Annotated in this window: 44 protein-coding genes and 1 other annotated feature (1 of these 45 only partly in view); of the genes, 36 read left to right on the plus strand and 8 right to left on the minus strand. The window is 26.9% G+C overall.

Annotated features, from left to right (window positions below):
• The 11 genes from hcp to QK892_RS06800 all read left to right on the plus strand — a co-directional run.
• A protein-coding gene (hcp, locus tag QK892_RS06750) for a hydroxylamine reductase (protein WP_317272773.1) crosses the window boundary here: on the plus strand, positions 1–1,398 show its 3' portion. 255 nt of this gene lie to the left of the window's left edge; the window shows 1,398 of its 1,653 coding nt (coding positions 256–1,653); its start codon lies off the left edge, out of view; the stop codon is at positions 1,396–1,398.
• 164 nt (positions 1,399–1,562) lie between these two features.
• A complete protein-coding gene (gene ric, locus QK892_RS06755; protein WP_317272774.1) occupies positions 1,563–2,264 on the plus strand; it encodes an iron-sulfur cluster repair di-iron protein in 702 nt (233 codons plus the stop codon).
• Between the two features lie 31 nt (positions 2,265–2,295).
• Positions 2,296–3,102, plus strand: a complete 807-nt coding sequence (locus tag QK892_RS06760) for a DUF438 domain-containing protein (protein ID WP_317272775.1) — start codon at positions 2,296–2,298, stop codon at positions 3,100–3,102.
• 110 nt (positions 3,103–3,212) lie between these two features.
• Positions 3,213–3,926, plus strand: a complete 714-nt coding sequence (locus tag QK892_RS06765; protein ID WP_317272776.1) for a Crp/Fnr family transcriptional regulator — start codon at positions 3,213–3,215, stop codon at positions 3,924–3,926.
• A 138-nt stretch (positions 3,927–4,064) separates the two neighbouring features.
• Positions 4,065–4,871 carry a nitroreductase family protein gene (locus tag QK892_RS06770; protein ID WP_317272777.1) on the plus strand — a complete coding sequence of 269 codons (807 nt, stop codon included), beginning with the start codon at positions 4,065–4,067 and terminating at the stop codon, positions 4,869–4,871.
• A gap of 237 nt (positions 4,872–5,108) precedes the next feature.
• Complete coding sequence (locus QK892_RS06775) at positions 5,109–7,370, plus strand: glycogen/starch/alpha-glucan phosphorylase (protein ID WP_317272778.1); 2,262 nt, start codon at positions 5,109–5,111, stop codon at positions 7,368–7,370.
• A gap of 410 nt (positions 7,371–7,780) precedes the next feature.
• Positions 7,781–8,059: a CD3324 family protein gene (locus QK892_RS06780; protein ID WP_317272779.1), complete on the plus strand. Its 279-nt coding sequence runs from the start codon at positions 7,781–7,783 to the stop codon at positions 8,057–8,059.
• 129 nt (positions 8,060–8,188) lie between these two features.
• Positions 8,189–8,908, plus strand: a complete 720-nt coding sequence (locus tag QK892_RS06785; RefSeq protein WP_317272780.1) for an MBL fold metallo-hydrolase — start codon at positions 8,189–8,191, stop codon at positions 8,906–8,908.
• 119 nt (positions 8,909–9,027) lie between these two features.
• Positions 9,028–9,924, plus strand: a complete 897-nt coding sequence (locus QK892_RS06790) for a GNAT family N-acetyltransferase (protein ID WP_317272781.1) — start codon at positions 9,028–9,030, stop codon at positions 9,922–9,924.
• 74 nt (positions 9,925–9,998) lie between these two features.
• On the plus strand, positions 9,999–10,307 hold the full coding sequence (locus QK892_RS06795; RefSeq protein WP_317272782.1) for an MGMT family protein: 309 nt from the start codon (positions 9,999–10,001) through the stop codon (positions 10,305–10,307).
• Positions 10,308–10,414: 107 nt separating this feature from the next.
• Positions 10,415–11,086 carry a methyltransferase family protein gene (locus QK892_RS06800; protein WP_317272783.1) on the plus strand — a complete coding sequence of 224 codons (672 nt, stop codon included), beginning with the start codon at positions 10,415–10,417 and terminating at the stop codon, positions 11,084–11,086.
• 192 nt (positions 11,087–11,278) lie between these two features.
• Here QK892_RS06800 and QK892_RS06805 read toward each other — a convergent pair whose 3' ends face one another.
• Positions 11,279–12,391, minus strand: coding sequence for a DEAD/DEAH box helicase (locus QK892_RS06805; protein WP_317272784.1), 1,113 nt, complete (start codon positions 12,389–12,391; stop codon positions 11,279–11,281).
• Positions 12,392–12,906: 515 nt separating this feature from the next.
• Between QK892_RS06805 and QK892_RS06810 the strand changes: the two genes are divergently transcribed.
• The 8 genes from QK892_RS06810 (at position 12,907) to trpS (ending at position 21,700) form a co-directional block, all read left to right on the plus strand.
• A complete protein-coding gene (locus QK892_RS06810) occupies positions 12,907–13,611 on the plus strand; it encodes a TVP38/TMEM64 family protein (RefSeq protein ID WP_317272785.1) in 705 nt (234 codons plus the stop codon).
• A gap of 283 nt (positions 13,612–13,894) precedes the next feature.
• Complete coding sequence (locus QK892_RS06815) at positions 13,895–14,578, plus strand: TVP38/TMEM64 family protein (RefSeq protein WP_317272786.1); 684 nt, start codon at positions 13,895–13,897, stop codon at positions 14,576–14,578.
• A gap of 327 nt (positions 14,579–14,905) precedes the next feature.
• The gene (locus QK892_RS06820; RefSeq protein ID WP_317272787.1) at positions 14,906–15,421 is read left to right on the plus strand and encodes a DedA family protein; all 516 of its coding nucleotides are present in this window, start codon (positions 14,906–14,908) and stop codon (positions 15,419–15,421) included.
• Between the two features lie 11 nt (positions 15,422–15,432).
• Complete coding sequence (locus QK892_RS06825; protein WP_317272788.1) at positions 15,433–16,683, plus strand: glycosyltransferase; 1,251 nt, start codon at positions 15,433–15,435, stop codon at positions 16,681–16,683.
• Positions 16,664–17,278 (plus strand): hypothetical protein, encoded by a 615-nt coding sequence (locus QK892_RS06830; protein WP_317272789.1) that lies wholly within the window; start codon positions 16,664–16,666, stop codon positions 17,276–17,278. The genes QK892_RS06825 and QK892_RS06830 overlap by 20 nt, the downstream gene beginning before the upstream one ends.
• A gap of 126 nt (positions 17,279–17,404) precedes the next feature.
• Positions 17,405–18,109 (plus strand): response regulator transcription factor, encoded by a 705-nt coding sequence (locus QK892_RS06835; protein ID WP_317272790.1) that lies wholly within the window; start codon positions 17,405–17,407, stop codon positions 18,107–18,109.
• Positions 18,096–20,252, plus strand: a complete 2,157-nt coding sequence (locus tag QK892_RS06840) for a sensor histidine kinase (protein ID WP_317272791.1) — start codon at positions 18,096–18,098, stop codon at positions 20,250–20,252. Before QK892_RS06835 ends, QK892_RS06840 begins: the two co-directional genes overlap by 14 nt.
• A gap of 120 nt (positions 20,253–20,372) precedes the next feature.
• Positions 20,373–20,621: a binding site (T-box leader), on the plus strand.
• Between the two features lie 59 nt (positions 20,622–20,680).
• Positions 20,681–21,700 carry a tryptophan--tRNA ligase gene (trpS, locus tag QK892_RS06845; RefSeq protein ID WP_317272792.1) on the plus strand — a complete coding sequence of 340 codons (1,020 nt, stop codon included), beginning with the start codon at positions 20,681–20,683 and terminating at the stop codon, positions 21,698–21,700.
• 72 nt (positions 21,701–21,772) lie between these two features.
• Here trpS and QK892_RS06850 read toward each other — a convergent pair whose 3' ends face one another.
• From QK892_RS06850 to QK892_RS06860, 3 genes are read right to left on the minus strand one after another with little or no spacing between them, the layout of a single operon-like run.
• Positions 21,773–24,076 (minus strand): CotH kinase family protein, encoded by a 2,304-nt coding sequence (locus QK892_RS06850; RefSeq protein ID WP_317272793.1) that lies wholly within the window; start codon positions 24,074–24,076, stop codon positions 21,773–21,775.
• A 21-nt stretch (positions 24,077–24,097) separates the two neighbouring features.
• Positions 24,098–24,772: a DUF4956 domain-containing protein gene (locus QK892_RS06855; RefSeq protein WP_317272794.1), complete on the minus strand. Its 675-nt coding sequence runs from the start codon at positions 24,770–24,772 to the stop codon at positions 24,098–24,100.
• A gap of 23 nt (positions 24,773–24,795) precedes the next feature.
• Positions 24,796–25,479: a polyphosphate polymerase domain-containing protein gene (locus QK892_RS06860; protein ID WP_317272795.1), complete on the minus strand. Its 684-nt coding sequence runs from the start codon at positions 25,477–25,479 to the stop codon at positions 24,796–24,798.
• Between the two features lie 168 nt (positions 25,480–25,647).
• Here QK892_RS06860 and QK892_RS06865 point away from each other — a divergent pair, with 168 nt between their 5' ends.
• Genes QK892_RS06865 through QK892_RS06875 form a run of 3 tightly spaced genes read left to right on the plus strand, consistent with a single transcriptional unit; the run spans position 25,648 to position 27,792 of the window.
• On the plus strand, positions 25,648–26,319 hold the full coding sequence (locus QK892_RS06865; protein ID WP_317272796.1) for a response regulator transcription factor: 672 nt from the start codon (positions 25,648–25,650) through the stop codon (positions 26,317–26,319).
• A 2-nt stretch (positions 26,320–26,321) separates the two neighbouring features.
• Positions 26,322–27,521 carry a sensor histidine kinase gene (locus tag QK892_RS06870; RefSeq protein WP_317272797.1) on the plus strand — a complete coding sequence of 400 codons (1,200 nt, stop codon included), beginning with the start codon at positions 26,322–26,324 and terminating at the stop codon, positions 27,519–27,521.
• Positions 27,522–27,567: 46 nt separating this feature from the next.
• A complete protein-coding gene (locus QK892_RS06875) occupies positions 27,568–27,792 on the plus strand; it encodes a hypothetical protein (RefSeq protein ID WP_317272798.1) in 225 nt (74 codons plus the stop codon).
• 118 nt (positions 27,793–27,910) lie between these two features.
• On the opposite strand, the gene QK892_RS06880 is transcribed toward QK892_RS06875, so the two are convergent.
• Complete coding sequence (locus tag QK892_RS06880; protein ID WP_317272819.1) at positions 27,911–28,324, minus strand: EamA family transporter; 414 nt, start codon at positions 28,322–28,324, stop codon at positions 27,911–27,913.
• A gap of 327 nt (positions 28,325–28,651) precedes the next feature.
• Between QK892_RS06880 and QK892_RS06885 the strand changes: the two genes are divergently transcribed.
• Positions 28,652–29,416 (plus strand): hypothetical protein, encoded by a 765-nt coding sequence (locus QK892_RS06885; protein ID WP_317272799.1) that lies wholly within the window; start codon positions 28,652–28,654, stop codon positions 29,414–29,416.
• Between the two features lie 74 nt (positions 29,417–29,490).
• Here the strand turns inward: QK892_RS06885 and QK892_RS06890 are convergent, their stop codons facing one another.
• Complete coding sequence (locus QK892_RS06890; protein WP_317272800.1) at positions 29,491–29,619, minus strand: hypothetical protein; 129 nt, start codon at positions 29,617–29,619, stop codon at positions 29,491–29,493.
• A 98-nt stretch (positions 29,620–29,717) separates the two neighbouring features.
• Between QK892_RS06890 and QK892_RS06895 the strand changes: the two genes are divergently transcribed.
• From QK892_RS06895 to QK892_RS06920, 6 genes are all read left to right on the plus strand, one after another.
• Positions 29,718–30,392 carry a response regulator transcription factor gene (locus QK892_RS06895; protein WP_317272801.1) on the plus strand — a complete coding sequence of 225 codons (675 nt, stop codon included), beginning with the start codon at positions 29,718–29,720 and terminating at the stop codon, positions 30,390–30,392.
• On the plus strand, positions 30,389–31,408 hold the full coding sequence (locus tag QK892_RS06900) for a sensor histidine kinase (RefSeq protein WP_317272802.1): 1,020 nt from the start codon (positions 30,389–30,391) through the stop codon (positions 31,406–31,408). Before QK892_RS06895 ends, QK892_RS06900 begins: the two co-directional genes overlap by 4 nt.
• Before the next feature lie 269 nt (positions 31,409–31,677).
• Positions 31,678–32,226, plus strand: a complete 549-nt coding sequence (locus tag QK892_RS06905) for a GNAT family N-acetyltransferase (protein WP_317272803.1) — start codon at positions 31,678–31,680, stop codon at positions 32,224–32,226.
• 82 nt (positions 32,227–32,308) lie between these two features.
• A complete protein-coding gene (locus QK892_RS06910; RefSeq protein ID WP_317272804.1) occupies positions 32,309–32,890 on the plus strand; it encodes a GNAT family N-acetyltransferase in 582 nt (193 codons plus the stop codon).
• 31 nt (positions 32,891–32,921) lie between these two features.
• Positions 32,922–33,434, plus strand: coding sequence for a P-loop NTPase family protein (locus QK892_RS06915; RefSeq protein WP_317272805.1), 513 nt, complete (start codon positions 32,922–32,924; stop codon positions 33,432–33,434).
• Positions 33,427–33,624 carry a hypothetical protein gene (locus tag QK892_RS06920; RefSeq protein WP_317272806.1) on the plus strand — a complete coding sequence of 66 codons (198 nt, stop codon included), beginning with the start codon at positions 33,427–33,429 and terminating at the stop codon, positions 33,622–33,624. The genes QK892_RS06915 and QK892_RS06920 overlap by 8 nt, the downstream gene beginning before the upstream one ends.
• A 55-nt stretch (positions 33,625–33,679) precedes the next feature.
• On the opposite strand, the gene QK892_RS06925 is transcribed toward QK892_RS06920, so the two are convergent.
• Complete coding sequence (locus QK892_RS06925) at positions 33,680–34,429, minus strand: metalloprotease family protein (RefSeq protein ID WP_317272807.1); 750 nt, start codon at positions 34,427–34,429, stop codon at positions 33,680–33,682.
• Positions 34,430–34,639: 210 nt separating this feature from the next.
• Here QK892_RS06925 and QK892_RS06930 point away from each other — a divergent pair, with 210 nt between their 5' ends.
• From QK892_RS06930 to surE, 6 genes are all read left to right on the plus strand, one after another.
• On the plus strand, positions 34,640–35,410 hold the full coding sequence (locus QK892_RS06930; protein ID WP_317272808.1) for an ABC transporter ATP-binding protein: 771 nt from the start codon (positions 34,640–34,642) through the stop codon (positions 35,408–35,410).
• The gene (locus tag QK892_RS06935; RefSeq protein ID WP_317272809.1) at positions 35,400–37,394 is read left to right on the plus strand and encodes an ABC transporter permease; all 1,995 of its coding nucleotides are present in this window, start codon (positions 35,400–35,402) and stop codon (positions 37,392–37,394) included. The genes QK892_RS06930 and QK892_RS06935 overlap by 11 nt, the downstream gene beginning before the upstream one ends.
• A gap of 185 nt (positions 37,395–37,579) precedes the next feature.
• Complete coding sequence (locus QK892_RS06940; protein WP_317272810.1) at positions 37,580–37,816, plus strand: hypothetical protein; 237 nt, start codon at positions 37,580–37,582, stop codon at positions 37,814–37,816.
• A 55-nt stretch (positions 37,817–37,871) separates the two neighbouring features.
• Positions 37,872–38,372, plus strand: a complete 501-nt coding sequence (locus QK892_RS06945; protein WP_317272811.1) for a hypothetical protein — start codon at positions 37,872–37,874, stop codon at positions 38,370–38,372.
• Positions 38,373–38,480: 108 nt separating this feature from the next.
• Positions 38,481–39,482: an LLM class flavin-dependent oxidoreductase gene (locus QK892_RS06950; RefSeq protein WP_317272812.1), complete on the plus strand. Its 1,002-nt coding sequence runs from the start codon at positions 38,481–38,483 to the stop codon at positions 39,480–39,482.
• 161 nt (positions 39,483–39,643) lie between these two features.
• A complete protein-coding gene (surE, locus tag QK892_RS06955) occupies positions 39,644–40,399 on the plus strand; it encodes a 5'/3'-nucleotidase SurE (protein ID WP_317272813.1) in 756 nt (251 codons plus the stop codon).
• A gap of 28 nt (positions 40,400–40,427) precedes the next feature.
• Here surE and QK892_RS06960 read toward each other — a convergent pair whose 3' ends face one another.
• Entirely contained in the window at positions 40,428–41,222 is a 795-nt protein-coding gene (locus tag QK892_RS06960) for an N-acetylmuramoyl-L-alanine amidase family protein (RefSeq protein WP_317272814.1), read from the minus strand.
• A gap of 149 nt (positions 41,223–41,371) precedes the next feature.
• Between QK892_RS06960 and QK892_RS06965 the strand changes: the two genes are divergently transcribed.
• The coding region (locus tag QK892_RS06965) for a TetR/AcrR family transcriptional regulator (protein ID WP_317272815.1) at positions 41,372–41,768 on the plus strand (397 nt) is incomplete at its 3' end.

Below are 41,768 nucleotides of genomic sequence, written 5' to 3' on the forward strand. Positions count from 1 at the left end.
ATAGAAATTCTTAAGGATTCTCAAAAAGTAAAAGAGTCATTACGAAGTAAAGCACCAAAAGGGGATTATCCAGACCATGCTACATATAATTTAAGTGCTACTAAGCAAGAAATGTTAAAGGATGCAGTTAAAGCTGGAATAATGTACGATCAGGAATTAGATGCAGACATAAGATCATTAAGATCAACAATTTTATATGGATTAAAAGGAGTCGCTGCTTATGGGCATCAAGCTAGATTTATTGATTTTTATAGCGATCAGGTTGATCAATTTTATTTTGAAGCATTAGAAATTATAACAAATGATAATGTTGAAGTAGAAGAATTAATACGCTGGGTAATGAGAACAGGAGAAATGGCTATAGAAGTAATGAAAATTTTAGATGATGCTAACACAAGTAGATTCAGTAATCCTACACCTCATAAAGTAAATGTCAATAGAAAAAAAGGACCATTTATAGTTGTTTCTGGACATGACTTAAGGGATTTAGAAATGTTATTAGAGCAAACTAAGGGAAAAGGAATAAATATATATACACATGGAGAAATGCTTCCATCTCATGGATATGATGGATTAAAAAAATACAAGCATTTAGTTGGGAATTTTGGCTCTGCATGGCAAAATCAGCAAAAGGAATTTGATAATTTGCCAGGCTGTATTCTTATGACAACTAATTGTTTAATGAAGCCAAGAGAAAGCTATAAAGATAGAATATATAGTACTAGTGTAGTTGGATGGGAGGGAATAGCACATATTGGAAGTGATAAAAATGGGAATAAGGATTTTTCAGAAATAATTAATAAAGCTCTTGAATTAGGTGGATTTGAAGAAGATGAGAAAGAACGACAAATACTAGTTGGCTTTGGTCATAAATCAACATTAAGTCATGCTGATAAGATAGTATCATCAGTTAAAGAAGGAAAGTTAAAACATTTCTTCGTCATTGGAGGATGTGATGGAGCAAGACCAGGACGAAATTATTATACAGAGTTTGCTGAGCAAGTTCCAAAGGATTGTATAATATTAACTCTTGCTTGTGGAAAATATAGATTTAATAAGTTAGAATTTGGTGATGTAAATGGATTACCTAGGCTTTTAGATGTAGGTCAATGTAATGATGTTTATTCTGCTGTAAAAATTGCAACATCATTAGCAGATGCTTTTGATACAGATGTAAATTCATTACCATTATCAATAATTTTATCATGGTATGAGCAAAAAGCAGTTGCAGACTTATTAGCGTTATTATCTCTAGGAATAAAAGGGATATTCCTAGGACCATCATTGCCTGCCTTTATATCTCCAAATGTTTTACAATATCTAATTGATACATTTGATCTTAGACCTATTAGTACAGCAGAAGATGATATGAAAACATGTCTTCAACAATTGGGATAATATTATTATTTAAGGAGATATAGTTATACTATGCCTCCTTACTCTCCATTTTAAAAATAAATATAGAATTAAAATTATAAAATTTGATTCAAATCACATTTTTATTTTTTTAATTTTTCTATAATTTACTCATAGATAAGAACAAGAATATTGGAGGAATTAAAATGAAAAATAATATAAATAAAAATTTAAGTTTAGGTGAATGCGTTATTATATATCCTGCAATTGTGGAAAAGTTTAACGACATGCAATTAGATTATTGTTGTGGTGGAAATAAAAAATTAGAAGTTGCATTAACAGAAAAAGGTATTGATGTAGATAAATTTATTGAAGATATAAATAAAGATCTTGAAGAATTTATATTTGATAATACATCATATATAAATTGGAATGAAAGAAATTCAGAAGAATTAATTAACCATATAGTGAATACTCATCATGCTAAAACTTTTGAATTATTAAAAGATATAGACCCGTTACTAGTTAAGGTTTTTAAAGTTCATTACAATCATTTACCAGAAGTTTTAACAAAAGTTCATAAACTTTTTGGACAATTAAAATCTGAATTAGAAGAACATTTGATAAAAGAAGAAAAGATACTATTTCCAAAAATTATAGAATTTGAAAATACTAATGATATAGAAAAGAAGGATAGGCTAAAAGTAGAGATTGAAAGCTTTATAGGAGAACATGAAGCAGCAGGAGATATACTTAAAGAATTAGAACAAATTACAAATGATTATAATGCTCCAGAATGGGCATGTACAAGCTTTAAATTAGTATATATGAAGATGCATGAGCTAGAAAAAGATTTATTTATTCATATTCATAAGGAAAATAATATTTTATTTAAGAGATATCAATAGAAGATTTATTAAAAATTTAGAGGTGATTAAGTTGGAAAAGAAAAGATTTATTTTAGATAATGGAGTAAATAGAGAAGTTAATGAAACAAAGATAAAGGAACTAACAGTACTTTTAAAGAATTTAAATGAAAAAGGATTAACAGATGACTTAAAGGAAAAAGGATTGAAGCTTGTTAAATCAATAAGTCCATTAGAACTTTCTATGGCAGAACAAAGCTTAGTAGAGGATGGAATGAATCCAAGTGAATTAAGACATTTATGTGAGATTCATATGATGATTTTAAAGGGTGAACTTGAAAAATTACAAAGTAATATATCTAAGGGACATGTTTTATATACATTAATAGAAGAACATGAATTGATTTTAAGTTTTTTAAGAGAATTAGAAGAAGTAACAAATGTAATACTAGAAATGGAAAGCTATGATGAGAATAGAAAGGAATTTACAAGAGTAACTGAATTAGTTACTAGCATCTTAGATGCTGAACCACACCATAAAAGAGAAGAAGATGTTTTATTCCCAGAACTTGAAATAAGGGGGATAACAGGACCAACTAGAATAATGAGACTTGAGCATGAAGATTTAAGAGAAAAGAAAAGAACACTAAAGGAATTAAGTGAGTCTGTTAAAGATTTAGATTTTAATGAATATAAAGTTGAGTTGAAAAGACTTTCAAATGCTATTTGCTTTGAATTAAAAGATCATATATTTAAGGAAAACTATATATTATATCCTACAGCCTTAGAAAGTATAGAAAGCGATACTAAGTGGAGTAATATGAAAAAAGAATGTGACAATATAGGTTATTGTACATTTACACCTTATGAATGTAAGTAAAAATATAATATACTAGAATAAGTTACCTCCTCCTAAATTATATAATTTAATTATAAATGTGAATTTTATAGTATAATTATTTATATGATTTATGTTAGGAGGTATTTATTTTGAATTGTGATTATTGCTGTGAGAAATGTGCAAGTAGGTTATATGCACGAGAAGTACCTATATTTGAATCTCTTTCAGAAGAAGAACTAGATAGAATAATATCTATAAGAAAGCATTTGCATTTAAAAAAAGGAGAAAGTTTATTTTTAGAAGGAGATAAAGTTTCTAAACTTTTTATAATAAGTGAAGGAATGATAAAAATAAGTAAGACTACTGCTACTGGAAAGGAGCAGATTATGAATATATTAACAGTTGGAGATTTTCTTGGAGAAAGTAATATATTAGGAGATACTATAGAAAGTAATGTATCTGCAACCGCTGTTAAAAATACTGAATTATGTACTATATCAAGAGATGATTTAAAAGAAATATTATATTCTTATCCTTCTATTTGTTTAAAACTTCTTTCAGAACTAAATAAAAGATTAATAGAGGTAGAAAATCTTTCAAAAAATCTATCTAATAATAATCCAGAAGCAAGAATTTGTTGTATGCTCTTAGAATTTTCAGAGAAATATGGAAAAGTTGTAAATGGACAGATTCAAATAGACCTACCTTTAAATAGAGAAGGAATGGCTAATTACTGTGGTATAGCAAGGGAAACATTAAGTAGAAAATTAACTTTGTTAGAAAATGAAAATATTATTAAAGCTATAGGTACAAAGAAATTAATCATTAATAATTTAAGTTTATTAGAAGAGTTAATATTTTAATATAATAAGAGAAGAGTTGACATTTACTATAAATAATTACGAGAAATTTCGGAATATTTACAATGGATATAAATAGAATAAAATGGTAGAATGAAAGAGGGAGTTTGGATTTTAATATTTTGGGAGGATATAAATAGGGTGAATAATTTATGCGTAAAATCAATAGAGAATGCTATAAGAGATAGGTATTCTGTAAGAAATTATAGTGAAAAAGAGCTATCAGAAGAAATCATTGAACAAATAGAAGATTATATAAATACATTAGATAATCCTTTCGATATAAAAGTAAGAATAGGATTTGTAAAAAAAGAAAAATATGATGGTGTAGTTAGATTAGGCACTTATGGAGTAATTAAAGGTGCAAATTATTATTTAGTTGGAGTATGTGAGAAAAAGGAATTTGCTTTAGAAGCATTAGGATATACCTTTGAAAAGGTTATTTTATATTGCACTTCATTAGGACTTGGTTCAGTATGGCTTGGAGCGAGTTTTAATAAAAGTGCATTCGAAAAGACAATTAATTTAAGAGATAATGAGATATTGCCAGTAGTTTCTCCAATTGGATATGAAGGAGGAGAAAAATCATTTCTTGCTTCTTTTATAAAAGATCATAGAAATGTTAGAAAGAATTTTTCAGATTTATTTTTTGATAAAGACTTTAACAAACCACTTATTAAGCAATCTGATTTATATAGTGAAGCTTTAGAGATGGTAAGACTATCCCCTTCATCTATAAATAGTCAGCCTTGGAAAATAGTTAAAGATGATGGAAATTTATATATATACAGTAGTGGTGTAACAAAAATGAATAAAATCGATATGGGTATAGCGCTTTGTCATCTAGATTTATATTTAAAGGAAAAAGGTATAAATGGAGAATTTAAAGTCATAGATCCGCAGTTAGAGAGTAAATATAAATATGTAATTAGTTGGATTAAAAAATAAATAGTTTTATATAAAAGAGAGTGATACATAAGTATTTTTTATGGAGATAAAAATATTTATGTATCATTTTTTGTAATTTTATATGATAAATATACAAATAAAAATAATAATTTACAAAATCCAAAATTCATAATTGATATATTATACTTGTAAAGGGTTTAGTTATATAGTAACTAATAACAATACTAAATAATACTATTATTAATGAAGCAATTAATTTAAGGGTGGGATAGAGAAATGTTACAAGAAAACTTAGCAAAAATTCTAGATGAGAGATTTAAAAGGACAATAAAAGAAGCTAGTAACCAAGAAGTATATTTAGCTTTATTAGAGCTAACAAAGAATTCTATAAAAGCTAAAGGAAATATTGAAGGCAAAAAGAAGTTATATTATATTTCAGCAGAATTTTTAATTGGTAAATTATTATCTAATAACTTAATTAATTTAGGTATCTATGATGAAGTTAAGAGAATTTTACATGAAAATGGGAAAGAGCTTACAGAAATTGAAGAAGTAGAATTAGAACCATCATTAGGTAATGGAGGACTTGGAAGACTTGCAGCTTGTTTCTTAGATTCTATTGCTACTCTAGGACTTAATGGAGATGGAATTGGATTAAATTATCATTTTGGTTTATTTAAACAAGTTTTTGAAAATAATAAACAAAAGGCAGAAAAGAATCCATGGATAACTAGTGAAGGTTGGCTAAATAAGACAGATATAAAATTCAAAGTTTCATTTGGAGGATTTGATGTGACATCTAATCTTTATAACATAGATGTTACTGGATATAATCAGTCTTGCAATAAACTTCATTTGTTTGATATAGACACTATAGATGAATCATTAGTAGGAGATGGAATTAATTTTAATAAAGAAGAAATAAAGAAAAACTTAACGCTATTCTTATATCCAGATGATAGTGATAAAGCCGGACATTTACTAAGAATATATCAACAATACTTTATGGTGAGTAATGCAGCTCAATTAATATTATTAGAAGCAGAAGAAAATGGATATGACTTACACAAATTACATGAGCATGTAGTTATTCAAATAAATGATACTCATCCATCAATGGTTATTCCTGAATTAATTCGTCTTTTAGTGGATAGAGGAATAGGCATGGAAGAGGCTATTGAAATAGTTACTAAGACTTGCGCATATACAAATCATACAATATTAGCAGAAGCATTAGAAAAATGGCCAATGGAATATTTAGATAAGGTTGCGCCACAAATAATGCCGATTATAAGAGAATTAGATAATAAAGTAAAATCTAAGTATTCTGATGAAAGAGTACACATAATTGATAAGGATAATAGAGTTCATATGGCTCATATGGATATTCACTATGGATTTAGTGTAAACGGTGTTGCTGCCCTTCATACTGATATTTTGAAATATGAAGAACTTAAGGCATTCCATGAAATTTATCCTAAAAAGTTTAATAATAAAACAAATGGTATAACCTTTAGAAGATGGTTAATTCATTGTAATAATAAACTTACAAATTATATAAGCGAGTTAATTGGAGATGATTTTAAAAAGGACGCTAATAAATTAGAGAATTTATTAAAATATGTAGATAATAAAGAGGTTCTAAAAAAACTAGATGAAATTAAGAAGCATAACAAAATTGCTCTTAAGAATTACTTGAAAGAAACTCAAGGAGTAGAAGTAGATGAAAACTCTATATTTGATATCCAAATAAAGAGACTTCATGAATATAAGAGACAACAAATGAATGTTCTTTATATTATTCATAAGTATTTAGATATTAAAAATGGAAATGTCCCAACAACACCAATTACAATGATATTTGGAGCTAAAGCAGCACCAGCTTATGTAATAGCTCAAGATATAATTCATACTATTCTATGTTTACAAGAAATTATTAATAATGACCCAGAAGTTAGTAAGCATTTAAAAGTTGTGATGGTAGAAAACTACAATGTGACAAAAGCATCTAAATTAATACCAGCTTGTGATGTTTCAGAGCAAATTTCATTAGCATCAAAAGAAGCTTCAGGAACTGGTAATATGAAATTTATGCTAAATGGTGCATTGACATTAGGAACTGATGATGGAGCAAATGTTGAAATACATCACTTAGTTGGAGATGACAATATCTATATCTTTGGTGAAGTAAGTCAAGAAGTTATTGAACATTATAAGAAAGTAGATTATATTTCAAGAAAATACTATGAAAAACCAGAAATTAAGAAATTAGTTGATTTTATAGTAAGTGATAAAATGTTAGCTGTTGGAGACAAAGAAAATTTATATAGACTTCATAATGAATTAATTAATAAGGATTGGTTTATGACATTACTAGATCTTGAAGATTATATTAAGACTAAAGAAATAGTATTTAAGGATTATGAAGATAGAGATTATTGGAATAAAAAAGTTTTAGTTAATATTAGTAAAGCAGGATTTTTCTCATCAGATAGAACTATTGAAGAATACAATAGAGATATATGGAAACTTAGATAGGGAATAGTGAATAGAGAAGAAGTAAGAATTATAATTAAAGAATGATAAAATTAAAAAATGAAATAATAAAAAGGGAAGTGATTTTAATAAATTCACTTCCTTTTCTATTTAGGATATAGATTATTGAACCATATTATACATAAATGAGGTCTTTGCTAAAATTAGACTATTGAATAATTAGTATTTAGAGTTTAAAATTAGGTAAATATATAAATCGAATAGTTAGGAGAAAACAGATGAAAAGTTTAACACAACAACTAGTTATTGTATTAAGCTCCAAGCAAAGACTGTAACAACACAGAACATATTTTGTTTGGAGCTATTAAAAAAAGAAATTTAATCAAAATAGTTTTGTGTAGTTTTTGCTTTAATATTTTTAAAAATATTAATATTAAATAGGAGCGAAAACTATGAAGTACACAAATGCGCAAGATATATTACCTAAGGAAGTTATTAAGATAATTCAGAAGTATGTTGATGGAAGTTATTTATATATACCGAGAAAAAATGAAAATAGGAAAAGTTGGGGAGAAAATAGTGGTTTTAAAAATGAATTAATAGAACGGAATACACAAATCTATAATTCATTTAATGATGGAAGTTCAGTTAAGGATTTAGCAAATAAATATTATCTTACTCAAAATAGTATTAGGAAAATTATTAGGGAATATAAAATGTATAATAAATAAAGCATAAGAGTATGTATGATTATGGATAGTATGTGGGAAAAAATAATACATAAATATCTGTAGGCTAACTACCCCTTTTAGATAGGTGATACTATTTAAGTAACTAAATTACTATTAGGAGTGATTAAAATGAGTAAGATAAATATATTAGAAGTTTCTTTTAATTTTGGTGGCAAAAATGATACTATTTATCCTGTGATTTTACAAGATGAAAATGAGATGGTATTAATAGATTGTGGATATCCTAATTTTTTGGAATTGATAGAGGATGTTGCAATAAATAATGGGGCTAATATAAAAAAATTAACTAAAATAATTATAACACACCATGATTTTGATCATATGGGAGCGTTAGCAGAATTTAAGAGACAGTATCCTCATATACAGATATTGGCATCTGAAGAGGATGCACCATATATCGACGGTAGTAAAAAATCCTTAAGATTACAACAAGCTGAAAGTATATATGATTCGTTAGCAGAAGAGGAAAAAGAGCAAGCTAATTATTTTCATAAAACTCTTGAAGCTGTAGAGAGTTGCAAAGTAGATGTGACATTAAAAGATAAAGATTACTTAGAGTTTTGTGGAGGAATTGAAATAATAGCTACACCTGGACATATGCCAGGTCATATATCAATTTATCACAAAGAAAGTAAATCATTAATATCTGGAGATGCTTTAGTTGTAGAAAATGGTAAATTAGTTATTGCATTACCACAGTATGCTTTAGACATAGAAGAGGCTAAAATGTCTATTAAAAAGTTTTTATGCTATGATATTTATAGAATAATATGTTATCATGGTGGAATATATGAAAAAGAGATAATAAAAACACTTAAAAATATTTAATATTAAGAGCTGTACAATAATTGTACGGCTTTTATTTTTAGTAAAACCTCACTTAATATTGATATAAATATGAAAGTAAAGTATAATGGTTGATAATATCAACTATTATGGAGGTTAATATGAATAAAGAAGAAATAATTAGAAAAGAGTTAAGATTGATTGTGAGAGAATTAGGGTTACTTAATCGTAACTGTTTAAATTCTGACATGACACTTGTTCAAGCGCACATATTAAACTACCTAAAACAAAATGGGGAAACTCCGTTTAATGAATTACTTATAAATTTAGGGATTGATAAGGCTTCTCTAAGTAGAATAATAAATAATTTAGAAACTAAAAATTATTTAGAGATGAAAAAGTCTGAAACTGATAAAAGAATGAAAGAAATTTGTATTCTTCCATTAGGGATGGAAGCAATAAATGATGGGGATTATAAAGCAAATAAATTTATTAATGAAATTTTAAATTTAGGAGATAGTGAGGATACAGAAGATATTATAAGAGCCTTTAGAGTATTTCGTATTCTTGCGCTTAAAAACAATCTTAATAAAAATGATTCTAGAATATTAATTGAAAGAATTTCAGAAAATTATATGTCAGAAGCAATTAAATTAGCTACAGAGGTATTTAATAATGAGCAAAGTATTCCAGTAGAATTGATTCCAGTTAATGATAACTTAAAACCAATTTGGTGGTGTGCAAGAGTAGGGGAAGATATTATTGGAGTAACAGCAGCCTGGCAAGAAAAAGATAAATGGCATTGGGGAAGATTTGCTGTTGATAAAAGATTAAGAGGTATGGGAATTGGTCAGAAGTTAGCAATATTTTCGTTAAAAGAAATTTTTAATTCTTACACTGAAGAAGTTTATATTGAAGCAAGAGATGCAACTGTAAATATGTTAATGAAATTTAGATGCGAAGTTATTGGAGAAGCGGAAAATTTTTATGTTGAGCCCGTAACTCCAATAATATTAAATAAGAGTAATTTTTTTGCTAGTATTAAATCACAAAAATAATAGATTAAATATTATAATACAGTACATTAATATCGCGATATTTCAAAGTAAGGATTCGTATCACAGGTGAATATATGAAAAAGGTTATGAATGAACAATTAATTTATGAAATACTTTCTGTTGTGGAAGAAATCCCGAAAGGGAAAGTAGCTACGTATGGACAAATTGCCAGACTTATTGGCAGAGACAAAAATGCACGACTTATAGGAAGGGTTCTTAGTCAGGCAGAGTTTTATGGGAGATATCCATGTCATCGTGTTGTAAATCATGCCGGAAGGTTGGCACCAGGTTGGAAGGAACAACGAATCTTACTATTAGATGAAGGTGTATCCTTTAAAGATGAGAATCATGTTGATATGAAGGTAAATAAGTGGGATTGCTAGGATTGGGCTTAATGATGAATAAATAGAATTATAAGCAAAGGTGCACTTGAAAAATATGGTATAATAAAAGAAAAGTGAAAGATAAATAGGGGCAGGGAGGAATTTAAATGGATAAGAAATTGTTTATACAAGCAATCACAAAATTTGTTTTTGGCTTTATAATAATAGCATTTTTATTATTCATTTCAGCGGGTACATTAAATTATTGGAATGCTTGGCTATTTATAGCTATTCTTTTTGTACCTATGCTTATTGTAGGAATTATTTTGATGACTAAGAATCCTGATTTATTACGTAAAAGGCTAAATGCAAAAGAGAAGGAATCTGAGCAGAAAATGGTAATTCTGCTTGGTGGGATAATGTTTATCTGTGGTTTTGTAGTTTCTGGCTTAAACTATAGGTTTCAGTGGATTATATTACCTAGATGGCTTATAGTTGTAGCAACAATTATATTTTTATTCTCTTATGTGATGTATGCAGAAGTTCTACGAGAGAATATATATTTATCAAGAACTATAGAAGTACAAGAAAATCAAAAGGTAATAGATACAGGATTATATGGAATTGTAAGGCATCCAATGTATTCCTCAACAATTTTATTATTTTTGTCTATGACATTAGTACTTGGTTCCATATTTGCATTTGTAATTTTTCTTTTATATCCCGTTATTATTACAAAAAGAATTAAAAATGAGGAAGAAGTATTAGAAAAAGGACTGTCAGGATATTTGGAATATAAAAACAAGGTGAAATATAGAGTGATTCCATTCATTTGGTAAAGGCAACTCCAAATTTAAAGAGTAGATAAATGTTATATGAGGGCGACTTGGAGTTTACGAGGTCGCAGATAATTTATATAATTTCGACTGAGGGAGGACTTATTTCCTTTAGTGGCAAGAGAAAAAAATATAATGCTAGTGTGACTTGGAGCTTGCGACGGAACAGCTAGCATTATATTTTTTTCTCTTTTTTTACCTGAAAGTAACTTCACGCTCAGGAATATTAGTTTGTAAATATTCTTCTATTTCTTCTAGAATATTATAATTTTTAGGGTCTGTAATTAGGCAAGTATAGCCACTATCTCCAGCACGAGCTGTTCTTCCAATTCTGTGAATATAGCTTTCAACGCTTTCAGGAGCATCATAGTTATATATATGTGTTACTCCAGTAACATCTATTCCTCTTGCAGCTACGTCAGTTGCTATTAAATATTGTATTTCACAATTTCTAAAAGATTTCATTATTTTTTCTCTTTTATTTTGAGGAACATCACTATGTATTTTTGCAGCTTTTATACCTTTAGCAGCCAGTTTAATTTCTAACTCATCAGCTCTTCTTTTTGTTCTACAAAAGATAATAGACATAAATGGATTATCTTCTTCTAAAATTTTTATTAAAGCATCTGCCTTCCATCTATCTGTAGTTTTAACTACTTCTTGCTTAATATTAGGAATTTCAGAGTCTTCATTTTCTGTAATATCAATAATAGTAGGATTAGCCATATATCTGTAAGCTAATTTTTTCACCTTAGAATCTATAGTTGCAGAAAAACAAAGAGTTTGAAGCTTTTTAGGAGCGTAAGACATTATTTTTTCTATTTCATTTCTAAAGCCCATTAAAAGCATTTGATCTGCTTCATCTATAACAACAGTATTTAGCTTACTTAAGTTTATGCTTTTTCTTTCTAAATGATCTATTAGCCTTCCTGGAGTTGCAATAATAATATTAATGCCTTTGTTTAATTTTTTTAATTGTGAGCCAACGTCTTTGCCACCGTAAGCAGCCAATATTCCTAAATCATTTATATTAAATTTAGTAGCTTCTTCAGTTATTTGTATTGCTAATTCTCTAGTTGGAGATAAAATTAGCACCTCAGTATTTTTAGAATTACTATTAATTCTTTGAAGTATAGGTAATAAAAATGCTAAAGTTTTTCCAGAGCCAGTTTTTGACTTACCTATTACATCATTTTTATTAATTATTTGAGGAATAACATTAACTTGAACTTTAGTAGGTGTTACAATACCATTTTTCTTTAATTCATCTACTAATTTTTCATTTATTTTTAAATCTTTAAAATTCATAATTATATCCTTTCTTTAAAAGCTATATAAAATAAATTAGAGCTTGGTATCCGGTGAAAGTTAACCAAGCTCCGCAATTATATCACTTATATAGTAATGTCTTAATCATAACATTTAAAATATAAATAATCAATATAATGGCGACTTGGAGTTTCTACGAGGTCGCAAAGAATATTTACATCCTTTTAATTTGTTTTTTTGGAATTTATAAAAAGATTATTATGTAAAAAACTTTCATAATTCCGAATGAAATGAGGAATTATTACCTTTAGTTTTGAAGTGTGATATATAAGGTTGCGATGACTTGGAGCGGCGCGACGGAATAAGCAACCTTATATATCACACTTTTTTTAGAAATTCTTTAGTTATAGATGAAGTATTTCTTAAGATTTTAATTTTATATTAAGATTAATAAAAAATATAAAGCAAATAATAAGTACTAAGTAATTTAAGGAAAGCATTTTTGATAAAGCTAATTTAAATTATATAGTTTACTTTATAAAAGGAGAAAATTGATGAACAAAAATAAAATACAGATAAAACACTGGATATTTTTATTGATAGGTATAGTTGCAATTATATCTATAATTATCTATCTTAAATCAAGTGGAATTATGGGGTATATGTCATCATTAGAAGATTTTAAAAATTATATAGATGGATTTGGGAATAATGCTTTTATTGCATTTTTCTTAGTTCAGTTAGCATCGATTATTATTGCACCTATTCCTAGTAATATAAGTGCTATGGCAGGGGCCATGGTATTTGGAATGTGGGAGTCTTTCATTATAACTAATTTAGCTATAATTAGCGGGTCAGCGATAGTGTTTTTCTTATCAAGACTATTTGGAAAGACTTTTGTAAATAGGTTTGTAAGCAATAAAATTTTAAATAAATATGAAGAAATCGTAAATTCACCAAAGGGTGAAATGGCAATATTTTTAATGCTACTACTTCCATTTTTCCCTGATGACATAATAAATATCTTAGTTGGACTTAGTAGTATGAGTTTTAAAAAATATTTTATAATTTCAATACTTACAAGACCATGGGGAATTTTAATGGCCACAGCATTAGGTTCATCAAGTATAACAATACCTATATGGGGATGGGGAGTAATAGCAATAGCAGCTGTTATTGTAATAATTTTTAGAGGTAAAATAGAAGAAAAATTAACTAAATTAATAAAATCTATAGCTAAGAATAGTTATCAAAATTAAGAGCTCAGTTTAGTTTTTTATTAATTTAATTTATTAAATAAGAAGAATGTTAGCTAGTAAATTAAGATTGAGCTTTAATATTATAAATAAAAATCTGTATTCGAATTAGAGAATACAGATTTTTTTAAGTTTATGTTTAGAGAATCTTAAGTTTTATACAGTAAATATATTAAGATTTTAAAACTATACTGAAATTAATAAAAGAGAGTAAATACAAGGTGTTTAGTCTTTTGAGATTAGTAGTTCTATAGAGTCAGATATATTTTATAAAAGGAGATAGCAGATGAGCAATAGTAAGATACAGATAAAAAAATGGATATTTTTATTGATAGGGATAGCAGCAATTATATCTATAATAATATATTTTAAATCAAGTGGAATTATAGGTTATATGTCATCATTAGAAGAATTTAAAGGGTACATTCAGGGATTTGGAAATAAAGCTTTTATTATATTTTTCTTATTACAATTGGCATCGATTATTATTGCACCTATTCCTAGTAATGTAAGTGCAGTTGCAGGAGCAATGGTGTTTGGAATGTGGGAATCTTTTATTATAACAACTTTAGCTATAATTAGTGGATCAGCAATAATATTTTTCTTATCTAGGATATATGGAAAGGCATTTGTAGATAGATTTGTAAGTCCGAAAGTTTTGAATAAATATGAAGATATTATAAGTTCACCAAAGGGAGAAATGATAATATTTTTAATGCTACTACTTCCATTCTTTCCTGATGATATAATAAATTTCTTAGTTGGGCTTAGTAGAATGAGTTTTAAAAGATACTTTATTTTATTAATACTTACAAGACCATGGGAAATATTAATAGCTACAGCATTAGGCTCAGCAAGTATAACAATACCTCTATGGATATGGGGAATAATACTATTAGTATCTGTGATTATAGTAATCAATAGTAGTAAAATTGAAAAGAAATTAACGAAATTAATAAAAGCTATATGATTAAAGGAGTTGTATAATACAACTCCTATTTTTTATATTATCTATGAATTTATATAAATATTACCATGTGAAATAATATCTAATTGTTGAAGTTCAATAATTTGAACTATAAAAATAAAGAGGAGCTTGGTAATCCGGCGAAAGACAAACCAAGCTCCTCAAGTAATTAGCACTTACGTACCAACTGCTCAATCATAATAACATTAATTATATAAATAGTCAAGAAAAGTTTAAGTTTTTATTTATAAAATCTTTAGGTTTATAACAAAAATATATTAAGATTTTGAATTTAAACTAAGATTAATAAGATAAAAGGAGAGATAGCAAATGGATATTGGAGTTTTAAATCAATATTTTTCACAATATGGAATAATAGTTGTTTTTATAATAGTATTTTTAGAATATTTGAATTTGCCTGGTTTTCCAGCTGGAATAATAATGCCTCTTGCAGGGGTATGGGCCTCAAAAGGTGGAGAAAATATTGTTTTAGTAATAGCACTTTCTGTTTTAGCAGGGCTTTTAGGGAGTTGGGCCTTATATTTTCTAGGTAGATTTTCAGGAGAATTTATTCTTGAAAAGTATTTGAAAAAATTTCCTAAGCATGAAGCAGCTATCAATAAAAATTTTAATATTTTAAGGGAAAAAGGATCTATGGGAGTATTTATAAGTAAACTTCTACCAATGGCAAGGACATTAATTTCAATTCCAGCAGGAGTTTTAAAATTAAATTTTGTTAAATATACAGTGAGTTCAACACTAGGAATATTTATATGGAATTTTGTTTTTATAGGTGCAGGTTATGTATTTGGAGAAGCAGTATTTCAAAAATTAACTTTTTTATAGGAGGGATATAAATGAAAATAGCAATGTTAACTAATAATTATAAACCATTTGTTGGGGGAGTACCTATATCTATAGAAAGATTATCTAATGGACTTAGAGAATTAGGACATGAAGTTTATATATTTGCTCCAACTTATGAAAATCAAGAGGAAGAAGAGTATGTTATAAGATATAAGTCAGTCAGGTATAAAATTTCAGGTGGAATAGTTATTCCAAATATGTTTGACAAAGAAATAGAAGGAAAATTTAAATCATTAAATATAGATATGATACATGTTCATCATCCAGTAATTATGGGACAAACAGCTTTATATTTAGGGAAAAAATATAATATTCCAGTAGCATACACTTACCATACTAGATATGAACAATACTTACATTATATAAAACCTTATAGAGCATTAGAAGAAAATGCTAAGAAGAATGAGGAAAATTATCTTGGGGAGTTTGAAGATTCAATTTTAAACTTTGCTGAAGAAAAACTAGTACCTGGATTTGTAAGGTATTTTACAAATAAGTGTGATTTAGTATTCGCACCAACAAATATGATGAAAGAGTATTTGATAAATAATAATACTAAGACAAGAATTGAAGTTATGCCAACTGGATTAAATGAAAATTATTTCAAAGAAGAAAATGAAACTGTAAACGAAATAAGAAAAAAATATAAGGGTGATAAAAAGTATCTTTTTTGTACAGTATCAAGACTAAGTAAAGAAAAAAATATTGAATTCATTATAAATGGGATTAAATCAGTAAAAGATAAAATTGGAAACTCATTTAATACTTTAATAATTGGAGAAGGACCAGAAAAAGAAGCATTAATTGAAATGGTTAAAGAATTTAACTTAAAGGAAAATATAACATTTTTAAATAAAATTGATAATAAGGAAATTGGTAATTATTATAAGGCTTGCGATTTGTTCCTTTTTGCATCTAAATCTGAAACTCAAGGGATTGTACTGATTGAGGCTATGGCAGCAAAACTTCCAGTAGTTGCAATTAAAGCAAGTGGAGTAGTTGATATTGTAGTAAATGATAAAAATGGATATATGACAAACGAAAATATAGATGAATGGTCAGAAAAGGTAAAGGATATTGTAACTAATTATGAAAAAATGAATGAACTTAAATATGGAGCATATAATGAAGCTTTAAAATATCTAAATTCTAATATAGCAAAAAAGGCTGAATACAATTATGAGTACACAATAAAAGAATACTATAATAGAGGACTTAAATATGAACTTAAGGCAAACTAGAGAAATAATAATTAGTAAGCTATTTATAGCATATTTAGAGTTAGTCTTTAAAACAAGTAAAATAGTTTTAAATGAATTTAACTTTGATATTAATAATAGCATAATTGGATTTTGGCATGGAGATAGTTACTCAATGAATCTAGTTGTAAAAAAAATAATTAATGAGAAAGATAGACTAAATGTTATTGTCACAGCAGATACTAGGGGGAATTATATAGAAAATGTTTTAAAAAAATATAAAGTTAAGGCTTTAAGAATGCCAGATGGAATTAGAATGAAGTCATTTTTAAGGGATTTAAGATTAATTAGCAAAGAAGAAAATGAATCAATCGCAATAGCATTAGATGGGCCATTAGGACCATACCATATTCCTAAGAAAATAGGATTTTCTTTATCAAAGGAAGCTAATAAAAAGTTTATTGGAATTAAATTAGATTACTCAAATAAAATAAGTTTAAAAAATAGATGGGATAAATACTCTATTCCATTACCATTTACAACTATAAAAATAAATATTATTGATTTTGGAGTTGTTACATCAGACAATCTTATAAGTTTTAAAGATTATAGTGAAAAAATTATAAAAGCTCTTTAGAAATTTTTTAGAAATACCTATAGTATATCTTTAGGATTAAAAGATATACTTTGGGTATTATGATTAATTTAAAGAATTTATTGTATAATATAGATATACATTATTGTAAGGAAGAGGAGTATAACTATGAAATCATATAATATTTTAGTTGTAGAAGATGAAAAGGAAATAGCAGATGCTATAGAAATATACTTAAAAAATCAAGGGTATAATGTTTTTAAAGGATGCAATGGAGTAGAAGGTTTAGAAATTATAAGTAAAGAAGAAATACATTTAGCAATAATAGATATAATGATGCCAAAGATGGATGGAATAGCTATGACTATGAAGCTTAGAGAAAAGCATGACTTTCCAGTTATTATGCTTTCCGCAAAATCAGAAGAGGTTGATAAAATTATGGGACTTAATATAGGAGCTGATGACTACGTAACAAAGCCATTTACACCTTTAGAACTACTAGCTAGAGTAAACTCTCAATTAAGAAGATATTCAAAATATCTAAATTTAGTAGTTGACGAAAAAGTAAAGTCTAATAGCTTTATAATAGGAGGACTTGAATTAAATGCTGACACTGTTGAGTTAACTGTAGATGGTAATCAAGTAAAAATAACTCCAATTGAATTTAAAATACTTCATTTACTTATGCAAAATCCTGGAAGAGTATTTTCAGCTGATGAAATATATGAAAGAGTATGGAATGAACAAGCTATAAATACAGATACAATAATGGTTCATGTAAGAAATATAAGAGAAAAAATTGAAATTAATCCTAAAAATCCAAAATATTTAAAGGTAGTGTGGGGAGTTGGATACAAAATTGAAAAGCAATAAAGTAAGTAATATAGGTAGTTATATAGTCTATACATTAATATTAATTATATCCATTAGTTTAGTTAATTTTTATCCTGAAATAGAAGGTATAGCTAAAAGCAAAAAGGCACCATCATATTTTGATAATTATGATTTTCAAAGAAATTTATATGAGGGATCTTATGTATTATATAAGGATATGTTAGAAAAAGAGCAAAATAGATCCTTATATGGGGATGAAATTTTCTTTAAAGGATTAAATAATTTTTATGAAGATAATACAGAGGAATATAGATTTGTTAGGGATGACATAAATTTTGAAATCAATGAATGGAATACACGTCTAAAAAGAGATTTTAAAAATTTAGATTATTATGTTGTAAGTAAAAAAAATAATACTATAATTTCTAATGAAGATACTAACTTAAGTCAGCTTATATCTAATAATGGTAATAATCTAAACGAGGTTAATGAACATTATCAGTTTTATATCGTTATAGATTTTGATGAACAAGGAAATTTAAATATATTAAAGTCAAGAGGAATAAGTGATAATAGTATAAATAGATTTTTAGATTTTGGATGGACCAATATTTTTCATACCTCTATTAATATAAATCCGAGCTCTCCATCTAATTTAACTATAGTTTACGGAGTACCACAAACTTTAAAATATACTGATGAAATAAGTAGTGGAATTGATGGATCATATATTTACAATTATTCTAATACTATCTCATTTATTGATTTAGTATTATATGTACTCATAATATTATTAGCTTTATTTATTCCATTTAATAAAGAAAAGAATATTTTATTAATCAGAAAGGTAATTAAAATTCCTTTTGAGATATTAATAAGTATTATTGGAGTGATTACAGCCCTTGTTACATTTTCTCCTAATATAGTATATTGGACAATTAATAATCAATTAATTAAAGAAAGTATAGTAGACATTGGGGTACCATATAAATATATTGATGCATTATTATATTTGGGCAATATAGCTTATTGGTTTCTTCTATTAATAACTTCTTTTACAGCAGTAGTATTTATTAAATATATATTCAATAAAGGATTGAAAAACTATATAAAAGAAAATACAATAATATGCAAAATACTTAAACGTATAAAAGGTTTTTGGAGAAAAATATATACTCAACTTATTAATATAGATTTAAATAGTAAATCTAATAAATTAATAATAAAGCTATTAACTATTAATTTTATAGTTTTAGCATTAATCAGTACGTTATCATTTTTAGGGATAGGTGCACATATAATATATACAATATTTTTATTCTTCTTTTTAAGAAAGTATTTCCATGATATACAAAATAAATATTCAGTATTATTAAAAGCTACAAATAAAATTGCAGAAGGTAATTTAGAGGTTGATATAGAAGAAGAACTTGGGGTTTTCGAACCATTAAAAGGTGAACTTAAGAAAATACAAACTGGATTTAAAAATGCAGTTGAAGAAGAGGTAAAAAGTCAAAAAATGAAAAGTGAACTTATTTCTAATGTATCACATGATTTAAAGACCCCTTTAACCTCAATAATAACTTATATAGATTTATTAAAAGATGAAAATATAAGCAAAGAAGATAGAATAAAATACTTAGATACATTAGATAGAAAATCTCAAAGGCTTAAGAATTTGATAGAAGATCTATTCGAAGTAAGTAAGGCCACAAGTAAAAATGTTCAATTAAATATAGTTAATGTAGATATAGTTTCACTTATGAAACAAACACAATTTGAATTAGGTGATAAAATTGAGGAATCATCACTTAAATTTAAATGGAATTTCCCAGAAAATAAAATCATAGTGCCTTTAGATAGTCAGAAGACTTTTAGAGTATTTGAAAATTTATTAATAAATATAGTGAAATATTCAATGCCAAAATCTAGGGTATTTATTGATATTATTGATGAAGAAAGTTATGTATATGTTACTTTAAAGAATATGTCAGCAAATGAAATAGATTTTACAGCAGAAGAAATAGTAGAAAGATTTGCAAGAGGAGATAAATCTAGAAATACAGAAGGGTCAGGCCTTGGATTAGCAATAGCTAAAAGCTTTGTTGAATTACAGGGTGGAACATTAAATATAGAAATAGATGGAGATTTATTTAAAGTAGTATTAAAATTTAAAAAGTAGTCTTAAAGGATTGAAATAGTATATGTAAATATACTTGTTTTAATCCTTTTTATATTAAGATAAAATAAGTATTATTGACAATAAAACTAATAAAAGTTAATATATATTTATATTGAATATTTTAATCCTATGAAAAGAAGTAGTAGTTAAATAAAGCTTCAGTAAAGAGAGTTAAGGATGGTGAAATCTTAGCAAGAAGAAGTTTAATGAATGGATCTTTGAGGAATGAGGAGAAATCTTATGAGAGTATCTGATATGGTGGGCTGCACCTTATAGCTGATAGAGTATGCTAGTACTTGAAAATGAGTGGTGTAACTTTAAAGTTATGCAATTTAGGTGGTATCACGGATATTATACTCCGTCCTATTTATATAGGACGGAGTTTTTTTATTTTGGAAATATTATTTTTACTAATAGGAGGAGTATATATGAAAAAAGAAGTTATTTTAACAGGGGATAGACCAACAGGAAAACTTCATATAGGACATTATGTTGGTTCTTTAATTAACAGGGTAAAATTACAAAATACAGGTAAGTATAATATGAATATAATGATTGCAGATATTCAAGCTTTAACAGATAATGCAAGAAATCCAGAAAAAATAAGGACTAACTTCCTAGAGGTTTTATTAGATTATTTAGCAGTAGGTATAGATCCCAAAAAATCTACTATTTTCATTCAATCTCAGATACCAGAGCTTAATGAGTTGACTATGCACTATTTAAATTTAGTTTCATTATCTAGATTAGAAAGAAATCCAACAGTAAAGAATGAAATTAAGGAAAGAGGTTTCGAAAGTAGTATACCATCAGGATTTTTAATTTATCCTATAAGTCAGGCTGCTGATATAACAGCATTTAAAGCGAATGTAGTTCCAGTTGGAGAAGATCAACTTCCTATGATTGAGCAGACTAGAGAAATTGTTAGAAGCTTTAATAATATTTATAAAACTAATATATTAATTGAGCCAAAAGCAATTATTCCAGAGGGAATTTCAGCAAGACTTCCAGGAATAGATGGGAAAAGTAAGATGAGTAAATCATTAGGAAACACAATTTATCTATCTGATGATGAGGATACAATAAGAAAAAAGGTTATGAGTATGTACACTGATCCTCATCATATAAGAGCTGAAGATCCAGGAAGAATTGAAGGAAATGTCGTATTTACTTATTTAGATATTTTTTGTAAAGACAAAATATTATTAAATGAAATGAAGGAGCATTATAGAAGAGGAGGACTGGGAGACATAAAAATAAAGATATATTTAAATGAATTATTACAAGAAGAGATTAAGCCTATTAGAGAAAAAAGAAGAGAATATGAAAAAAATAAGGAGTATTTATATGATATTTTGAAGGATGGAAGTAAAGTGGCTAGAGAAATCACTTCCAATACTTTAGATGAGGTTAGAAATGCAATAGGGCTAAATTATTTTAGTAATTGACAAAGAAAAAAACTCCTTGCGGAGTTTTTTAATTTATTTTAATTTACAACTGTTTTAAATATCACCATTTTACTAAGCTTTAAATTTTCTTCTCTTGAATAGAAATACGAAGACTATACTTACTAATAATAAAGCTATATATCCAGATAAAGTTAAAATTGTACTTTTGACATTTTCCATAGTTGAGCTGGAAGGATTATTCATTTGGCTAAAACCTTGCTGTCTATTATTTGGATTTATTTCTCTATTACCATTATTTGTAGTATTATTTAACATCTGAACTTCATATTGTACATTTGTTGCGTTAGGATTTTGCATTTGAGTTTGCCCACCTACAGCATTTAGGGTTTCCATTTGATCTACTTGTGTTTGAATTTCTTCTGTTTGGCCACCAGGCATTTGACCGCCAGGCATTTGCCCGTCTGGCATTTGCCAACTTGGTATTTCACCGTCTGGCATTTGCCAACTTGGCATTTCACCGTCTGGCATTTGCCAACTTGGCATTTCACCGTCTGGCATTTGGCCACCAGGCATTTGCCAATTTGGCATTTCACCACCTGGCATTTGCCCCTCTGGTATTTGATCATTTGGCATTTGATCTTCTTGAATTTCATTATTTTCTATATTAGAACTATCAGTTGAGTTATTGTTAGGTGATTGAAAGTTCATCATACCACCTTGAGTACCTAAAGCAGTTAAATTAACTGTAGTTTCAATGGTTCCATAGGTAGTTGAAGGTTGGCTTCCATCAAGCTGTGCAGATATACTTTTTGCTCTATCTATTCCAAAGTTTATTAATTCAGGAAGAGAAGCTTCATATTCTTCGTAAGTATAAAATGCAGTAGCATCATTTTTAACATAATCAGCTATTAATGAATTTACTTCATTTATTGTTTCTTCATAAGTTCCATCATTAACGTAATCAACAATTTCTTGAAGATATCGATGATAGATTTCTTTATATTCATCAACTTCTAATAGCTTACTTATTAAAGGACTGTTTTCAAGAGAATCTGTAACTGGACTATCTATTGGGAAGTTTATAGCGTTACTAGCACTTCCTACGGTAAATCCACCAAAAGAAAGATTATAGTCCCAAGGAATTATCTCAAATACACCATCTTTTTCATAAAGATAGTAATTATGTTTCATATTAGATGCATAACTATCTAAATTTACAAGGAAGGTATTAACTGCAAAATATCTAAGTATTTCATCTACATTAAGATATTCTTCTAAATTAGTTCCTTCATTTAGATTTTTTATCATTTCAATAACTTTATCTTCATCAGATTCAGTAGTTGTTTTAAATATATTATTATTAAATATATCAGAATAGGATTCTTTATTATCATCAGTATAAACTAGGTTTGCACCGTTAGAAGAACCCATTCCTCCAAAGCCCATCATGCCACCTCTAAATCCATTTCCGTTAGTTTTATCATTTGATTGAGCATCAGAGCTTTCTATATTACTATCAGTACTAGCGGCAGAATTACCATCAGTTTGCTCATTATTCATATTAGGTGGAGCAGTAATTTCTCTATTTTCTCCGTTACCCATATTAGGAGGAGTGAAACCTTCAGGAACTTCGAAATTATTCATATTAGGTGGAACAACATTATCACCATTTTCAGAATTACCCATATTAGGAGGAGAAAAGCCTTCAGGAATTTCTATATTTTCCATATCAGGAAAATTGAATCCTTCCATATTTTCTTTGTTACCCATATCACCAATTCCATTACCTTCAGGTTTATATAGGTTTCCAGATAAAGAACCATAATTTCTTTCTATAAATTCTTCTTCAATAACTTCTACTGCAAAGTATAATCCCCATTCTTCACCGTTTATTTTTATATTTGTAAAGGCAAATGCAGGAGTAGGAACACCCATTTTTTCAAGTAAATCATATGAAAGATATTCTTTCATATATGTTGCATCTGACATTATATTATTTAATGAAATCTTACTTAGTCCATCTAAGGATTGTCCATCAATATATTCATCAAATTTTACTTTAAAGCTATATCTATCAGTAGTATTATCACCAGCAATCATAGCTAAACTAGAATTTCCTTTAGCTCTAATACCAACATTATAATACTTAGTTCCATTAACGGTAATATTAGCAGTTATATATTCTTCGTCTGAAGCATTCTCTAATAAATACTTCCAATTATCTTCATCAATTTCTAAATCAATTTCCGTTACTTGTTCTTTATTAAGAATAGTATCAACATAAGTGAAATTACTATTGGAACTAGTGATTTCAGCATTAACATTTTTGGAATTCACATAAATTATAGTAGTAAAAAATAGAGCTATAGCTGTGAATGTAGCAATTATAGCATTTATATATTTATTTGAAATCATTTTTTTACACCACCTTAAGGGTTAATTCATGTAGTCTCCATTATAGCTTACTAGAACAACGTTATTAACTCCTTCTATATTATTAATTTCATTTACGAATTTAGTTGACATTTCTTTTAATCTTATTTCAACAGTAATCTCTATACCATTACTAGCAGATACAGTTTTAGATTTTATAACATGTTTTTTTACCGATTTATTAATATGATTCATTGCTAAGCTTTCACTATTTTCATCATTACAATTTACTATTAATATATAAGGATTATCTGAACTCTTTTTGTTTACAAATACAAGCATTATAATTCCAATAAAAACAGAGCCAAATATAGCTAGAGGAATAAGTCCAGCACCAAGAACTATACCAGCGCTAATTGACCAAAAAACAAATGCAATATCTAAAGGTTCTTTAATAGCAGATCTAAATCTTACTATTGATAAAGCACCAACCATACCAAGTGATAAAACAACATTTGAAGTTACAGCTAAGATTATAAGAGTTGTTATTAAAGACATAGCAATAAGTGATACACCAAAGTTTTCAGAGTACATTACTCCTCTAAAAGTTTTCTTATAAACTAAGAAAATAAATAATCCTATAGCAAATGCAAGCGCAAGAGCTATAACCATATCAAGAATTGAGAATGAAGAAGCTTTTTCTAAAAAGCTTGATTTAAAAATATCATTAAAAGTCATTTTTTATACCTCCAAAATATAAATTATACTGTAAATAGTCGACAAGCTGCATATTTTGATACAGCAGTTTGACTGCGAATATTAGTTTGAATAAGATCCCTTATTATGTCAGGCAGAAAATTATCATATTTAATTTCTAATATTATTGGCCTTTGATCTATTAAACCTAAGGTTGGTAGATTAGCATCAAAGATATTTGTAGAATATAGACCGCTCTTTAGATTATTATCTATTGTTATTCTTACATTTCCAGCATTGAAAATATAAGCTTCTCTAGTATAATCAACTATAGTTTTAGGTTTAAGATATTGATATTTTAGCTTACAATAAAATTCTTTTAGTACATTATTATTGGAATCTTTTAAAAATTCTATATCTCCATTTAATATTTTTTCACATTCTTCCTTAGTTAATGGAGCAGAAGATTTATAACATAACCCATTAGATTTGCTTTTCTTTTCAAGCCTGATGAAAGAATGGTTATGATTATAGAACCTAATTCTAAATTTTTCCCTATTATTAAATCCATTAATTTTTTCCATTAAAGCTTTATCAGAATAATTATCAAAATATAGGCTTCGTATATGATAAATACCATCATCACCTGCATTTCTATCTAGCGTTGCGATATGTTTAAGCCTATTTTTTATAGATAGATAATCAGAGTAATTAATAAATACTTTAATTTCATGTCTTGGCTTTGTCATAAAATAATCACCTCCTGTCAAAATAATACTATTATAGTAACCTTAAATTAGTCTTAAATTTAATTTTATTTTAAGGTTTCTGTGGTAGAATTTTGTTATGGAATAATATAAAAAAAGTAAATCAGGATATTTCATATTGAAAACTATTGTGATTGTGGAGGTAATTATATGAAACTACTTTTAATAGAAGATGAAAGAGAATTATCAGAAGCTTTAGTTCAAATACTTACTAATAATAAATATACTGTTGATGCAGTTTATGATGGTGAAGATGGATTAAGCTATGGTTTAACAGATGTATATGATGGAATAATTTTAGATATTATGTTACCTAAATTAGATGGATTAAGCGTACTAAAAAAATTAAGAAAGGAAGGGATTTTAACTCCAATAATAATGCTTACAGCTAAAACTCAAATTGAAGATAGAGTTTTAGGATTGGATTTAGGAGCAGATGATTATTTATCTAAGCCTTTTGCAGCGGAAGAGCTATTAGCAAGACTTAGATCCATAACAAGAAGAAAAGGAAATTTAATAAATCAAAATATATTAACTTATGGAGATATAAGATTAAATATAAATACTTATGATTTAGATGTTAATGATGAAAGTATAAGATTAACATTAAAAGAATTTGAAATAATTAAATATTTTATGGAAAGGCCTAAATGTGTTGTAAGTAAAGATGATTTAATAACTAAACTTTGGGGTTTTGATTCTGAAGTTGAGTATAATAATATAGAAGTATATATTTCATTTATTAGAAAGAAATTAACGTATTTAAAATCAAAAGTAAACATAGTAACAATAAGAGGTGTTGGATATAGATTGGAGGATTAAGCTTGTTTGATAAGTTAAAGAAAAGATTAATATTGATTAATATGTCACTATTAACTATGGTTTTTGTTTTGATTTTTGGAACAATTTATATATCAACTGCTATAAGTATGCAGAGCGATTTAAAGCGTGAATTAATGTATACCATGTCTAGTCCGAAGAGGCCTATGATTACCTCTCCAATGATGGCTAGTAGTATAATCATTGAATTAGATTCTGATAATAATATTGCACAGGTTTTAACTTATATGGAATTAGATAAAGAGGCACTTCAAGAAACTATAAATGAAATAGTTAATAATGAAAATAAATTTGATAAAGTAAAAATAGAAGAAAGTAGATATGCATATTTAAAAGAATATACAGCTAAAGGATTAAAAATAGTTCTTATGAGTAGAGAGCAACAGCTTGGTACTCTGATTAATCTTTTAAAAGTATTTTTAACAATAGGGAGTATAAGTCTTATTTTACTATTATTTATAAGTATTTATCTAACTAATAGAACTATTAAGCCGATAAAAGAAAGTTTTGAAAAGCAAAAACAATTTATAGCAAATGCTTCACATGAATTAAAAACACCATTAACTATAATAAGAACAAATACCTCATTAGTATTATCTAATAGAAGTGAAACAGTAGAAAGTCAAAGTAAATGGATTAATTATATTAATAATCAAATAGAAAGAATGGCAAAGTTAATAGATGAAATGTTATCATTAGCAAAATTAGATACAGGTAAGGAACTAGTGGAATTTACATCTTTTAATATTAGTAAATTAATAAATAATGTATTGCTAACTTTTGAAGCAGTACTATTTGAATATAATATTGAATTACTATCTAATATAGAAGATGAGGTATTTATAAAAGGTGATAAAGAGAGTATAAAAAAGGTCTTTAATATATTATTAGATAATGCAATAAAATACACAAATAAAAATGGTAAAATAGATGTGAGTTTAAGTCAGGATAAAAATAAGATAAAACTGAAAGTTAAAAATACAGGAGAAGGAATAAAGAAAGAGGATTTAGAAAAAATATTTGAAAGATTCTATAGGGTAGATACATCTAGAGCTAGAGAAACAGGGGGATATGGCTTAGGTTTATCTATAGCTAAATCCATAGTTGAGAGTCATAATGGGAAAATATATGCAGAAAGTAATGTAGGAAAAGATGCAACTTTCATAATTGAATTTAATATATAATAGATTTATTAAGCATAAAATAACAATTGTATTATGGAGAGTTTTTATGAAAGATAGAGAATATATAGAAAAAGAAGCAAAAATGCTTTATAAATATATACTTGAGGATAATGAAAGATTTGATAATAAAAAGCAGCTTTATGCAAGAATATTTAATAATATTAAAAATACTGCAGAATGTGATATTGGAGGAATTGAAACTCTAGATTTATCGGCGAGTGAAATTAAATCAATAATCAAATACATAGTAGATAACTATAAAGTAGATTAGATTTTATTTTCCAAATAAAATGAGGAATTATTTCCTTAGGTAGTAAGAGAAAAAAATATGATGTTAGTGTGACTTGGAGCTTGCGACGGAACAGCTAACATCATATTTTTTCTCTATTTTATAGGATCATGATAAATGTACCTATTGTAATAAAAATTCCACCTATAACAGTTTTTACGCTAGCAGCTTCTTTTAGTATTACAAATGCTAAGATCATTGTTATTACTACACTAAACTTATCTATTGGAACTACTTTAGAAGCTTCACCAATTTGTAAAGCTTTGTAGTAGAATAACCAAGAAAGTCCAGTAGCTATACCAGATAAGATTAAGAATAGCCAGCTTTTTTGAGTTATGTTACTGATTTGATTTAGGCTACCATTAACTAGTACTATACCCCAAGCCATAACTAAGACAACAACAGTCCGAATTGCAGTAGCTAGGTTCGAGTTTATGTTTTCAATTCCTATTTTAGCTAATATTGAAGTAAGTGCAGCAAAAAAAGCTGATAGCAAAGCGTAGACAACCCACATATGAATTACTCCTTTAGAATTAATTTTTTCTAACAATTAAAAATTCCCCCAAATATAGTATAAATATAATATAATTATATAATATTACCAATTATAAATAAAGGTGATGTTAAAATTAGGAGCTATTTAAAAAATGAATATGAAAAAAATAAAAATATACATATATTATATACTTTAAGCATTATATATATTAAGAGACAATTTAGATAAAAAGTATAATATAATAATAAATAATACTAAAAAAACTATTAAGATTAAATAAAAAAAGAGGATAATAGTATGGCAGTATAGAAGTAATAACTGTATCAAATATTTGGAGGGGGTAGTATGGTATTATCAACTAATCCAGCAGTTAGACTATACGAAATTTTAAGTGAATCAAAAGAGTTTTGTAGTAATAATACTAAAAAGCAAAGTAGATTTAGAACGGTAGAGTCAGTCTTAGCCCAGGTTTTCGATTTAGACATAAACGATGACGAGAAAATATTTAAATCTATCATTCAAATTATTCAAATGATAGAGAATATTAAAAAACTCACTAATAAAATTGAAAGTAATTCAAAGGACGAATTAGTAAAATCACTTACTAATTTCGAAAAAAGAATTATGGCTTTAGGATTAGATGATGATATACACAAGCTAGACATTATAATTACAAAGGAAATATTGATATCTATTAATGGATTAGCATTAGCTTTGGATGTATGTAATCAATATAAAAGCGTTGAAGAAGAAAATTTAATTAAATTTAAAGAAAAGATTCAAATATTAATAGAAGAGTTAGAAGAAGTAGAAGTGAATGAAGAACTAAAAGATTTTATAAATAATGTACTTAGCGATTTATACCATAAGATAGAAGAATATAAAGTATATGGTATAGATGGATTAAAGATATCTATAGAGCAGGGGTTAGGAAGCATAATGCTTAATAACAAAATTTGTGAAGAGACTGCCAAGAATAAAAACTTTAAAGAAAGTATAAAGAAGGTTCTAAGTTTACTTACAAGTATAAATACAACAGTTTCATTTGTGAAAAATATAATACCAATTGCACAAGAAGCAAATAATATAGTAAATAGGCTTTTAGGATAATATTAATACAAAAAAAAAGTGCATATAAAATAGTTTGAATGCAGGAGCTGTTTTTAGCAGCCCCTTTTTCTGTTTTATTTATAGGTTGTATAAGGAGAAGGATCTTTTTCTCCAGTAGGAGTTTTTTCATTAGCTTTATTTTTAATCTGTTCATTATAATTTGGAGAAGTTGGATTTAAATTATTTTTATTATTATTTTTCATAGATTAACCTCCATTAGTTTAATATCAATAATTAGATTTTCCAAAATATAAAAAAATATTATATAATTTAATAAATTGAATATTAAGTAGGTGAAAATATGGATAGAAAAAAGATTTTTATTATAGAAGATGATAATAAAATAAGAAATGAATTATGTACATTTTTAAATAAATATGGTTATGAAACAACATATTCATTAGATTTTGAACATGTTGTGGATGAAGCCTTAGAAGAAAACTATAGTTTAATTTTACTAGATATAAACTTACCATATTTCGATGGTTATTATATTTGTAGAGAAATTAGAAAGAAAAGTTCAGTTCCTATAATAGTTGTAACTAGTAGAGATAGGGAAGTTGATGAGCTTATGAGTATGAATTTAGGAGCAGATGATTTTATAACAAAACCGTATAGTACACAAATACTTTTGGCTAGAATATCATCACTATTAAGACGAACTTATAGTAATCAAGAGTCAGAAATCCTAGAATACAATAATCTTGAACTAAATTTATCCAGAAGTGAAGTTGAATATAAAGAAAATAAAATAGAACTAAGCAAAAATGAAAACAAGATTTTATATGTGTTGATGAAGAACAAAGAAAAGATAGTTTCTAGAAATGAAATTATAGAATCATTATGGGAATCTGACGAATTTGTTGATGATAATACATTAACAGTAAATATTAATAGACTTAGAAAGAAGTTAGAGGAAATAGGAGCAGTAGACTTTTTAAAAACTAAGAGAGGGCAAGGATATATATTAATATGAAAATTATAGATTTTTTTAAAGAAAGAATATTATTTATATTTATTAATATATTAATTTTAGTATTTACAGCAGGGTTACTTAGTGTTTTAAAAGTAGACTTCTATGCAATTGTATTTATATTTGCAATAAATTTAATAGGAATATTAGTTTATCATATATATGACTACTTTAATAGAAAAAGGTATTATGAGGATTTACTTATGAATTTAGAATCTTTAGATAAGAAATACTTGATTGCTGATATTACAAAAGAAGGAAGCTTTCTAGAAAGTAAAATTTTATATTATATATTAAATGAAGTAACTAAATCAATGAAGGATGATATAGCAGCTTTTAGAATAAATAATAAGGAATACAGAGAATATATTGAACTTTGGGTTCATGAAGTAAAAACTCCAATAGCCAGTAGCAAGCTTATTATTGAAAATAATAAATCAGAATTAACTGAAAGTATAGATGAAGAAATTACTAAGGTAGAAAGCTACATAGAACAGGCATTATTTTATGCTAGAAGCAATGACTTAGAAAAGGATTATATTATTAAAGAGCTTGATTTAAGATCTATTGTCAATAAAGTAATAAGAAGAAATTCAAAGTTATTAATTGAAAAGAGAATTAAAATTGAAACCTTAGACTTAGAAAAAATAGTTTATACAGATAGCAAGTGGATAGAATTTATTTTAAATCAAATAGTATCGAATTCAATTAAATATATTGATAATGATAAGCTAGAAAGTAAAATCAAGTTTTATACAATGAATATTGGAGAAAATGTAGTCCTATACATTGAAGATACTGGAATTGGAATGAATGAAAGAGATGTGATTAAAGCCTTTGAAAAAGGATATACAGGAGAAAATGGACGTAAGTATGGAAAATCTACTGGAATAGGATTATACCTATGTAAAAAGTTGACACAGAAGCTTGGTTTAGGAATTAATATTGAGTCAGAAATTAAAAAAGGAACTAAAGTATTAATAACCTTTCCTATTAATAAGATGATGTTATTTAAATAGATGGATAATATCATATTGTTTTCTCCGTATCAGGCTCGAAGTCGACAGAACATAATATTAGCCCTCTTTCTATACGGAAGGAAGAAATTCTAAGTTAACGCAATATGATTTTAGATACTCCTATCAAATATTTGGTAAAAATGTTATGATAGTTTTAATAAAAAAATAAGGCATGAATTATAAGTATTCTTTTGAAGAAAATTGGCAACCTAAAAATAATTATGAAAATACTAAGTTATTAAACCCAATATTACATTAAGGGAGAAAATATGATCAAATTTAAAGAATTTCCTATTATAGATACAAAACACTTATTATTAAGAAGAATTGCTGATGATGATATTTATGACATTTTTGATTTAAGAAGAGACCCTAGAATGAACGAATATACTGATACGAAACCAGATAAAAGCCTAGAGGAAACAAAATTATATATTAATAAAATGAACAATGGTATTGATGAAGACAAATGGATTATTTGGGCGATTGAACATAGACAATCAAAAAAAGTAATTGGAACTATTAGCATTTGGAATATAGATTTAGAAGAAAGAAATGCTGAACTTGCTTATGGAATTGCAGTTAGCTATCAAAATAAAGGGCTAATGAAAGAAGCATTGTTAAGTGTAATAGATTATGGCTTTAATTGTATGAATTTAAATTCACTAGAAGCGTACACAGAGGAGAATAATATTAACTCTATTAAGCTTTTAGAAAAATGTAAGTTTATAGAAGTAGATAGGGTTGATGATGAAGGACTATACAGTGATAGAATTTATCATATGATTGTATATAAGCTGAATATAAATAGTTATTAGAAATATTTTAATAAAGTACTCACTTTAAAAGAAAAAAGAAAAGTTATGAATATATAGTAGGATACTTAAAAGGAGGTAAATAATGAAAGATATAATGACAGATAGATTAATTTTAAGACCTTGGAGAAATAGCGATAGTAAAGATTTGTATGAATATGCTCAAAGTGAATTAGTAGGTCCAAGGGCTGGGTGGAAACCACATAAATCAGAAGATGAAAGTAAAGAAATAATAAATAAGTTCATAGAAAATAATGATTCATATGCAATAGTTCTAAAGAAAGAAAACAAAGTAATTGGAGGAATTGGATTACATAATAGAAAACCTGACGATTCTTTGAAGGATTTAGAACAAAGAGAGATTGGTTATGTTTTAAATCCTAAATATTGGGGGCATGAATATGTTCCAGAAGCAGTGGAAGCATTAATTGATTATGGATTTAACGAAATGAATCTAGATTTAATATGGTGTGGACATTATGATTTTAATAATAACTCAAAAAGAGTTATCGAAAAATGTGGGTTTAAATATAAATTTACAAGAAAAGAAAATATAAAATTACTAGATAATATGGAAGTCAATATGGTGTATTATAATATTTTAAGAGATGACTATATTGAAGCTAATGCTACTTATCTATTTCAGATGAGAATCACAGAGAGCTAATTTAGAAAGATGCAAAAAGAGGTCACGATATATGAAAGTGCTGATTTTTGGTATAGTTGCAAGTGGGAAAACGACACTCTCAAGAAAATTATCTTTAAAATATAATATACCATGTTATGAGGGAGATAGTATAGCTTGGGGCGGAAAAGGTGAAGTAAGATATAAACGCTCAGATTTAGAACAACTAAATACAATCTTAGAAATAGATAGTAAAGGAGATTGGATAATTGAAGGCACTTATAGACAAAGTCAAAAATGTGCATTTGATATGTGTGATATAATCATTTTCTTAGATCCGCCATTATATATAAGAAAGGTAAGGATAATTACTCGATTTATAAAACAGAAGTTGGGAATAGAAAAATGCAATTACAATCCTACTTTTAAAATGCTAAAAAACATGTTTAAATGGACAAAAGATTTTGAAAATAAAAGAAGTAAATATGAAAATATGTTATTAGAATATGAAGATAAATTAATTAGAATAAAAAATGGGAAAGAGATAGAAGTAAAAATAGATAAAGGAGAAATTATAAATGAGTAAAATTTTAATGAATCTTATAAAATCTATAATATTTGGAATACTAATTTACCTTGGTTTCTTTTACACTTTGGGAACTATATTTAGTGCTGCCTTTGGAGCAGTAATGACAACAGGTATTTCTATTATTGTAACAATGCTTTTTTGTACATATACAATAATAGATACAATAAAAGAATATTCTGGTAAATAAATATTATAACGAATAAAACTCCTACTAATAAGTTATTGGTAGGAGTATTTTAAATTCAGTATATGTAGATTTTATTTAATACAAAGCTAATTAAAAGATTTATTGATGAGAATATTACTGAAATTATTAATACATTAGTTAAAAGTAAATTATATTTAATTATATTTATATGAGAAAATAAATCAAAATTAATTACATTAAGGATAAGTAATATTATGAAAATAAATATAACACCTATAAAAGCACCTTTAATATCTGCTTTACTTAAAGAGATATGAGAGCAGATACTAAATACCAAGTATAAAAACAAATAAAATTCTAGTCTTTTAAAGTTAGATAATGAGAAGATACTTTTTAAAAATGTAAATATACCATTAGCACTTAACAAATCATTAGTATTTTCTAAAGAAGCTGGTACAAATATTTTAAGTAATAAAATAATAATTAAACTTCCACATATAATAGGGGCTATACCTATAAAGAAGTTTCCTATTTGATGATATATATTCCTAGAGTTATAGGAATGATTTACATATCCTAAAGTACTATTTTCACTATTAACTTGAAAAAATTTTACTTCTTTGATTTTATGTCCAAATAATAAGGCAACTATAAGGTGGCTAAGTTCATGAATTGGAACACCTACAATGCCTGTAATATAAATAGATTGTCTACCGAATCTTTTTTGATAGTTATCCATAGATGTATTTCTTAAAAAACCAAGTATTAATCCAACTATAATTATAATCCCAATAAACCATGATAAATCTATTAATGTTTTTAAATAAATATTTTGAATTGCCATAAATTAACCTTCTTTCTTAAATTAAATTTTATAATACTATCAATTTTTAGTCCATTTTTATTTTGCTTGAAAGAAGTATTATAATAGTATAAATAGAAATATTTTCGCATTAATATTACAAAACTGTAAGGTTTATGTTATATACTTCAATGGATGAAAGATAAAAAAAGAAATACAATAGTCCTATATTAAGAAATGGGAGGAGAAATTATGAGAAATGAAATATTAAGAGTAGATAATATAGAAAAGTATTATGGGAGGAAAGGCAATATAACTAAGGCCGTAAACAATATAAGCTTCACTGTGGAAGAAGGAGAATTTGTTGGTGTTATGGGGGCTTCTGGTAGTGGAAAAACTACACTTTTAAATTGTATATCAACTATTGATAAAGTAAGCAGTGGACATATTTTTATTTCTGGAAATGATATTACAAAATTACATTCTAAAAAAATCTCAAAGTTTAGAAGAGAAGAATTAGGATTTATATTTCAAGATTTTAATTTATTAGATACTTTAACAGCTTATGAAAATATAGCACTTGCTTTAACTATTATGAAAGTTGATCATAAAGAAATAGATAAAAGAGTAAAGGAAGTTTCTAAAAAGTTAAATATAGAAGAGGTTTTAAATAAATATCCATATGAGATGTCAGGTGGTCAAAAGCAAAGAGTTGCATCAGCTAGAGCGATTATTACAAAACCATCATTGATATTAGCAGATGAACCAACAGGAGCTTTAGATTCTAAATCTGCAAAAATGTTACTTGAAAGTATGGAAGATTTAAATAAGAGTCTTAATGCTACTATTATGATGGTTACTCATGATGCTTTTTCAGCTAGCTATGCAAATAGAATTCTATTTATTAAAGATGGAAGGATATTTAATGAGTTAATTAGGGGGAATAATTCTAGAAAGGAATTCTTTGATAAGATAATTGAAGTTATTACACTTCTTGGAGGTGATCAAAGTAATGTATTCTAAATTAGCCTTTAGAAATTTGAAAAGAAGTTTTAAGGATTATGCAATTTATTTCTTAACATTGGTATTCGGGGTTTGTATATTTTATACCTTTAACTCAATTCAGTCACAAAGTATTATGATGGAGTTAAATGAACTTCAAGCTGATGCCTTTGGGGAAGTAGATCTAATAATGGGGTACGCTTCAATATTTGTATCCTTTGCATTAGCCTTTTTAATTATTTATGCAAATAATTATTTAATAAAGAGAAGAAAAAAAGAATTTGGTATATATATGACACTAGGGATGGATAAGGGAAACTTATCTACAATAATCTTTTTCGAAACATTATTAGTAGGTATAATTTCTTTAGGATTTGGATTAGGCTTAGGTGTTATACTATCACAAGGACTATCAGTTTTAACTGCCAAAATGTTTCAAGTTAACATGCTGGAGTTTAAGTTTGTTTTTTCATATAATGCAATGATAAAAACCTTTATATCATTTGGGATAATATATATATTAGTACTTATATTTAATTCAATATCTATTAGAAAGATTCAATTAATAGATTTGATAAATTCTTCTAAGAAAAATGAGAGTATTAAAGTAAGAAATGTTTGGGTTTCTGTAGTTGTGTTTATAGTAAGCTTAATAATGATAGGATATGCTTATTTTATTGCACTTGATAAGGGAACTTCATCGATAGGAGTTAATATAAATGGAACGAGCATCTTACTCGGAATTGGCGGAACGTTTTTATTTTTCTTTTCATTATCTGGCTTCTTATTAAAACTTGTTCAATCAAATAAAAAGTTCTATTTAAGAGATTTAAATATGTTTGTATTAAGGCAAATAAATAGCAAAATAAATACTATATTTATTTCAATGTCCTATATATGTTTATCACTATTTATAGGGATATGTATGATTGCAGGTGGACTTGGAATTAATAGTGTATCAAATTCTAATTTAAAAGATTTAACTCAATATGATGTAACCATTTGGAATGATGAAGGTATAGATGTAGAGGCGTATTTAAAAGAGAGAAATATTGATATAGGAGATTATTCAAGTGACTATGTTAGTTATATATATTATATAGGGGAACTTAGGAATAGTGATATTTTATCAGAAGAGGATTTAAATAAAGCAAAAGATTTATATTCGCTTTCAACAGATAGAGAAGTGCAAATTATTTCATTAACAAAGTTCAATGAAATAATGAAAATGTTAAGTAAGAATCCTATAACCTTAGAGGATGGAGAATATGCTTTATTTTCAGATATAGATATTTTAATAAATCCACTTAGTGACGTATTAGAAGATGGGAAAGAGATTAATATAAATGGTAATATTTTAAAGCCAGGCACAAAAAATGCAATAGAAGTCGTAGCTTATAATCAAAGTTATAAAAATAATATTTGTACAATAATAGTAAATGATGATATTATTTCTGGACTTACTCCATTGTCATCAACTTTAAATCTTAATTATGAAACTGATGGTGGGAAGGCTATTAATGAAAAGCTAAATAATCTTACTGAAGAGTCTATGGAAGAAAATGAAGGTTCAATTAACTATATAACAAGAGAAGAATTAATTGCACGAATTTCTATTGAAGGAGCTCTTATAGCTTATTTAGGAATTTATATTGGAGGAATATTCTTAATTGTTTCCGCAGCAGTGTTAGCTCTTCAACAGTTATCAGAATCTACAGACAATATTGTAAGATACAATTTGTTAAGGGAAATAGGTGTTGATGAAAGTATTATTAATAAAACTTTATTAACTCAAATAGCTATATATTTCTTAATGCCACTATCTCTAGCACTTATTCATTCAGTAGCAGGATTGGAATTTGCAAAAAGGATAATAGCACTTTTCGGTAGCGTTAGTATTATGAATAACATATTACTTGCATTATCTATACTTATCATAATTTATGGTGGATATTTTATTGCTACCTATTTTGGAGCTAAGAAAAATATTAATAATATAAGCTAGAGTTAAATGGAGTTGATTTAAAAACAACTCCAATTTTTCATAAGACAAATTGGGTATGTTTGTAAAATATGCTATAATAAGTATGAAAATTATGTTTTATAAAGAAGAGGAAAGATAATGAGAGCAAAAAAGTTGGGATTATCACCAGCATTTTTATGTCTATAATAGCTTTTGGAATAATCAGAATGAGTGTCATTAATAATAGAGAGCTCATTAATGGAACACCAACTATGACTGGAATATTCACATTTATTGCATATGTCATAGTAGCAATTATTTCAGTAATTTCATTTTTAATTATTATATTAATTAATTCTATCAGCAACGCTATATTAAGTAAAAATGTAAAAATTATTCTTTCTCTTATAGCAGTAATTGTATTTATACCAATAATATTTACAATCTTACTATTTTTTCATTAATTAAATTAGAATAAGAAATAAATATGAAATTCGAGCTTAAATAAGGAGGGAATATATGAAAAAAATATATAGGTTAATATTTGTTTTACATGTATTTGTTGGGTTAGGAGCTATGGCAGGAGGAATTAGTGCTATTATGAATCCTTATAGTCCACTAGGGTTGCATTCTGATACTTTAAAATATTCACCCTTTAGCAATTTTCTTATACCTGGGATTATATTATTTGTAGTAATAGGACTTGGCAATTTATTCAGTGCAATATCAATTCTTTTTAAATCAAAATATCAAGGTTATATAAGTAGCATTTTTAGTTGGGCTTTAGTAATATGGATTATTGTTCAATGCATAATGCTAAGAGCGATTGCTCATCTACATGTTATATTTTTTGTAATAGGACTAATACAAGCCTTTTTTTCTATTATAGTATTATTTAATCAAAGATTATTTCCTACTAACATTATTCTAACTATTATAAGAAAACTGCAAGTCAAATTTCCTGAAAGTAGTATCTTGAAGAGGATAAACAAATTAGAAAATAAATTCTACAAAGCATAATTAATATTTTTTTAAATTTTAATAATAATAATTACTACTTGAAAATATTTCTCAAAGGGTTATAGTTTATAATAAGAATATAAAATATATTTTTAAGGAGGTAATCAGATGGATATTAAATTAAGTGCATTAGATCAATCTCCTATAGGAGAAGGTTCAAGTTCTACTGAAGCATTAAGAAATACAATTATTCTAGCACAGGAGCTAGAAAAGCTAGGATATTATAGATTTTGGGTATCAGAACACCATGATACAAGAAGTTTAGCTGGCTCAAGTCCAGAAGTACTTATTTCTAGTATTGCAGCAAAAACTAATAAGATTAGGGTAGGATCAGGTGGAGTAATGTTACCACATTATAGTCCTTATAAGGTTGCTGAAAACTTTAAAGTATTAGAAGCTCTATATCCTAATAGAATAGATCTAGGAGTAGGAAGAGCACCAGGTGGCATGCCTTTAGCAACTAAGGCATTAATGCAGGGCAGAAGTATTTTTAATGATAAATATGAAGAAAAAGTATTAGATTTAGTGAGATATATTTATGATATAGTTCCTGAAAATCATGAGTTTAGTGGGCTAAAAGCAACTCCACTTGTAAATACTTATCCTGAAATTCATATACTAGGATCTAGTGGAGGAAGTGCAGGACTTGCAGCAGGTATTGGTGCATCTTATGCATATGCACAATTTATAACAGGAGGTATGGGAGTAAGCTCAGTAAATTGGTATAGAGATAATTTTAAGGAATCAGTTGTATCTTCATCACCCAAAACTATAATTTGTAGTTTTGTAATTTGTGGAGAAACAGAAGAAGAGGTTAATAACCAAGAGGCAATAATGGATTTAACTTTGTTATTAGTTGAAACAGGGAAATCTTTTGTAATACCATCATTAGAAAAAGCGTTAGCTTATAAATATTCTGAAACAGAAATGAAAATAATTATTAGGAATAGAAAAAGGATGATAGTTGGAACACCTGATAAAGTAAAAGAGCAAATAATAAATATGAGCAAGCTTTATAATACAGATGAATTTATGATAATTAACCTAAATACAAATTTAGATGAAAAGATAAAGTCGTATAGATTGATTTCAGAAGCTTTTAAAAAATAAATTCCTTCCTTCAGAGTATAAGGATAAAAAGATTATATGAGGTTGACTTGGAGCGAATCCGAGGTCGAAAGGAAAATACTATTTTTATCTATTCTTTTTCGCAATGTAAGATTTTATGGTAGTATATTATATGGAATAATAGTTATTTAAGGAGGCTTACTATGAAGATACTTATTACTAATGATGATGGAATAAATGCAAGAGGAATACTTGCTTTAGCTAAAGAAATCTCTAAAAAACATGAGGTTATAGTTGTAGCTCCTAGAGAGCAAAAAAGTGCATCTAGTCATTCTATATCAATTCATAATCCAATAAAAATAAGAGAAGAAAAGATTGATAAGAATTTTAAGGCATATAGCTTAGTTGGAACTCCAGCTGATTGTACTCAAGCAGGATTATCGTTACTTAGCAAGGATATAGATTTAGTTATTTCAGGAATAAATAGGGGCTTAAATTGCGGAACAGATATACTTTATTCTGGCACTGTTTCTGCTGCAGTTGAAGGAGCTATATATAATGTGCCGTCTATTGCAATTTCAATGGAAGTAGATTGGGAAAAATACGATGAAGATTATACTAAGGCTGCTAATTGGATAAGTAAAGTAGTGGATATAGCTGAAAAAAATTATTTGAGAGAAGATGTTGTTTTAAATGTTAATGTTCCAAATATAGCTGAAGAAGAAATAAAAGGGATTAAGGTTTGTAAACTTGGTAAATCTACTTATAAGACAAATTATGTTTTGGTAGAAGAAAATGAAGATATGATTTACATAACTAAAAGTTCCAAGAATGAAATATCAGAAGAAGATTCTGATTTATACTACCTATCACAAGGTTATGTAACTTTAACTCCATTACATTTTGATTTTACTAATTTTAAAATTTTGGATGAAGTAATAAGTATATTTGAAAATTAGGTGATTTAATATTGGGAGGAGCTGTTTTTTAGGCAGCTCCTTTATTATTAAGTATAGATTTGTTTTCTTGGATGTAGTTTAATATAGCTTTTTTTATAGAATTTGCAATTGCATCTTGACCTTTATCAGACTTTAAAAATCTTTCATCAGATGAATTACTTAAGAATCCTAATTCTAATAATGCAGGAATACCAGTATTTAATTCTAGAACTGCTAAAGCATCATCTTTATCTTCATAGGTCTTTATATTTCTGTCTTCTGTATAATTTAAGTTAACTAATGCATTTTGTAAGGTTAAAGCTAAGTTCTTACTATTTTCATCATTTGATTTATACCAAGTTTCAATTCCTTTTGCATCTTTGTTGTCATAATCACTATTACAATGAATAGAAATAAATAAATCTGCTCGTAGGACCTCTGAAATTTTTATTCTTTCCTTTAGACTATCATTTGCAGTATCAAGCCAAGGCAAAGAATCATTTGTTCTTGTATAAACCACTTTAATTCCGCTTTCCTCTAACAGCTTGCCGAGCTTTAAAGAAATATCTAATACTATATCTTTTTCAAGCGCGCCTGATGATCCTTTTGCCCCTGTATCCCAATCCCCATGACCTGGATCTATACAAATAATAACTTCATTATTCATGTTGGCAGATAATTTAACTTTATTGTTAGTATAAGAATTATTTTTTATCAATAAGACGATAGTAAAAGTACATATAGCAATTAATAGAAGGCTTAAGCGAAATATTATCTTTCTTCTTTTATTTCTTTTATGGAGGAGTTTTCTTTTGTATGAAATATCAAATTTAGGTTTCTCCATATCACAGTCCTCTTTTTTCTAAATATTTTACATAATAATATTATACTAATAGATTATAAAAATGTAAATAAATGGAAATGAATAAGTGGTTTATCATTGGTTGATAATATAGAAATATTGATATAAACTATAGTAAAGGGGGAAGGGCCATGCCTAAAATTTTACAAAATCTAAGAGAAACAATATTAAAAGAAGGATATGCTTTATTAGAGAATAAAGGCTATAAGAATTTTAGTATGAGAGAACTAGCTAATAAGTGTGACATTGGCCTAGGAACGGTATACAATTATTTTGAAAATAAGTCGTCATTAGTAAGAGAAATTTTTATAGATACTTGGATAAAAATTATAGAAGATTTAAAAACTGTTAAAGATAAAAATATATCTTTTGAGGAGAAAATAGAACTAATATACTTAGGATTAAAAAAGTTTTTAGTATATCATAAAGAAGTTTTTTTTGAACTAACAATGGAAGAAAAAAGATTTGAAGATAATAAATCTCATTCTCATTCAAAATATGATGTATTAAATGAATTATATGTAATTG

Source organism: Clostridium lamae, assembly GCF_033043255.1.
Taxonomy (GTDB): domain Bacteria; phylum Bacillota; class Clostridia; order Clostridiales; family Clostridiaceae; genus Clostridium; species Clostridium lamae.

What these genes read in the sequence shown, in the direction of transcription:
- QK892_RS06830 (WP_317272789.1), top strand. Translation starts at nt 16,664, where the DNA reads ATGAACTTAAGGCAAACTAGAGAAATAATAATTAGTAAGCTATTTATA.
- surE (WP_317272813.1), top strand. Translation starts at nt 39,644, where the DNA reads ATGAAGATACTTATTACTAATGATGATGGAATAAATGCAAGAGGAATA.
- QK892_RS06895 (WP_317272801.1), top strand. Translation starts at nt 29,718, where the DNA reads ATGGATAGAAAAAAGATTTTTATTATAGAAGATGATAATAAAATAAGA.
- QK892_RS06960 (WP_317272814.1), bottom strand. Translation starts at nt 41,222, where the DNA reads ATGGAGAAACCTAAATTTGATATTTCATACAAAAGAAAACTCCTCCAT.
- QK892_RS06925 (WP_317272807.1), bottom strand. Translation starts at nt 34,429, where the DNA reads ATGGCAATTCAAAATATTTATTTAAAAACATTAATAGATTTATCATGG.
- QK892_RS06815 (WP_317272786.1), top strand. Translation starts at nt 13,895, where the DNA reads ATGAGCAATAGTAAGATACAGATAAAAAAATGGATATTTTTATTGATA.
- QK892_RS06875 (WP_317272798.1), top strand. Translation starts at nt 27,568, where the DNA reads ATGAAAGATAGAGAATATATAGAAAAAGAAGCAAAAATGCTTTATAAA.
- QK892_RS06775 (WP_317272778.1), top strand. Translation starts at nt 5,109, where the DNA reads ATGTTACAAGAAAACTTAGCAAAAATTCTAGATGAGAGATTTAAAAGG.
- QK892_RS06890 (WP_317272800.1), bottom strand. Translation starts at nt 29,619, where the DNA reads ATGAAAAATAATAATAAAAATAATTTAAATCCAACTTCTCCAAATTAT.
- QK892_RS06945 (WP_317272811.1), top strand. Translation starts at nt 37,872, where the DNA reads ATGAAAAAAATATATAGGTTAATATTTGTTTTACATGTATTTGTTGGG.
- ric (WP_317272774.1), top strand. Translation starts at nt 1,563, where the DNA reads ATGAAAAATAATATAAATAAAAATTTAAGTTTAGGTGAATGCGTTATT.
- QK892_RS06795 (WP_317272782.1), top strand. Translation starts at nt 9,999, where the DNA reads ATGAAAAAGGTTATGAATGAACAATTAATTTATGAAATACTTTCTGTT.
- QK892_RS06860 (WP_317272795.1), bottom strand. Translation starts at nt 25,479, where the DNA reads ATGACAAAGCCAAGACATGAAATTAAAGTATTTATTAATTACTCTGAT.
- QK892_RS06790 (WP_317272781.1), top strand. Translation starts at nt 9,028, where the DNA reads ATGAATAAAGAAGAAATAATTAGAAAAGAGTTAAGATTGATTGTGAGA.
- QK892_RS06780 (WP_317272779.1), top strand. Translation starts at nt 7,781, where the DNA reads ATGAAGTACACAAATGCGCAAGATATATTACCTAAGGAAGTTATTAAG.
- QK892_RS06915 (WP_317272805.1), top strand. Translation starts at nt 32,922, where the DNA reads ATGAAAGTGCTGATTTTTGGTATAGTTGCAAGTGGGAAAACGACACTC.
- QK892_RS06825 (WP_317272788.1), top strand. Translation starts at nt 15,433, where the DNA reads ATGAAAATAGCAATGTTAACTAATAATTATAAACCATTTGTTGGGGGA.
- QK892_RS06810 (WP_317272785.1), top strand. Translation starts at nt 12,907, where the DNA reads ATGAACAAAAATAAAATACAGATAAAACACTGGATATTTTTATTGATA.
- QK892_RS06835 (WP_317272790.1), top strand. Translation starts at nt 17,405, where the DNA reads ATGAAATCATATAATATTTTAGTTGTAGAAGATGAAAAGGAAATAGCA.
- QK892_RS06950 (WP_317272812.1), top strand. Translation starts at nt 38,481, where the DNA reads ATGGATATTAAATTAAGTGCATTAGATCAATCTCCTATAGGAGAAGGT.
- QK892_RS06940 (WP_317272810.1), top strand. Translation starts at nt 37,580, where the DNA reads ATGAGTGTCATTAATAATAGAGAGCTCATTAATGGAACACCAACTATG.
- QK892_RS06900 (WP_317272802.1), top strand. Translation starts at nt 30,389, where the DNA reads ATGAAAATTATAGATTTTTTTAAAGAAAGAATATTATTTATATTTATT.
- QK892_RS06905 (WP_317272803.1), top strand. Translation starts at nt 31,678, where the DNA reads ATGATCAAATTTAAAGAATTTCCTATTATAGATACAAAACACTTATTA.
- QK892_RS06855 (WP_317272794.1), bottom strand. Translation starts at nt 24,772, where the DNA reads ATGACTTTTAATGATATTTTTAAATCAAGCTTTTTAGAAAAAGCTTCT.
- QK892_RS06850 (WP_317272793.1), bottom strand. Translation starts at nt 24,076, where the DNA reads ATGATTTCAAATAAATATATAAATGCTATAATTGCTACATTCACAGCT.
- QK892_RS06820 (WP_317272787.1), top strand. Translation starts at nt 14,906, where the DNA reads ATGGATATTGGAGTTTTAAATCAATATTTTTCACAATATGGAATAATA.
- QK892_RS06930 (WP_317272808.1), top strand. Translation starts at nt 34,640, where the DNA reads ATGAGAAATGAAATATTAAGAGTAGATAATATAGAAAAGTATTATGGG.
- QK892_RS06865 (WP_317272796.1), top strand. Translation starts at nt 25,648, where the DNA reads ATGAAACTACTTTTAATAGAAGATGAAAGAGAATTATCAGAAGCTTTA.
- QK892_RS06910 (WP_317272804.1), top strand. Translation starts at nt 32,309, where the DNA reads ATGAAAGATATAATGACAGATAGATTAATTTTAAGACCTTGGAGAAAT.
- QK892_RS06885 (WP_317272799.1), top strand. Translation starts at nt 28,652, where the DNA reads ATGGTATTATCAACTAATCCAGCAGTTAGACTATACGAAATTTTAAGT.
- QK892_RS06805 (WP_317272784.1), bottom strand. Translation starts at nt 12,391, where the DNA reads ATGAATTTTAAAGATTTAAAAATAAATGAAAAATTAGTAGATGAATTA.
- QK892_RS06880 (WP_317272819.1), bottom strand. Translation starts at nt 28,324, where the DNA reads ATGTGGGTTGTCTACGCTTTGCTATCAGCTTTTTTTGCTGCACTTACT.
- trpS (WP_317272792.1), top strand. Translation starts at nt 20,681, where the DNA reads ATGAAAAAAGAAGTTATTTTAACAGGGGATAGACCAACAGGAAAACTT.
- QK892_RS06935 (WP_317272809.1), top strand. Translation starts at nt 35,400, where the DNA reads ATGTATTCTAAATTAGCCTTTAGAAATTTGAAAAGAAGTTTTAAGGAT.
- QK892_RS06785 (WP_317272780.1), top strand. Translation starts at nt 8,189, where the DNA reads ATGAGTAAGATAAATATATTAGAAGTTTCTTTTAATTTTGGTGGCAAA.
- QK892_RS06920 (WP_317272806.1), top strand. Translation starts at nt 33,427, where the DNA reads ATGAGTAAAATTTTAATGAATCTTATAAAATCTATAATATTTGGAATA.
- QK892_RS06800 (WP_317272783.1), top strand. Translation starts at nt 10,415, where the DNA reads ATGGATAAGAAATTGTTTATACAAGCAATCACAAAATTTGTTTTTGGC.